This is a genomic window from Epibacterium sp. ABZ3_068 (assembly GCF_056159265.1).
This window is the reverse complement of record NZ_JBSWUV010000001.1, coordinates 225,626-280,000: the sequence shown is the minus strand read 5'-3', so window position 1 is coordinate 280,000 and position 54,375 is coordinate 225,626. Positions and strand designations below refer to the sequence as shown.

At 56.3% G+C, this 54,375-nt stretch carries 49 protein-coding genes, 1 tRNA gene, 2 rRNA genes, 4 pseudogenes and 2 riboswitches (1 of these 58 running past the window's edge); of the genes and pseudogenes, 20 read left to right on the top strand and 36 right to left on the bottom strand.

Annotation, left to right across the window (positions count from 1 at the left end):
* Nucleotides 1-108 precede the first annotated feature (108 nt).
* The 3 genes from ACXAEW_RS01410 (at nt 109) to ACXAEW_RS01400 (ending at nt 3,289) form a co-directional block, all read left to right on the top strand.
* Nucleotides 109-2,942 (top strand): 23S ribosomal RNA (locus ACXAEW_RS01410).
* Nucleotides 2,943-3,052: 110 nt separating this feature from the next.
* Nucleotides 3,053-3,167 (top strand): 5S ribosomal RNA (gene rrf / locus ACXAEW_RS01405).
* A gap of 45 nt (nt 3,168-3,212) precedes the next feature.
* A tRNA-Met gene (locus ACXAEW_RS01400) sits at nt 3,213-3,289 on the top strand.
* Nucleotides 3,290-3,379: 90 nt separating this feature from the next.
* On the opposite strand, the pseudogene ACXAEW_RS01395 reads toward ACXAEW_RS01400, so the two are convergent.
* Nucleotides 3,380-3,664 (bottom strand): annotated as a pseudogene (locus ACXAEW_RS01395) (integrase core domain-containing protein); the annotation flags it as partial.
* Nucleotides 3,665-4,106: 442 nt separating this feature from the next.
* Here ACXAEW_RS01395 and ACXAEW_RS01390 point away from each other — a divergent pair.
* Nucleotides 4,107-5,369: a phospholipase D family protein gene (locus ACXAEW_RS01390; RefSeq protein WP_474939605.1), complete on the top strand. Its 1,263-nt coding sequence runs from the start codon at nt 4,107-4,109 to the stop codon at nt 5,367-5,369.
* A gap of 74 nt (nt 5,370-5,443) precedes the next feature.
* Nucleotides 5,444-5,575: a hypothetical protein gene (locus tag ACXAEW_RS01385; protein WP_474943076.1), complete on the top strand. Its 132-nt coding sequence runs from the start codon at nt 5,444-5,446 to the stop codon at nt 5,573-5,575.
* Nucleotides 5,576-5,678: 103 nt separating this feature from the next.
* Here ACXAEW_RS01385 and ACXAEW_RS01380 read toward each other — a convergent pair whose 3' ends face one another.
* Nucleotides 5,679-5,891, bottom strand: a complete 213-nt coding sequence (locus ACXAEW_RS01380) for a hypothetical protein (RefSeq protein ID WP_474939604.1) — start codon at nt 5,889-5,891, stop codon at nt 5,679-5,681.
* 321 nt (nt 5,892-6,212) lie between these two features.
* Here ACXAEW_RS01380 and ACXAEW_RS01375 point away from each other — a divergent pair, with 321 nt between their 5' ends.
* Nucleotides 6,213-7,472 (top strand): ImmA/IrrE family metallo-endopeptidase, encoded by a 1,260-nt coding sequence (locus ACXAEW_RS01375; RefSeq protein ID WP_474939603.1) that lies wholly within the window; start codon nt 6,213-6,215, stop codon nt 7,470-7,472.
* Nucleotides 7,469-7,963 carry a DUF4411 family protein gene (locus tag ACXAEW_RS01370; protein WP_474939602.1) on the top strand — a complete coding sequence of 165 codons (495 nt, stop codon included), beginning with the start codon at nt 7,469-7,471 and terminating at the stop codon, nt 7,961-7,963. Before ACXAEW_RS01375 ends, ACXAEW_RS01370 begins: the two co-directional genes overlap by 4 nt.
* 265 nt (nt 7,964-8,228) lie before the next feature.
* Here the strand turns inward: ACXAEW_RS01370 and tnpC are convergent, their stop codons facing one another.
* The 15 genes and pseudogenes from tnpC to ACXAEW_RS01295 all read right to left on the bottom strand — a co-directional run bounded on the left by tnpC (nt 8,229) and on the right by ACXAEW_RS01295 (nt 22,987).
* Entirely contained in the window at nt 8,229-9,971 is a 1,743-nt protein-coding gene (gene tnpC / locus ACXAEW_RS01365) for an IS66 family transposase (RefSeq protein ID WP_474939601.1), read from the bottom strand.
* Nucleotides 9,972-10,177: 206 nt separating this feature from the next.
* The gene (locus ACXAEW_RS01360) at nt 10,178-10,414 is read right to left on the bottom strand and encodes a helix-turn-helix domain-containing protein (protein ID WP_474939600.1); all 237 of its coding nucleotides are present in this window, start codon (nt 10,412-10,414) and stop codon (nt 10,178-10,180) included.
* Nucleotides 10,415-11,151: 737 nt separating this feature from the next.
* Nucleotides 11,152-11,943, bottom strand: coding sequence for a TonB family protein (locus ACXAEW_RS01355; RefSeq protein ID WP_474939599.1), 792 nt, complete (start codon nt 11,941-11,943; stop codon nt 11,152-11,154).
* A complete protein-coding gene (locus ACXAEW_RS01350) occupies nt 11,940-12,323 on the bottom strand; it encodes a biopolymer transporter ExbD (protein WP_474939598.1) in 384 nt (127 codons plus the stop codon). Before ACXAEW_RS01350 ends, ACXAEW_RS01355 begins: the two co-directional genes overlap by 4 nt.
* Nucleotides 12,324-12,328: 5 nt before the next feature.
* On the bottom strand, nt 12,329-12,709 hold the full coding sequence (locus tag ACXAEW_RS01345) for an ExbD/TolR family protein (protein ID WP_474939597.1): 381 nt from the start codon (nt 12,707-12,709) through the stop codon (nt 12,329-12,331).
* Nucleotides 12,706-13,347, bottom strand: a complete 642-nt coding sequence (locus tag ACXAEW_RS01340) for a MotA/TolQ/ExbB proton channel family protein (RefSeq protein ID WP_474939596.1) — start codon at nt 13,345-13,347, stop codon at nt 12,706-12,708. Before ACXAEW_RS01340 ends, ACXAEW_RS01345 begins: the two co-directional genes overlap by 4 nt.
* A gap of 11 nt (nt 13,348-13,358) precedes the next feature.
* Nucleotides 13,359-14,360: a DUF6925 family protein gene (locus ACXAEW_RS01335; RefSeq protein ID WP_474939595.1), complete on the bottom strand. Its 1,002-nt coding sequence runs from the start codon at nt 14,358-14,360 to the stop codon at nt 13,359-13,361.
* Nucleotides 14,353-15,009, bottom strand: coding sequence for an adenosylcobinamide amidohydrolase (locus ACXAEW_RS01330; protein WP_474939594.1), 657 nt, complete (start codon nt 15,007-15,009; stop codon nt 14,353-14,355). The genes ACXAEW_RS01335 and ACXAEW_RS01330 overlap by 8 nt, the downstream gene beginning before the upstream one ends.
* Entirely contained in the window at nt 15,009-15,764 is a 756-nt protein-coding gene (locus ACXAEW_RS01325) for an ABC transporter ATP-binding protein (protein ID WP_474939593.1), read from the bottom strand. Before ACXAEW_RS01325 ends, ACXAEW_RS01330 begins: the two co-directional genes overlap by 1 nt.
* The gene (locus ACXAEW_RS01320) at nt 15,761-16,744 is read right to left on the bottom strand and encodes a FecCD family ABC transporter permease (protein WP_474939592.1); all 984 of its coding nucleotides are present in this window, start codon (nt 16,742-16,744) and stop codon (nt 15,761-15,763) included. The genes ACXAEW_RS01325 and ACXAEW_RS01320 overlap by 4 nt, the downstream gene beginning before the upstream one ends.
* A complete protein-coding gene (locus ACXAEW_RS01315; RefSeq protein WP_474939591.1) occupies nt 16,741-17,577 on the bottom strand; it encodes an ABC transporter substrate-binding protein in 837 nt (278 codons plus the stop codon). Before ACXAEW_RS01315 ends, ACXAEW_RS01320 begins: the two co-directional genes overlap by 4 nt.
* A 3-nt stretch (nt 17,578-17,580) precedes the next feature.
* Nucleotides 17,581-19,533 carry a TonB-dependent receptor plug domain-containing protein gene (locus ACXAEW_RS01310; RefSeq protein ID WP_474939590.1) on the bottom strand — a complete coding sequence of 651 codons (1,953 nt, stop codon included), beginning with the start codon at nt 19,531-19,533 and terminating at the stop codon, nt 17,581-17,583.
* A 91-nt stretch (nt 19,534-19,624) separates the two neighbouring features.
* A riboswitch (cobalamin riboswitch) is annotated at nt 19,625-19,833 on the bottom strand.
* Between the two features lie 479 nt (nt 19,834-20,312).
* Nucleotides 20,313-20,663: an IS66 family insertion sequence element accessory protein TnpB gene (tnpB, locus tag ACXAEW_RS01305; RefSeq protein ID WP_474939589.1), complete on the bottom strand. Its 351-nt coding sequence runs from the start codon at nt 20,661-20,663 to the stop codon at nt 20,313-20,315.
* Between the two features lie 421 nt (nt 20,664-21,084).
* Nucleotides 21,085-22,028 (bottom strand): annotated as a pseudogene (locus tag ACXAEW_RS01300) (IS3 family transposase); the annotation flags it as partial.
* A gap of 248 nt (nt 22,029-22,276) precedes the next feature.
* The gene (locus ACXAEW_RS01295) at nt 22,277-22,987 is read right to left on the bottom strand and encodes a hypothetical protein (RefSeq protein WP_474939588.1); all 711 of its coding nucleotides are present in this window, start codon (nt 22,985-22,987) and stop codon (nt 22,277-22,279) included.
* A 218-nt stretch (nt 22,988-23,205) separates the two neighbouring features.
* On the opposite strand from ACXAEW_RS01295, the pseudogene ACXAEW_RS01290 reads away from it, so the two are divergent.
* Nucleotides 23,206-23,406: pseudogene (locus ACXAEW_RS01290) on the top strand (IS5/IS1182 family transposase); the annotation flags it as partial.
* Nucleotides 23,407-24,137: 731 nt separating this feature from the next.
* On the opposite strand, the gene ACXAEW_RS01285 reads toward ACXAEW_RS01290, so the two are convergent.
* Together ACXAEW_RS01285 and ACXAEW_RS01280 are read right to left on the bottom strand one after the other, a co-directional pair.
* A protein-coding gene (locus tag ACXAEW_RS01285; RefSeq protein WP_474939587.1) for an IS5 family transposase occupies nt 24,138-24,895 on the bottom strand; the annotation gives its coding sequence in 2 pieces (ribosomal slippage) (nt 24,138-24,571 and nt 24,571-24,895; 759 coding nt in all).
* Between the two features lie 28 nt (nt 24,896-24,923).
* Nucleotides 24,924-25,736, bottom strand: a complete 813-nt coding sequence (locus ACXAEW_RS01280) for a hypothetical protein (RefSeq protein ID WP_474939586.1) — start codon at nt 25,734-25,736, stop codon at nt 24,924-24,926.
* Nucleotides 25,737-26,656: 920 nt separating this feature from the next.
* Between ACXAEW_RS01280 and ACXAEW_RS01275 the strand changes: the two genes are divergently transcribed.
* Nucleotides 26,657-28,231: a hypothetical protein gene (locus tag ACXAEW_RS01275; RefSeq protein WP_474939585.1), complete on the top strand. Its 1,575-nt coding sequence runs from the start codon at nt 26,657-26,659 to the stop codon at nt 28,229-28,231.
* Nucleotides 28,232-28,366: 135 nt separating this feature from the next.
* On the opposite strand, the pseudogene ACXAEW_RS01270 reads toward ACXAEW_RS01275, so the two are convergent.
* From ACXAEW_RS01270 to ACXAEW_RS01225, 10 genes and pseudogenes are all read right to left on the bottom strand, one after another.
* Nucleotides 28,367-28,501, bottom strand: a pseudogene (locus ACXAEW_RS01270) (transposase); the annotation flags it as partial.
* A gap of 105 nt (nt 28,502-28,606) precedes the next feature.
* Nucleotides 28,607-30,811, bottom strand: coding sequence for a hybrid sensor histidine kinase/response regulator (locus ACXAEW_RS01265; protein WP_474939584.1), 2,205 nt, complete (start codon nt 30,809-30,811; stop codon nt 28,607-28,609).
* A 3-nt stretch (nt 30,812-30,814) separates the two neighbouring features.
* A complete protein-coding gene (locus tag ACXAEW_RS01260; RefSeq protein WP_474939583.1) occupies nt 30,815-31,984 on the bottom strand; it encodes an FIST N-terminal domain-containing protein in 1,170 nt (389 codons plus the stop codon).
* 41 nt (nt 31,985-32,025) lie between these two features.
* Complete coding sequence (locus ACXAEW_RS01255; protein ID WP_474939582.1) at nt 32,026-32,712, bottom strand: LuxR C-terminal-related transcriptional regulator; 687 nt, start codon at nt 32,710-32,712, stop codon at nt 32,026-32,028.
* A 139-nt stretch (nt 32,713-32,851) separates the two neighbouring features.
* Complete coding sequence (locus ACXAEW_RS01250) at nt 32,852-34,615, bottom strand: PQQ-dependent methanol/ethanol family dehydrogenase (RefSeq protein ID WP_474939581.1); 1,764 nt, start codon at nt 34,613-34,615, stop codon at nt 32,852-32,854.
* 262 nt (nt 34,616-34,877) lie between these two features.
* The gene (locus ACXAEW_RS01245) at nt 34,878-35,285 is read right to left on the bottom strand and encodes a c-type cytochrome (protein WP_474939580.1); all 408 of its coding nucleotides are present in this window, start codon (nt 35,283-35,285) and stop codon (nt 34,878-34,880) included.
* Between the two features lie 190 nt (nt 35,286-35,475).
* Nucleotides 35,476-36,024, bottom strand: coding sequence for a tetratricopeptide repeat protein (locus ACXAEW_RS01240; RefSeq protein ID WP_474939579.1), 549 nt, complete (start codon nt 36,022-36,024; stop codon nt 35,476-35,478).
* Nucleotides 36,025-36,134: 110 nt separating this feature from the next.
* Nucleotides 36,135-36,584: a cupredoxin domain-containing protein gene (locus ACXAEW_RS01235; protein ID WP_474939578.1), complete on the bottom strand. Its 450-nt coding sequence runs from the start codon at nt 36,582-36,584 to the stop codon at nt 36,135-36,137.
* Nucleotides 36,585-36,640: 56 nt separating this feature from the next.
* Nucleotides 36,641-37,606, bottom strand: a complete 966-nt coding sequence (locus ACXAEW_RS01230) for a YVTN family beta-propeller repeat protein (protein ID WP_474939577.1) — start codon at nt 37,604-37,606, stop codon at nt 36,641-36,643.
* Entirely contained in the window at nt 37,603-38,769 is a 1,167-nt protein-coding gene (locus ACXAEW_RS01225) for an ABC transporter substrate-binding protein (protein WP_474939576.1), read from the bottom strand. The genes ACXAEW_RS01230 and ACXAEW_RS01225 overlap by 4 nt, the downstream gene beginning before the upstream one ends.
* Nucleotides 38,770-38,923: 154 nt before the next feature.
* Here ACXAEW_RS01225 and pedF point away from each other — a divergent pair, with 154 nt between their 5' ends.
* Both pedF and ACXAEW_RS01215 read left to right on the top strand, forming a co-directional pair.
* Nucleotides 38,924-39,604: a cytochrome c-550 PedF gene (gene pedF, locus ACXAEW_RS01220; protein WP_474939575.1), complete on the top strand. Its 681-nt coding sequence runs from the start codon at nt 38,924-38,926 to the stop codon at nt 39,602-39,604.
* A 72-nt stretch (nt 39,605-39,676) separates the two neighbouring features.
* Nucleotides 39,677-40,537 (top strand): substrate-binding periplasmic protein, encoded by an 861-nt coding sequence (locus tag ACXAEW_RS01215; protein WP_474942977.1) that lies wholly within the window; start codon nt 39,677-39,679, stop codon nt 40,535-40,537.
* 6 nt (nt 40,538-40,543) lie between these two features.
* Here ACXAEW_RS01215 and ACXAEW_RS01210 read toward each other — a convergent pair whose 3' ends face one another.
* Nucleotides 40,544-41,431: an FAD:protein FMN transferase gene (locus tag ACXAEW_RS01210; protein WP_474939574.1), complete on the bottom strand. Its 888-nt coding sequence runs from the start codon at nt 41,429-41,431 to the stop codon at nt 40,544-40,546.
* Nucleotides 41,428-43,524, bottom strand: a complete 2,097-nt coding sequence (locus tag ACXAEW_RS01205) for a 4Fe-4S binding protein (protein ID WP_474939573.1) — start codon at nt 43,522-43,524, stop codon at nt 41,428-41,430. Before ACXAEW_RS01205 ends, ACXAEW_RS01210 begins: the two co-directional genes overlap by 4 nt.
* Nucleotides 43,525-43,674: 150 nt before the next feature.
* Between ACXAEW_RS01205 and pqqA the strand changes: the two genes are divergently transcribed.
* The 9 genes from pqqA (at nt 43,675) to ACXAEW_RS01160 (ending at nt 49,858) form a co-directional block, all read left to right on the top strand.
* Complete coding sequence (pqqA, locus tag ACXAEW_RS01200) at nt 43,675-43,785, top strand: pyrroloquinoline quinone precursor peptide PqqA (RefSeq protein WP_474939572.1); 111 nt, start codon at nt 43,675-43,677, stop codon at nt 43,783-43,785.
* A gap of 27 nt (nt 43,786-43,812) precedes the next feature.
* On the top strand, nt 43,813-44,700 hold the full coding sequence (gene pqqB / locus ACXAEW_RS01195; RefSeq protein WP_474939571.1) for a pyrroloquinoline quinone biosynthesis protein PqqB: 888 nt from the start codon (nt 43,813-43,815) through the stop codon (nt 44,698-44,700).
* Nucleotides 44,697-45,425 (top strand): pyrroloquinoline-quinone synthase PqqC, encoded by a 729-nt coding sequence (gene pqqC / locus ACXAEW_RS01190; protein WP_474939570.1) that lies wholly within the window; start codon nt 44,697-44,699, stop codon nt 45,423-45,425. Before pqqB ends, pqqC begins: the two co-directional genes overlap by 4 nt.
* Entirely contained in the window at nt 45,422-45,709 is a 288-nt protein-coding gene (gene pqqD, locus ACXAEW_RS01185) for a pyrroloquinoline quinone biosynthesis peptide chaperone PqqD (RefSeq protein WP_474939569.1), read from the top strand. The genes pqqC and pqqD overlap by 4 nt, the downstream gene beginning before the upstream one ends.
* Nucleotides 45,706-46,797 (top strand): pyrroloquinoline quinone biosynthesis protein PqqE, encoded by a 1,092-nt coding sequence (gene pqqE / locus ACXAEW_RS01180; protein WP_474939568.1) that lies wholly within the window; start codon nt 45,706-45,708, stop codon nt 46,795-46,797. Before pqqD ends, pqqE begins: the two co-directional genes overlap by 4 nt.
* 143 nt (nt 46,798-46,940) lie before the next feature.
* Nucleotides 46,941-47,120: a hypothetical protein gene (locus ACXAEW_RS01175; protein WP_474939567.1), complete on the top strand. Its 180-nt coding sequence runs from the start codon at nt 46,941-46,943 to the stop codon at nt 47,118-47,120.
* An 8-nt stretch (nt 47,121-47,128) separates the two neighbouring features.
* Complete coding sequence (locus ACXAEW_RS01170; RefSeq protein ID WP_474939566.1) at nt 47,129-48,643, top strand: CHAD domain-containing protein; 1,515 nt, start codon at nt 47,129-47,131, stop codon at nt 48,641-48,643.
* Nucleotides 48,640-49,383 (top strand): ParA family protein, encoded by a 744-nt coding sequence (locus ACXAEW_RS01165; RefSeq protein ID WP_474939565.1) that lies wholly within the window; start codon nt 48,640-48,642, stop codon nt 49,381-49,383. The genes ACXAEW_RS01170 and ACXAEW_RS01165 overlap by 4 nt, the downstream gene beginning before the upstream one ends.
* Nucleotides 49,384-49,393: 10 nt before the next feature.
* Nucleotides 49,394-49,858, top strand: coding sequence for a CYTH domain-containing protein (locus ACXAEW_RS01160; RefSeq protein WP_474939564.1), 465 nt, complete (start codon nt 49,394-49,396; stop codon nt 49,856-49,858).
* On the opposite strand, the gene cobF is transcribed toward ACXAEW_RS01160, so the two are convergent.
* From cobF to cobM, 5 genes are all read right to left on the bottom strand, one after another.
* Nucleotides 49,855-50,625: a precorrin-6A synthase (deacetylating) gene (gene cobF / locus ACXAEW_RS01155; protein ID WP_474939563.1), complete on the bottom strand. Its 771-nt coding sequence runs from the start codon at nt 50,623-50,625 to the stop codon at nt 49,855-49,857. The two genes, ACXAEW_RS01160 and cobF, sit on opposite strands and share 4 nt — an antisense overlap.
* A gap of 73 nt (nt 50,626-50,698) precedes the next feature.
* Nucleotides 50,699-51,376: an energy-coupling factor ABC transporter permease gene (locus ACXAEW_RS01150; RefSeq protein ID WP_474939562.1), complete on the bottom strand. Its 678-nt coding sequence runs from the start codon at nt 51,374-51,376 to the stop codon at nt 50,699-50,701.
* A 32-nt stretch (nt 51,377-51,408) separates the two neighbouring features.
* A riboswitch (cobalamin riboswitch) is annotated at nt 51,409-51,630 on the bottom strand.
* Between the two features lie 94 nt (nt 51,631-51,724).
* Nucleotides 51,725-52,447, bottom strand: coding sequence for a uroporphyrinogen-III C-methyltransferase (gene cobA, locus ACXAEW_RS01145; protein ID WP_474939561.1), 723 nt, complete (start codon nt 52,445-52,447; stop codon nt 51,725-51,727).
* Nucleotides 52,444-53,751, bottom strand: a complete 1,308-nt coding sequence (locus ACXAEW_RS01140) for a cobyrinate a,c-diamide synthase (RefSeq protein WP_474939560.1) — start codon at nt 53,749-53,751, stop codon at nt 52,444-52,446. Before ACXAEW_RS01140 ends, cobA begins: the two co-directional genes overlap by 4 nt.
* Nucleotides 53,751-54,375 carry the 3' portion of a precorrin-4 C(11)-methyltransferase gene (gene cobM / locus ACXAEW_RS01135; RefSeq protein ID WP_474939559.1) on the bottom strand. 161 nt of this gene lie beyond the right edge of the window, so 625 of the gene's 786 nt are visible here — the last part of the coding sequence; the start codon falls outside the window, past its right edge; its stop codon occupies nt 53,751-53,753. The genes ACXAEW_RS01140 and cobM overlap by 1 nt, the downstream gene beginning before the upstream one ends.

Sequence of the window (54,375 nt, the reverse complement as noted above, 5' to 3'; positions counted from 1 at the left end):
AGAAAGATAAGCAACAGATCTTACCAGCTTCTGTTGTCGATCGTGTTAATTGCCGCGTCGCCCAAGTGGCGAAACGGAAAGACGTTAACACTGTCTTTTTCTGGATCAGATCAAGCGCGAGAAGGGCGTTTGGTGGATGCCTTGGCAGTAAGAGGCGATGAAGGACGTGATACTCTGCGATAAGTCATGGGGAGCTGAGAATAAGCTTTGATCCATGAATTTCCGAATGGGGCAACCCACTTGAATGTTTGTTATAATAGCCTTTCTAGGCTGCTTATAATGAGCATAACCAAGTACTTATTACCTGAATACATAGGGTTTTAAGAGCAAACCCGGGGAACTGAAACATCTAAGTACCCGGAGGAAAGGAAATCAATTGATACTCCCCTAGTAGCGGCGAGCGAACGGGGACCAGCCGAGCCTGATGAGTGACCAGAATATGTTGGGAAGCATAGCCATAGCGGGTGATAGCCCCGTATGGGAAGCTCTGAAGGACGTATTAAGTAGGGCGGAACACGTGAAATTCTGTCTGAAGATCGGAGGACCACCTTCGAAGGCTAAGTACTCCTTACTGACCGATAGCGAACCAGTACCGTGAGGGAAAGGTGAAAAGCACCCCGACAAGGGGAGTGAAACAGTCCCTGAAACCGAACGCCTACAATCAGTCGGAGGATCTTTACGATCTGACGGCGTACCTTTTGTATAATGGGTCATCGACTTGGTCTCACGTGCAAGCTTAAGCCGTTAGGTGTAGGCGCAGCGAAAGCGAGTCTTAATAGGGCGCATGAGTACGTGGGATCAGACCCGAAACCGAGTGATCTAGGCATGACCAGGTTGAAGGTGCAGTAACATGCACTGGAGGACCGAACCCACATCTGTTGAAAAAGATCGGGATGAGTTGTGCCTAGGGGTGAAAGGCCAATCAAACTCGGAGATAGCTGGTTCTCTGCGAAATCTATTTAGGTAGAGCGTCATCCGAATACCCCGGGGGGTAGAGCACTGGATGGGTAATGGGGCCCCACAGGCTTACTGATCCTAACCAAACTCCGAATACCCGGGAGTACTAGATGGCAGACACACTGCGGATGCTAACGTCCGTAGTGGAGAGGGAAACAACCCTGACCTCCGGCTAAGGCCCCTAATTCATGGCTAAGTGGGAAAGCAGGTGGGATGTCCAAAACAACCAGGAGGTTGGCTTAGAAGCAGCCATCCTTTAAAGATAGCGTAACAGCTCACTGGTCTAATTAAGACGTCCTGCGGCGAAGATGTAACGGGGCTCAAGCCATGAGCCGAAGCCGAGGATGCACATAGTGCATGGTAGCAGAGCGTAGTGTGATATAGTTCCATGCGTCTTTAACCTTCCTCTGGAAGGTCTTGGACGCACGGAGCTTTCGATGAAGCGGGCGCGTGAGCGATCCCGTGGAGAGATCACTAGTGAGAATGATGACATGAGTAGCGACAAAGAGTGTGAGAGACACTCTCGCCGAAAGTCCAAGGGTTCCTGCTTAAAGCTAATCTGAGCAGGGTAAGCCGGCCCCTAAGCCGAGGCCGAAAGGCGTAGGCGATGGGAACCAGGTTAATATTCCTGGGCCAGGAGGATGTGACGGATTGTGAAGGTAGTTTGCCCTTATCGGATTGGGTGGGCTGCTGATCAGTCCCTGGAAATAGCCCTCCATGAGACCGTACCCTAAACCGACACAGGTGGACTGGTAGAGAATACCAAGGCGCTTGAGAGAACGATGTTGAAGGAACTCGGCAAAATACCTCCGTAAGTTCGCGAGAAGGAGGCCCGGGTCCTACGCAAGTGGAATCCGGGGGCACAAACCAGGGGGTGGCGACTGTTTATTAAAAACATAGGGCTCTGCGAAGTCGCAAGACGACGTATAGGGTCTGACGCCTGCCCGGTGCCTGAAGGTTAAAAGGAGGGGTGAGAGCTCCGAATTGAAGCCCAGGTAAACGGCGGCCGTAACTATAACGGTCCTAAGGTAGCGAAATTCCTTGTCGGGTAAGTTCCGACCTGCACGAATGGCGTAACGACTTCCCCGCTGTCTCCAACATCGACTCAGCGAAATTGAATTGCCTGTCAAGATGCAGGCTTCCCGCGGTTAGACGGAAAGACCCCGTGCACCTTTACTACAGCTTCGCACTGGTATCAGGATTGTGATGTGCAGGATAGGTGGTAGGCATCGAAACCAGGACGCAAGTCCAGGTGGAGCCTCCCTTGAGATACCACCCTTCGCACTCTTGATATCTAACCGCGGTCCCTTACCGGGATCCGGGACCCTGCGTGGCGGGTAGTTTGACTGGGGCGGTCGCCTCCTAAAGAGTAACGGAGGCGCGCGAAGGTTGGCTCAGAGCGGTCGGAAATCGCTCGTTGAGTGCAATGGCAAAAGCCAGCCTGACTGCAAGACTGACAAGTCGAGCAGAGACGAAAGTCGGCCATAGTGATCCGGTGGTCCCGAGTGGAAGGGCCATCGCTCAACGGATAAAAGGTACGCCGGGGATAACAGGCTGATACTGCCCAAGAGTCCATATCGACGGCAGTGTTTGGCACCTCGATGTCGGCTCATCTCATCCTGGGGCTGGAGCAGGTCCCAAGGGTACGGCTGTTCGCCGTTTAAAGAGGTACGTGAGCTGGGTTTAGAACGTCGTGAGACAGTTCGGTCCCTATCTGCCGTGGGTGTAGGATACTTGAGAGGAGTTGCCCCTAGTACGAGAGGACCGGGGTGAACGAACCACTGGTGGACCAGTTATCGTGCCAACGGTAGTGCTGGGTAGCTATGTTCGGAAAGGATAACCGCTGAAGGCATCTAAGCGGGAAGCCCCCCTCAAAACAAGGTATCCCTGAGGGCCGTGGAAGACCACCACGTCAATAGGCCGGAGATGTAAGTGCAGTAATGCACTCAGTTGACCGGTACTAATCGCCCGATTGGCTTGATCTGATCCAGAAATAGACAGTGTCTATTCTAAAATATATCAAGCAACCAAAAGCAAAACTAACTTGGACAACCTTGATTGTAAGCGTCAAAAAAAACGCATGGTATTGCCTCGGTTTGGTGGCAACAGCAAGAGCAAAACACCCGGTCCCATCCCGAACCCGGAAGTTAAGTGCCTCAGCGCCAATGGTACTTGGGCTTAAGCCCTGGGAGAGTAGGTCACCGCCAAACCTAGATAATACCAGTCTCTATAAATCGATAAATACACAAAACCAGCGCGGGATGGAGCAGCCAGGTAGCTCGTCAGGCTCATAACCTGAAGGTCGTAGGTTCAAATCCTACTCCCGCAACCAGCTTTTCCTACTACATCAGACACAACATACTCTGAACGTAGTGGAAAAACACGCGCAAGCCATCTGACCCAGCCCCCTGATCCGGTCCGTTCAGGTGTAGAACCCGTTCTTGTTTCTTTCTGTTGATTGGGTTGCGGTCAAGGCCTGCTGAGCGGAGCCCTTGCGGAGCTCAAGCGAGGCAGGCCGGGTGGCACGGTTGAGACTGGCGCAAACGGCTGGAGCCAGCCCGCCAAGTGAAGTGTGTGGTCGTTCAGTGTTGTAGTCGATCCTCCAGGTTTCAATTATCTTTCTGGCTTCGGCGAGATTGCCGAAGATATGTTCGTTCAGGCATTCGTCGCGCAGGCGGCCATTGAAGCTTTCGACAAACGCATTCTGCAGTAAGCGTTGTATCCAGGGCCCGAAACAGCACTTTTAATCTTCTCTGCAAGATCTAAGACTACCAAACAAGCGCTCAGTCGCCGCTGTTTGACATCGTTAACTCCTACCCCCGGCAACCTGGGCCGCAATGCCAATTCATTGGAGCTTCCGGCACATTGCCGCCGGTCGACCTCGACATGTGCTGCGGTGCCGCATTCCCGGTAGCTGCCGTTCGTCGTCCGCCGCAACATACGCATGGAAGGATGGAGCGACGAGGAACGGAACAGCAGTTCTCTTGTCTAGCTGGGAGCTGAAAGCGTCTAGCGTTGTAACATGGCATAACCAATCAGCTTAAGGGAGCGAAAGATCTGGCTTTCCTTCAGTTAATCATGGAACCTGAACAAGCAGTTTGTGGCGAGGGAGAAAGGCGTGCAGCTGGTTCAACTTGCGCTAGCAGACCGTGAAAAAATTTCTTCGAAATATTAAAGGTCTGGGCTTGGAAACGATGAATATAGCGCTGCTCGACGCGGGGAAAACGCAATCTGTGCTGAAACGCCTGATCAAAGAATATGATGATATTCATATCGCGGTGGCCTGGGGCTATAATGGGAAGCTTGCCGATCTCCTGATGGAGAACAGCAAGAAATTCCGTTCGGTCACCTTTGGCCTCAACGGTTTCGCGACCTCACCCGATCTGGTCGAGCGCTTGGTCGGCACCAAGAATGCCTTCATCGCCAAGGCGGACAACGGCATCTTCCATCCCAAGCTCTATCTGTTTTTGGCCGGCGGTAAGGCGGAGGCAATTGTCGGAAGTGCCAATTTCACGAAAGGTGGTCTCGATCGCAATCATGAGGCTTGCGTCCACATTCAGGGACAGGCCAACGGCGACATGTTCAAGCAGATCCAACGCGAGCTGTCAGGCTATGACGTGCTCAGGCAGCGCGTCACTAAGACGCTGGCGGACAGTTACCGTCGGCAATACGACGCAGCACGAAGGCAACGTGGCCAGCGCGACCCTATCCTCCCTGACGAGAAGAATGGGGGGAAGGGCTTAACCTCGCCGCTGGCGATGATGAGCTGGAAAGATTTCGCGGCCATGGCGAAGATCGACCCGCATCACAACTTCAAGCGCAGGATGAATTTACTTCGAGAGATACAGCGCCTTTTCGCGAGCGTGGAGCGGTTCTCGGATCTCACGGCGACGGAGTGGAAGGGGATCGCGGGCACCCTTGGTAAGTCCGAGAGGATCGCCGCAGGTCTCGACATCCATGACTGGGGGTGGTTCGGATCGATGGGAGGTAATGGCGATTTTGCGGGCCTGATCTCAAGGCGGGACCGCCAGATCAGCGATGCGGTAGACTGCATCCCCCGCAAAGACCCGGTTACTCGCGAAGATTTCGAGGAATATTGTCGGCTTTTCCGTAAGGCATTTTTGGATGCGGACGCCCATCATGTTGGAGAGTTTCCGACGGCGACAAGGCTACTTGCCATGAAGCGGCCCGACACGTTTGTCTGCGCGAACGGGAAGAATAAGGGCAATTTGGCCGAGGCACTGAACTTTGCCCCTACGACGCTTTCGCTGGCGAATTATTGGGATCGGATCATCGTGCCGATCCAGTCGTCGCCTTGGTACAACGCACCTCATCCCAGCGGCGGCGATGGCGAGTTGTGGGACTATCGCGTAGCGATGCTCGACACCCTTTACTATGATGAGGACGCTTGACTTGGTCTTCGATGAGATGGACCCGCCTGCAGGCCTCAGTATGCCCGGCCTTGAACAGACAAGGATTGAGCATCATGAGCAAGACCACGAACAAGTCTTCCCCGGAAGTGCGTGAGCGGTCCGTGCGGCTGCTATTCGACAACGAGGGCCAACACACATCCCGCTGGCAGGCTGTGACGTTGCCCCCTGCGGCTAATCCAGATTGACGCAGACGCAAGCCACACAAAAGTGATGCAATGCAGCTTTCCAATGGCAGACATTTGCCGTGGTGTTGCCTTGCACTGGGGAGAAGAGATGAAAAGCAGGGTATTAGGCAGCCTTATTGGAGGCGCCATTGGCTTCTTTGCCGGTGCTGGCACTGGCATCGTCGGCGGAGTCTTCGGCGCAATCGCTGGCGTATTCATCTTCACCGCAATAGGTGTGGCCTGGGGGTGGAGTGCCGGTCCAGACCTTGTACATACGCTTCAGCGATGGTGTAAGAAGTGACGGCCCTTCCCGGACCTTGATAGGGTCGCCAAGCACTGCGGTGCAGCTTTCCCGAAGCGGACATTGTTAGACCGCGCAGCACTTGCGAGGTGAGATATCATCACCTTCCATAATGTCCCGTTCGAGAGCCTTTGGGCTTGTTCGCAAAACGCAGAACGAGCTTCGGCTGTCAACCGAGGGGGCCAGGATCTGCGCTTGCAAGACTTCGTTGTTAGCTGCATTGCCCCCCAGAAAGGTGGCCCATTGCGTCCGGCACAGGCCACATATCTTCGAAATGAGTCGTTCCTGCACTATCTGTCGGGGTTGAAATGGCTTAGTTTTCGGGGCAAGGAAACAGAAAAACGGTTGCGCAACCAAATGTCTATTCACGTCAACCCTGAAATCCTCGTTTGGGCGCGTCAGTCCGCTGGGTTTGGCGTGGAAGAGGCGGCCCACAAGGCGGGCTTCACAAACTCCTCGAAGAGTTCAGCGGCGGAAAAGTTGGCTGCATTGGAGGCGGGTGAGAAACAACCGACTCGGAATCAATTGGTCAAATTCGCCAGTGTCTACAAACGCCCGTTGATCACTTTCTATTTGGCAGAACCACCAAAGACAGGACAACGTGGTCAAGACTTCCGCCAAACACCGGACGCCCGCGGGGAGCGTGACAATGGTATGTTGGACGCGCTTTTACGGGATGTGAAGGCCAGACAGGAATTGATCCGCGACATTCTTTTGGATGAAGAAGATTTTGAAGCGCCCAACTATGTTGGATCAGCCCAGATGGAATTTGGCGTGAGCAAGGTTGTCCAGTTGATCGCCGATACTTTGGCCTTCGATCACACAGATATAAGTTTGCGGAAGGGTGATCCAAGCGCCTTGTTTGGCCGATTACGGATGGCCGCCGAAGATGCTGGCGTCTTTGTCCTTGTGCTTGGCGACTTGGGGTCACATCATACCCAGATCGGGGCCGATGTCTTCCGTGGGTTTGCTATCGCTGATCAAGTCGCGCCTTTCGTAGTTATCAACGCGAAAGATGCTCGCCCAGCACGTGCATTTACTTTAATCCACGAATTGGCCCACGTCTGGCTCGGCCAAACTGGTGTCAGCGGCAATATCTCCACAGACACACCAAAAAGCGAAACTGCCAAAATTGAGCGTTTCTGCAATGACGTTGCGGGCGAATTCCTTTTGCCGGAAGGTCACTTCCGAAAGGCGGCTTTCCAATTTGAACCCAATGACACTGAAGCCGCGCGGGCTTGCATTGATCTTGTCGCAGGCCGCTGGTCCGTCAGTGAACCAATGGTTGCATATCGGTTCCAACGGACTGGAGAATTGTCAGAGGGTGCCTACCAAACATTGCGTCAGGAATATCACCAGCGTTGGTTGGCCAATGTCAAAAGGGAAAAGGCCAAACAGAAGGAAGCTAACGGCGGCCCGTCCGGCTATGTGATCAAATACTATAACTTGGGTCACGCTTTGGTGGATGTGGTTCACCGCAACTACTTAGAACGCAACTTGACCCACACCAATGCAGCAAGGTTGCTTGGGGCCAAAGCCATTTCTGTCCCCGGCTTCCTTGACTTTGTTGAAAGCGCCAAGCGCAAGCGGCTTCAAGGAAACGGTAGCCAGGCATGATGTATTTACTGGATGCCAACACTCTGATGGAAGCCCACGACACTTTCTACCCCGTGGATAGGATCAAGCCATTTTGGGACTGGGTTCATGCACAAGCTGAAGCCGGGGTGATCAAGATGCCGCTGGAAGTCCATGGCGAATTCACCGGAGATGGACTTCACGTTCAGTGGATCAACGATCTTGATGTGAAGGCCGCTTTGGTTCTGGATGAAGCCGCCGACCCCGCGCTGGTCCAACAAGTCATTGACATCGGCTATCAAGGGACAGACCCCGCCTTTGACGACATCCAGCACACAAAGTATGGACAAGATCCGTTCCTTGCCGCTTATGCGCTTGTAGACCCAGCGGGCCGAACGGTCGTCACACGGGAAAAATCAAAGCGTAGCAGGCGCCTTGGTGCAACAAAGCTGCCGGATGCTTGTGATGATTTGGGCGTGAACTGGATCAATGACTTCCGGCTATATCGTGATCTTAACTTTACTGTGACTTGATTAACTGGGAAAATTAGTGGGCTTCTCGCCAAGGAAAGCCGACATTGGTACTGATTGCGGCGAAAGTCTGCTCCCCGCCCGATTGTGTTGAAAAACTCGAGCGAACTCAAAGCTGCCTGATTTTTCAGAACGCCTGTTTTCTCCAGTGAGAATAGCGCTCCGCTCGCGGGATGAATTCGGCCCCAACAGAATAAAATTCTGGATCAGCGCCTGCGAACGCGGACCCAAGGACTTTTTCAACACAATCCGCCGCTGATGCAGGTGGTCACGCTGCTATTCGCAACTCTGCGCCCTTCTGTTTCATTCCAGCTTTGCAATGTTCAGGCGCGTCCCAGGGCAAGAACTTTCGGTAGTCGATGACCGGAGAGGCTTTTCGGGCGAACAACTGGGTTAACTCGTCGAACAGCCATACCAGGTATTTATAAGGATCATATCCGTTTAGCTTGCAGGTCTCGATAAGGGAGGAAAATACAGCCCAGGTTTGCCCGCCTTCTTCACTTCCCATGAAATAGACATTCTTTCGAAGCATCTGCACCGGCTTGAACTGTCGCTCGACGGCGTTTGTATCTAACTCCATGCGTCCATTATCAAGGAAACGGGTCAAGCTTTCTCGGCGACTAAGCACGTAGTTGATCGCAGTGTTCAGTGCGGAGCCGGTTGAAATGCTCGATTGGATCTCTTCCATCCGTCGCAACAGCTTTTCGACCACCGGCTTGCAGTGTTTTTGGCGATGGCTTCGACGCCCCTCAGGGCTCCATCCCCAGGTTTCACCATCGTATTTGTACACCAAGTTGATCAGCTCGATAATTTCAGCAGCGGATGCAGACCCTACTTTGCCATCCTTAGTTGTATCGTAGTATTTGATGAAGTTCCGACGGGCATGCGTCCAGCAACCAACGCTGACAATATTTGCCACGGCTGAGCCGACTCTTCCAAAGCGTCCATAGCCCCCATATGCATCGTGATGAACGATGAGAGATCGACCAGCAAAAAGATCATGTATATGGGACATGGCCCGCGAATTTCGGGTGACATAAATTGTTGCAGGCGGATCGTTTCCGCCAAATGGCCGGTCGTCGCGATGAACGGCGTACATATAGGCCGTGCCTGTTTTGCCTTTTCCCTGCCTTAGGATTGGGATGGGCGTTTCATCAACGAAGACTCGACGGCTGTCGCCAAGGATAGACTCCATCAGGGCATGATAAACACCCATGATAGCTTCAGCTGTCTTGTTGGCTTGGCGCATTAAGGTCGAACGATAAGTGATCCATCCCGCATAACGGAGCATGGTTTCAATTCGGTACCAGGGTAGGCCCCACGCAAATCGTTGAGTGACGTGATAGGCCAATACGCTGCTGTCCATATTCGTGCCGGGCAAGAGTGTCGGCTCAAACGGCATCGTTTTCATCCGCTCTTCGCCATCAGCGTCGTAAAGGCAACGAAGCTTTGGGACCTCGGTCACTTCAACCCAGTAATAGGCAGGTCGAACTTTTCGCCTTCTTTGAGTGTAAAAGGATCTTATTCCGCCGCCACATCCGCATGGACACGTCAAAGGACCTTTATATTCGACATCGACATGATCCAAACCACTCCAATCAGTTGGTCCCCGGCCGGTGCTGTCTTTGGTGGGTTTGTCCGGAGAATTCGCAGCGTAGTTTTTGCTACCCTTTTTGATTTGGCCTTGAGTGTTCTGGTTCGAAGATGATTTGGTCGTTTGTTCTTTGGCCTCTTCTTCTTCCTCTGCGCTCAAAGGATCAAAAGTGTCTGCACTATTTGTCCAGAGATCATGAACAAGACCGGCGATCCGTTCGTCTTTTGCTTTCACCTCGGATTGCAGCTTTTTGAGGGTCTGTTCGAGGAACTTAATACGCGCCGAGCTGCGCAACGCCTCTTTGCGATCGGCTTCTAGCTTTGAGCCAAGGGCGTCACAAAGACTGCATGCCGACGATATGTCACCCGCTTGGAGAGCTCTGCTCAGCTCAGCATGTATGTCGATTGCCGTGGCCATTTCTGGATGTTCATCCCCGTCATGCGCCAGGGTACTAGGCGCAGATCTATCAGTCGCGTCCTAAGGATCGGGCGCGTTTTCGCTTGATTTTCGAAAGTGATGATGGGATGAAAGGGGAAGAGATCGTGCACCAAAACGATTTTCCGAGGTCTGCTGGGTTCCGACACCCGCAGGCCTCTTTCAATTCAATACCATCGCAAGCATGTTCAGGTCATGGTATCGACCTCGCTATCTGTGATCGTGTCGGGAAATACCTCCTGAACGGGACGGTTTAGTTTCCTCGCGATGGCGGTCTCAATTCGAGCGGATCGATTTCGCCGTTGAGAGACGTAAGATACAGCAGCTGGGGAAACACCCAAGTCCGAACTGATTTCAGAAAGCGACGAGCCCACGAGCCGGAGCATACATTTTAGTTTTTCATGCCGACGCAATTCCGATCTCATGATTTGTGTCTGCTTTCTTCGCTTAAAGTCTTAACTAGCGGCACAAAAGCACTTGCGAATCGGTCAGTCAATAAGTGGAATTCTCCTAACGTCCTGATTTAAATGACGAAGTATGCATCAAAAGTGCAACTCTGCGACCAGCCCCTTTGATAACGTTGCCTTTTTTAGAGACTGGGATTCTTTCATATAATTTCTATTTTCTTAAGGTATGCCGAATTCTTCGTCTTTTTCAGCCTGGGCCTACGTCGGACCAATTCAAGGACTTCCGGATTTTCCGTCTTGTACTTAGTCAACAAACCAAAACCAGACTTTCCTCAAATGATACACAGATGACCGCGATGCGGGACAAAGCCGTCGCTCCCGTCGCCGGGGACAATGGCTGCAGGCCGCCGTATTGCGAACCTTCGTCCTAATAGCAGATCACCGGGGTCGTTCATGCTCGCCGGGCGGAAAAAAAAGTTCGCTGCAGACAACCAACCACAAACTTTGCGCCATTGAATCAGACGTTCAAATTGGAGGTCTGCCGATCTATTGAAAACGAGACACCGACCCTTGGAAAGTTGCCAGCGGGCTGGAATGACAGTTTTTGGGGCAGTATAAGGCTTGTCTCTTTCTATACCCTTGGCAGACATATCTAATGCTTTTGCGGTTGAAATATCTAAGTGTGTCAACAAGCTGGCACTTACTTACACCTTAGATGTGTTCCACAATGTGAAGAGGGCCGGAGAAAGCTGCAATCAGCCGGTAAATGTCGTGCGGAATGTGAAGCTGTAGCTGCCGGGCGCCAGGGCTTTGGGAGCACGCGGCACACGGGCTCTTTTTACCGCGGCTACTGCCGCTTGATCTACCTTTGCGTTGCCGGAGCTTCGGGTAATAGAAACGGTCATCAAACGCCCCTGGGTTGAGACCGTTAGGTGTAGCCGTACTGTCCCCTCCCCGCCACCGCGGGGCGGGCGTTTCTGCCGCTCGATCCGCGAGATGATTGCTGCACCCCAGCGGTTCCTGAGACTGGCAGCGCGGCTTGTATCTCCGGCGGTGGCCGCATCTGCGCCGCCATCGACCTTGGCCTGTTGACGGCTGCGGCCGGCAGCTTGCTCTTGCATACTTTCCGTTGAAGGTGCGGGGGATGGGGCGGGTGCCGCTGCAGCGGGCGGAGGTGGTGGAGGCGACGGTGATACTTGCCGCGCAGGTGCTGTGTCCGCGGCGGGTGCAGCGGCAAGCACAGGCGAACTGACAGCTGCCGGAGCGTGCGGAGCAGAAGGCGCAGCCGGAGTGGCAGCCTGCACAGGCTCCTGCGGTGGGTCGGCTGGGGCCTTGGCAGGAGCTGGCGTGTGGATCTCCGGCGGACGGGTCCAGTCAGAGACCTGCTGCGCCAGCGCCTCGGAGGCGGCCGCCAGTGTCACTTGCCCGCTGCCGCTGCTGCCGAAGCCAGCTGCCCTTGTGCCGCCCTCGCGCATTGTCAGAAACGGCAAGGCGTGCAGCCCAGCGGCGGCGGCCAGGCAGGCGGGGAACAAGGCGCGCCGGGTCAAGAGCCTGTACCTGTCAGGCTGACAGCCTTGATGCCTGTGTCGCGCAACCGGGAGATCAGCGCCGCAACCTCGCGGGCAGGCACCCCGGCATCGGCGCGCAGTGTGAGGACCTCAAGTTCTGCGGCCTGCGCCGCAACAGCGGCCAGGGCGTCCCCACCTTCAGCCCCGGAGAAATGCAGCTGGCCGTCTGCGGCCATGAACAGCACCGCCTCCGGCGTCGGAGGTTCACCACTTTCCAGCTCCGGCGGGGTCACCGCAAAGGGCGCGCGTGGCGCGATTTGTGAGGACAGAAGGAAGAAGATCAGCAGCAGGAACACCACATTGATCATCGGCAGGATTGGCTCGCCTGCTTGCCGCTTCTTGGGTGTTGAGAAATTCATGCCGCTCACTCCATCACCACCAGGCCGGTGAAGCCGGCTCCGGACAGCAGACCAGCCGCATCCATCAGCTGCTGCAACGAGGCGCTGGCGTCCGGTTGCAGGATGATCGCATCCGATTTCTTGTGGGTCAGCGCGGTCAACCTCTCCGCTAGGGCATTTTCCTCCACTGGAACCCCGTTCAGCCGCAGCCCTTCGGCGGTCACCAGAACCAAGCGTGGCGGCCCCTGATAGGCGCTGCCCGCGCGGCCCATGGACAATGGCACCTCCCGGTCGCGGCCGAATTGCGAGGCGAGCATGAAGAACACCAGCAGAAGAAACACCACGTCGATCATCGGCGCGAGGCTGAGGCGCCTTTTCGCGCGCGGTGTTCCAAAGGCCAGTGTCATTCTGCGGCGTGCCGCAGTGCCGGGCGGTCGGCTGCCGCGGTGAACACACGGGTGGCGGCGTCCTCCATTGCGGCTTGCTCACGCTCAGCCAGCCCCTCGATCCAGGAGGCAAGAGCCGAGGCCGGGATTGCCACCGCCATGCCTGCCGCCGTGGTCAACAGCGCCTCCCAGATGCCGCCGGCCAGCACCGAAGGGTCAGCGCCGCTGCCGCTTTCCTGCAGGGCCTGGAACGCGCCGATCATCCCCAGCACGGTGCCAAGGAGCCCGACCAGAGGCGCTATGGCTGCAATCAGCTCCAGCGGGCGCAGGCCGCGGCGAAGGCCCGCCAGCTCTGCCTTGGCAATGCGGGTGGTCTCTTTTTCCGCCGTCTCCGGGCTGAACTCAGGTGTCAGAAGCGCCAGCATCGCGGATTGCGCCACCCTGTCCAGCGGCGTGCGGCCTGCGCTGTTGGGCGGGGTGCCCTCCGCACGCCATTGATCGAGCCACGCTTCAGCCTGCGGTTTGCGCCAGACGCCGGCCTGCGCAAACCCGATCACCCGCCAGAAGAACAGCGCCAGGGTCAGCACCGACAGCGCCGCGATCACCCACAGGGCGGGGCCGCCGCGGGCCATGAAATCGAGGAGAGGGGCAAGGGACATCGCAGCCTCCGTCAGTGGCCCGGGTTTTCCGGGTCGGTTTGCTCAGTTCCGCGGTCGAAGCGCTCGGCGTAAGCCTCGGTCAGCGGGTTCGGACCATGCAGCACCCGCCATTGCCGGATGCCGTTGCGCCAGCCGGCCCGGCCCTCGCGGGTGCCGGGCTCTTCGGCATCTTCAGCAGGGGTTTCCGTCTTCAGTAGCTCCCAGACCGCCTGCTTGCCCTGGCAGTATGCTTCGGCGCCCCAAGTGCTCAGCATTTCCTGGAACGCGTCAAAGGCGGCGCAGTTGAAGACCTTGTCCTCGCCCAGGCGGCCTATCACCGGGTTCTCAGGATGGACGCCGCAGCAGGGCACCCAGCCTTCGGGGATGGGCGTGTTGGCGGAATGGGTGCGCTCGGCACGCAGCAGTTTGGGCAGCACATGGGTATGCGGACCCTCAGGGGATTTGCCGCCGGTGTCGGGGCCACCGATCTTCTGATAAACCTCAACTCGTCCGAGACGGGTTAGCAGCACCCGATGCGGATGGTGCTTTAGGATCGCACCCATTGCCGGGTTGCCGTGCTCAAACAGCGAGCGGCCGGCGTTTTCGTTCAGAACTTCCAGCAGTTCCGGGGCGGCGGTGCGGATGCAGAAATCCGCCTGGTACTGTCCCAGCCCCATGTCGAACAACTGGGCGCCGCGGTCTTCGTCGCGCAGCGCATCTTCGTCGGAGCCAAGCGCGGTCAGCGCACCGCGCTGGTTCATCGCGGCGTCGTCATGCGGCAAGCACAGCGACACGGCTTGCGTCCAACGGTGCGGCCTTGGACTGAGTGTCTCATAGGCGACCGGGCGCACGCCTTCTAGGGTGTCGATGCGCACGCCGCCGCGGGAGGTTACCTGCATAAGCCCGGCATGTTCCTGCGGCGCCGGATCACCATAGACATGGTGGAATTCGGCAATGGCGCCAAAAGACCCCATGTTCCAGCCGCAATCTTCTTGCATCAGCGCATCTTTCAGCACCTGTTGAAGCTCAGGCATGTGCTGCCTTCCTGTTGGTTGATTTCCATTCCAAGGCGCCCAAATGGACAGCCTGGTAAACGGCTTTGCCTATGGCTTCGCCGGTAGCGGTATGCAGCCCGGCATAGGGAGTTGCACCAGCCGGTGCCGCCACCGCGACACAGTCAGTTCCGGTACCGGTCGCGATGCCGCCATGCAGGGCGATGCCCGCCTCCATCACTGCGGCGGTGCGGGCCTGAACCGCTATTCCCATTGCCTCGATCAGCGCGGCCTGGGTCAGTCCTTCGGAGAGGCGCAGGGCGACATTGATGGTGCCCCAGTTGCGGCTGGCGTAGTCCATCCGGCTGCCGACCCGTTCAGCATTGGACAAGCCGACAGTGGCCACCGCATAAGCGCTGATGCCTTCTACAGTGGCTGAGGCCTCGCAATAGCGGCGCACATCCCGCGAGGTAAGGAAGGCCACGGCATCCTCGCTGCCCCTATGCGCCAGTTCACCTGCGAACCACTCGGTGACATCCAGATCACGCGGCAGGTCGCTGTTGCGGACTTCGCGCCACAGGATGCGGCGGGCGGTGACAAGACCGGGACGGTTCACAGCCCAGCTCAGCACCTGCATTTCGGCGCCAAGGTCAAACACGATCCAGGGGCGATCCAGGGTGACAGATCCCATCACAGCACCTGCAGCGGCTGGAACACCGGCCCTTGCGCCGTCTGCTCATGCCAGACCGAGATGCCAAAGGCGCGGGCCATGAGGTCGGGCGTCAGCACTTCGGCGGGCGGCCCGTCGGCGAGGATGCTGCCGTCGGCCAGCAGGATCAGCCGGGTACAGTGGCGCGCCGCCAGCCCCAGGTCATGCAGCGAGACCAGCGCCGTACGCCCCTCGGCTACGAGGGCGGCAAAGACCTCCATGGTAGAAATCTGATGCGCCGGATCAAGCCCGGCGGCGGGTTCATCGGCCATCAACAGCGGCGTGTCCTGCGCCAGGGCACGGGCAATCAGAGCGCGGGCCTGCTCGCCGCCCGACAGGCGCGACGCCGCCCGCTCGCGAAACAGCTCCAGTCCCATGCGGGCGATGGCCTGTTCCACCAGCGCTTGATCGCGGGGCGGCAGCCGCAGCCCCTGCGGCAGATGCGGCAGGCGGCCAAGGGCCACCAGCCGCTCCACCGGGATCGGCCAGGCGATTTCGCGCGATTGCGGCATCCAGGCGACCGTGCGGGCGCGCTCTGCCGCGCTCATCTCTGCTAGCGAGCTGTGCCCCTGCGCCGGGATCAGCCCCAGCGCCGCGCGCATCAGGCTACTTTTGCCCGCGCCGTTTGGCCCCAGCAGGCCGACAAACTCCCCCTCCCGGATGGTGAAGGACACATCGCGCAGCACCGGGCGGTTACGCAAGGTGACGGAGAGGTTCCGGACCGAAAGCACGCTCATGCCAGCCCCTTTCGGGTCTTGTAGATCAGATGCAGGAACAGCGGCGCGCCAACCAGGGCGGTGACCACGCCCAGTTTCAGGTCGCGCGACGGCAGGATGATCCGCACGGCAATATCCGCCAGTTGCAACATGATGGCACCGCCAAGCGCCGAGGCCCACAACAGCCGCGAGGGTTGGCCGCCCACCAGCGGGCGCAGAATATGCGGCACCACCAGACCGATGAAGCCGATCGCTCCGGCCACAGCGGTCGCACCGCCGACGATACCGGCGGTTCCGATCACCAGCAGCAACCGCATCCGGTTCAGGTTCATCCCCATGGTCTGCGCCGCGTCCTCGCCCAGGGTCAGCGCATCAAGGCCCCGCGCAAGCGCCAGCAGGATTGCCGCCCCCGTCAACGCAAAGGGCAGCACCAGCCAGACATGCAGCATCGAACGATCCGCCAGCGAGCCCATCATCCAGAACACGATCTCATTGGCGGCAAAGGGATTGGGCGACAGGTTCAGCACCAGCGACGTGAGCGCCGCCGCGATCGCCGAGATCGCGATCCCCGCCAGGATCAGCGTCAGCGAGTCTCCCTGCGGTCCGGCCAGCGCCATCACCAGAAACACCCCCGCCAAAGCTCCGGCAAGCGCCGCCAGTGGCAGGCCCAGGGTCAGGCTCGCCGCCAGCCCGGCATTGATCGCCAGCACCGCCCCCAGCGCCGCCGAGGAGGACACGCCGATCAATCCCGGCTCTGCCAGCGGGTTGCGCAGATAGCCCTGCATGGCCGCCCCCGCCAGCCCAAGCCCGCCGCCGATGATCACTGCCAGCAAGGCGCGCGGTAGCCGGATTTCCCGCATCACAAGGGTCAGCGGTCCGTAGCCGTCATCAAACAGCGCTGCCAGGCTCTCGGTCGCGCGCACATCCGCCGGTCCCACCGTGAGCGACAGCAGGAACAGCACCAGCATCGTGACGCTGAGGGCGATCATCAGACGGGTCATTTGCGGTCCTCCTGCGCCACAAACAGGCGGCGCTCTGCAGCGAGGGCCTCGACCGCGCGCAAGACATGCGGGGTGCCGCAGACCCAATCCGCGTCGCGGATCTGTCCGGCACCGCTGCGGGCGGCCAGATGGCGCACCACCGGATGCGCGAGATTTTCCTCGCTGCGCGAGGCGCGCGGATAGGGGGATGTTGCGACCAGGAGATCCGGCGCCGACATCGCCAGCACTTCCAGCGGCATGTGGCCGGAGCCACCAAAGCCCAGCTCATCCGCGATATTGCGCAGCCCCGCCGCCCGCAGAATCTGGCCTGCCAGGGTGCGGCTGCCGGAGGTGAACCCATTGGCGGCATAAAGCGCGGCGCGCGGGCGTTCGCCTTCGGCCCCCTGCAACAAGGCAAGCCGCTTGTCATAGTCGGCCAGCAGATCGCGGGCAGCTTCCTCGCGGTCCAGGACTTTGCCCATTTTCAGGATCCGCTCCCGCACATCCTGTAGCGAATCCGCAGGCTGGAACACCACCACCGGCACGCCAAGGCGTTGCAGCATATCCGTGGTCGCCCGGGTCGAAAACGCACCCGCCAGCACCAGGTCAGGCTTCAACAGATAGATCTCCTCGGCCAGACCGTGGTTGGCGGGATAGGCCATGGCCGCGTCCGCCATGGCCGAGGCGCGTGTGTCCTGCGCGATGTAGGAGACCGAGGCAAGCTGGCCGGGCGCCGCAAGCAGCATCGCCAGCTGGTCAGTGCAGAGGTTCATCGACACCACGCGCGATGGCCCGGCAAAAGTACCGGTGGCGGCCCATAGAAGAGCAAGGATTATGCCGGGCAGTTTGCGCATGGATCAGAACGAGGCCCGTACGCCGATATAGGCGGCGCGGCCGCGTTTGGCGTAGCCCCAGACGTCCGCGTAGTCCTCGTCGAACAGGTTGGTGACACGCCCGGTCAGCACCACGTTATCCGTCAGCTCATACTGAGCAGCCACATCAACGGTGGTGTAATCCGGCAGCTCAGCGGTGGCAAAGGAGCCAAAGAACTGACTGTCCCAATTGCCTGCCACATGCCGGATGTCCGTGGTGACAGAGCCGCGGCCGTTGAAAGTATCCAGTGTGGCACTCAGTAGAAGCTCGTGCTCCGGGCGGCGGATCTCAACCGAGCCATTGGGGTTGGTGGCGTCCAGATAAGTGTAGGACAGGCGCAGATCGAGGTATTCGCTGGCTTCCAGGCTTGCAGCCAGCTCAACCCCCTTGCGATCACTGTCACCGGCTTGGTTGCGGTAGGAGAACGTGGTTGCGTTCACCATGTAGCTCTCGATCTCGCCTGTCAGCGTCTCGTCGAAATAGGTCACATCAACCAGGCCGCGCCCTTGAAGGAACGGCACCTCAATCCCGAAATCGAAGCTGCGGTTTTCCTCCGGCTGCAAGTTCGGATTGCCGAGGTAGGTGGTGGAGCCGAAGGTGCTGTTGGCAAACAGCTCAAAGTAAGAGGGGTTCACAACACCGGTGCCAGCCGAGCTGTGCAGGCGCACGCCGCTGCCAGCAAACGTGTAGGAAGCACTGGCGGTCCAGCTGGTGGCGTCTTCGAATACGCTGTTGCTGTCGTGGCGCACCCCGAGCTGCAGGTCCAGGCCGTTGGCAAAGCTGCCGCGGTATTCCAGGGCAATCGAATTGGTTTCGCGCGCAAAGGCCGGGTTGGAACTGCTGGAGTCCTCTTCCCATTCCAGCATTGCGTTCAGAAGATGGTCTGCTTGATCAGCCTGCTGCCCGTCCAGGCCGAAGCTCAGCAGGTACTTTGCTGCTTCAGTCTTGGTCTCGGTCGGGGTACCGCCATTGAAGGACCGGTCAAAGTCAGTGCGTTCGATTGACAGGCGGTGTTTTAGGCGGCCGCCTAATGTGTCCAGTTCAGCATAGACCTGAGCCAGCTGCTCATCCCGGTCACTGAATTGCGTCGGATCATCCACGACATAGCTGGCCGCGTCCGTTGCGGTGAATGAGGTGCTGTCGCTGTCATAGCGTTCATCCGAAGTGCGGAAGTTGAAGCCAATCTTCAGCCGGTCGGTGACCAGGTAGTCACCTTTCAATTGCAGTGTATTGCGGCGGATGCCGTCTTCTTCACCGCCATCGCCCGAGGTGTCATAGCCGTCGTCATTGTCATGGGCGAAGCTGAAGGCGATACCGCCGCGCTCGGTCCGCGACGAAACCCGGGCCGAGGCCCGGTAGCCGTCAGAGCCTGCTTCCGCGCTGCCGCCGTATTCCGTGCCGATGCCGCCGGACTTGGTGATGATGTTGATCACACCGGCCGAGGCGTTGGAGCCGTAGAACACCGACTGCGGGCCGCGCAGAACCTCGATCCGCTCGATATTGGCAGTGTCCAGGCCGGAAAGAATGTACTCGCTGTCACCGCCCGAGGCTTCGACGCCGTCGATCAGGATCAGAGTGTGATTGGCTTCGGCACCGCGGATGCGGACCTGGGTAAAACTGTCGCCGGAGCCGTTCACCATCAGGCCGGGGACCGAACGCAGCGCGTCCTGGACGGTGGTGGTCCCGCGATCTTCGATTTCTTCGCTGGTCAGGACTGAGACTGAGCGGCCGTATTTTTGGGCCTCGACCGGCGTAAAGCCGCCGGAGACGATGATCTCTCCCAGATCGGTGACCTCGTCATCCTGGGCGGTCGCGATTACAGGGGCGGCGGCCAGGGCCGCGGCTAGGGACAGGCTTGCCTTGCGCATATTCCATTCCTCCCGGCCCGCGCAGCAAGCACAGGCCAAGCGGCTGCCCATGCCGGGCAGCATGTTCATAATTCTGGTCTTTGGAAGGCAATGCCCCCGCAGACGGTGAAAACTGCCACCACTACGGAAGGTCCGTTATCTTCGGCGCGCCCCGCACCGCGATAGGGTGATCATCCTGGCAGGTCTCCTGACTTGCGGGTCGAGGCTTTGCTGCGCCTTCCCGCCCCTTGGGGCAGTGGCATACCGCAGCATTGCTCTCCGCTCACAGTTGCGGGGGCAGTCACGGATTCGGCGCCTGTTGGCTACACCTCACCGTGTTCCCTTTTAACCGGATGGTCTCCCAGCCGGACCAGAATGGCCAGGACTTAGGCAAACTGAACTTAATCTGTCAAGCGCCAAAGTCTAGTGAGACGGCTTAGAGAGGGCGCCAAAAGGCGTCATCGCGAGAAACTGATTTCGTTAAACTGTTAAAACTGAATACTACTTCGGGAAATGGAGGACTGATGCGGTTAGGCTCAAAGTCCTTACTCGGAAGCAAAGGTGCATACGTATCTCGCAGTATATGATTGAAGCAGATGAACTGCATGCCAGACTCACTGCCGGCGGTGAACCTCAATCAGTGCATCTACCGCAGAACAGCTGCTTTGGTCCTGCGGCACTGTGGCTTCTTCGATGCTGAGGAACGTCTGAAATGGCTCGGTCAGGCTGATCCATTGCGTCGACTAGTGCCGACCTTGGAAACGCAACTTTCCTCGCATAGCTGCCGCTGAGATCAGGCGCAGCATTCGGTAGAATTGGGCTCAAACCGGATCTTCGCCGCAATCTGCGCCAAGGTCTGCATTGTAAATTTAGATTGCCACCGGCTTCCGAACATGCCGAGGAACGACGCGCTGCCAATCCAAGCCTTCAAACAGGGCCTCGAATTGGGAACGGTTGATAGTGATAACGCCATCTGACATTCGCGGCCAAACAAAACCGGCGCCTTCAATTCGTTTGTAGGTCATGACGAGACCTGTCCCATCCCAAACAAGAATTTTCATACGATCGGACCGTTTCGCGCGAAATATGAAGATGGCGCCGCTGAATGGGTCCAGTTCAAATTCATTCAGAACGATTGCCGCTAGCCCGTCCATTCCTTTGCGAAAATCAACGGGCTTGGAAGCGAGGTAGAGTTTGAAGTTTCCGGAAGGCGAGATCATGAGAGCGTTTGGATTACTTGCAGTAAGTCGGACACCGGGTAGGAGGCAGGTAGCGAAATCTCTAGCTGGTCGCTGCGCAAAATGATCTCAGATGTGTCTATTGAATCTTCTGAATCCTCTCGAATCAGAATTTCTGCGAACGTTTTTTCTTCGCGTACTTCAGTTTTGCAGCCCTTGGACCGTCGGACATCAGAACGCCATTTGTAGATGAGTGACTGCGAAACTTTGCAAGTCTTCATGACTTCACGTACTGACAGCTCGCCGTTCTTTAGCCCGCTGTCTACGAACCTTTTGAAACTTGGCGGCCAAACGCGGCGCCCTCCGGCGTGAACCTCGATTTTGAAACCGTAGACTTCGAAAGACTGTCCTGACTGATCCATGCCGCGACCTCATTTGTTTTGAGGCATTATTGCATAACACTGGTAGCGTTGTGGGAGCTGTTTCGGGCCCTGGATACAACGCTTACATTCTGCATGGGCTTTCCTGGCGCGATGTAGTGCCAACCAACGCCAGTGTCCTGGCACCATCGCAGCACAGCATGAGATGTCATTTCCGTTCCGTTGTCGCTGACGATCATGTCGGGCTGACCGCGTCGGCGGATCAGTTCATCCAGTTCTCGGGTCATGCGTGAACCCGACAGCGAGCGATCCACGACCGTAGCCAGTGCTTCTCGGGTGCAGTCATCCACGATGCACAGCACGCGGAACCGTTGGCCGTCTGCGAAGGCATCTGACACGAAGTCCAACGACCAGCGCTGGTTTGCCCGTTCAGGCACCAGGATCGGCCTGCGCGTGCCCAGAGCCCGCTTACGAGAACGCCTGCGCCGCACGGCCAGCCCTTCCTCGCGGTAGAGCCGGAACAGTTTCTTGTGGTTCACCTCAAAACCCTCTCTGGCCAACAGGATGCCCAAACGGCGATATCCGAACCGACGGCGCTCGTTCGCCAGTTCACGCAGTCGTTTGCGCAGGGCGTCATCGCCCTGATCCTGCTTCTCATATTGAAAAACAGACCGATGCAGGCCCGCCAATTCGCACGCCCGACGCTCAGACAGGCCGTGCCGATCCATCACGTCCGACACGGCCCTGCGCTTCACATCAGGCGTCAGTAGTTTTTTGTCGCGAGGTCTTTCAAGGCCGCATTGTCCAGCATCGTATCTGCCAACATCCGCTTCAGACGATTGTTCTCGTCTTCCAGCGCTCTCAGTTTCTTCGCATCGGACACGTTCATGCCGCCAAATCTGGCTTTGTATTTGTAAAACGTTGCATCGCTGATGCCGTACTTCCGGCACAGCTCTTGGGCTTTCACACCGGCTTCGTATTCTTTGATCATCCCAATGATCTGTTCGTCTGAAAATCTGCGTTTCATAGTCCATCCTTTGCTTGGACGGATTACTAACACCTCAGTGGCCGGAATTCAGGGGGCTGGGTCAGTATCAATTCGCACGGGGGATGGGGTGGCACGTCCCCTTCGAACGCGCGGAAGGTGAGTGCCCAAGATCTTATTTGTCACCCAAGCACATATCTTGCATTGTTCCTTCAGCCCCATCTTCTGCAAGGATGAGGCTGCTGACTGAGAGGCCAGCGCGTTGGCCTTTTCTCAACTCAGATCACCGCCTATGGAAACGATCTTTCAGAGCGCAGTCGTTTCCGTCTGGCTTCTTCTTCCTCACGCGCCAGTTCGGGGTGGTAGATGTAGTGGTCGCGAACATGCAACCAGGTTTGCACGACTACTGCGGTAACGGTCAGTACTGCGACGGACAAAATAGCCTCTCCCCACATCCCAGTGTAATCCAAGAATGCGGATACGATTGACGGAGCCGTCAGATCACCGTTTCCCCAAGCGAGGTTTGTGCCACCGATCAACATAAGCGATGCCAACATGTTGGCTAGAGACTTCGCATTCGCTTCTCGGCGTTCATATTTTGCCCACTCTGTGCGATAGTAATCCATCAAAAAGGCATTCTCATCCTTCAGAGCGCGTTTCAGCACGGCACCTGCTTGCACTTCATCCGATGGCTGATCTGCAAAGGTAGTAAAGCTTTTGAAGACCGCTACCAGACAGTGGAACAGCGCCGGTAAAAAGAAGGCAGCAACAAAGCAGTAGCCTGCAATGAACGTGGCGACCCATGCAAAATTGACCGGAATGACGTCCGCGCGAACAATGGAGATAAGCCCCTCGCCGGGATAGGTCAGGAGCGCAAGATCAAGCGATAACACCAAGCACAGCAAACGCCCGGCCCAAGTGATTTCCCAAACCCGGTCAATAATGCTGGGCATCCCGAAACGCGGTGTTTTGTCGTCTTCAGATGCGTTGTCGATTGTCATGATACTCTGCCTCTAGAAAATTTTGATGCTCTGCCACAAATCCCAGCGCATTTTGTGCAGCCTTGGTCTTGCCGTCGTTGCCGGGCTCAGCGACCTCGGCCAGAAATGCCGTCGGTGGCGGAATTTAACTGCTCTTTAGTATGTCGAAAGTTTTCTTCGATCAAAGATAAAGAGCTATCGCCCATATCAAGAGAGGAAACGTCAAGACCTCTTCTCGGATACCTATGCGGAAATCACGCAATAAACGTGTCGGTGTCGACCGGTTACTCTATAGCCTTCGCGACCTGGTGGAACGTTGCTTCAACAAGCTGAAGAATGCCCTCCTTGTCGCAAAATGGTATGACAAGACAGCTGCAAGCTACCTCGGCTTCATCGACATCACATCAACCCGCCTGTGGCTGCGTCACTTGTCAAAATGATTTAGGTACCGACTGCTCTCGCAAATGATTTTTGAGCTATCCTCCTTCCCCCCCGAAATTCTGGCACTGACGTAAGCTAAGATTTGTTGTCCGCTTATCCTTGACGAGAAGGAGATCAGGGAAGTCGAAACGAAAGAACCACAGCCCTTAATCCAAAGTGCAAGAAAGCTCTCGAGATTGACGAAGAGTAAGCCAAGTAGCCAGTACGTCCGGTTACCTGTTGCCCCAGTCCCCTGAAATCGGGACACGGAGGTGTTCGTGATCCGTTGAAGTGGCTCAGAAAGCTGGACAGTTGGCTAAGGTGCATCCTAAACCTTTGAAGCGATACGAAAATGGAGAAGCGCCAGAAGTTTACAGATCAGTTTAAGGCCGAGGTGGCGTAGGAAGCGCTGCGGGCCGATAAGATCGGCATGGTGTTTCAGAATATGGCGCTGCTGCCGCACCAACTGCAGTTTTTTTGAGTGTTAGGTTAATCGAAGGCTGATTAAGGCGGGCAAGATTAAATTAAATGTGATCGCGTTGGATTTGCGCGAATATGTGTAGGCCCGAAAGGAGATTGCTCAGTCTGGTAGTATCTACGCAAAGTTTCTGTTAGCAACTTAATAAGTTCAGCTGGATCGAGTGCGTCGGAGAACTTGGGTACCTCGCGATGCAAAAAATTAGAGATTTTTTTTCTCTATGGCGTCAACCTCACATACTTGATCATGGCGGTAGGAAGCTAGGGTCAGGACTCATAGCCAATAGATAACGAGTGCTGCGAGGGCGATTGCGGACAGGAAGACCTTCGGGCACCTGTCGTATCGGATTGCCACACGCCGCCAATCCTTCAACCTTCCGAACATGATCTCGATCCGGTTGCGCCGTTTGTAGCGACGCTTGTCGTATTTCACCGGTTTCTTCCGCTGCTTCCGGCCAGGGATGCAAGCTCGTATCCCTTTGTCTTGCAACGCTTCTCGGAACCAGTCGGCGTCATAACCGCGATCCCCAAGCAGCCAATTAACCTTCGGAAGGCTTCTGAGCAATGCCCGCGCGCCGATATAATCGCTGACCTGTCCTGCCGTGACGAACAGATTGAGAGGGCGTCCTTGACTGTCGCGGATGGCGTGCAGTTTGGTATTCATGCCGCCCTTGGTCCGGCCGATCAGGCGTCCACGCCCCCCTTTTTCGCGGCCATACTGGTCGCCGTTCGGTGGGCCTTCAAGTACGTGGCGTCGATCATGACGGTCTTTTCTTCGACGTGCTCGGCAGCCAGACCCGCCATCATCCGGGCAAAAACACCCTTATCACTCCACCGCTTCCAGCGGTTGTACAACGTCTTGTGCGGCCCATAGACAGTGGGGGCGTCGCGCCAACGCAAGCCATTGCGATTAATAAAGATAATACCGCTCAGCACGCGCCTATCATCAACACGTGGCTTGCCGTGGGACTTAGGAAAGAAGGGCTCAAGACGCGCCATCTGCGCATCCGTCAGCCAGAATAGATCAGACATGTTCACCGCTCGATTTTCGACCCGTGAATCACGTAGCCAAGCGGAAATCAATGGGTCCAGACCCTAGGTGTATTTGCTGGACAAAGCCTACCAAGACTGAAGAAATGAATTGAAGAGGTGGGGTGAAGAACAATTCAATCCCTTCCAAATGCCAAATGGGGTGATCCTCTGGGTATATTTCCCTAGGGTCAACATACGAAAAGTGGAAGTCGTCCGAGTATTCGCATAGAATTTGGCTCAGCTTGAGTTCTCGGTTCCATTTTTCCCATTCTTCATTGAAGCTTTCATCCCCTATCTGGCCTGACTGATGCAACATCTTGGATGCCACAAACTGAGCGTTCGTGGCCAAACCATGTTTCATTGAGTAAATTTGACGATCCAAACCCAAACTCAATATCGTAGTGAAAAAATCACTGACACTTTGTAGATTCGTAGCATTCGCAAGTGGATGCATCGAAAGCCATTGCGAACCAAAACCAATAAGCGGAGTCTGTGACAAACTTGACAGGTTTTCTGTAGAGGAGCGAACCAAATCGAGGTGCGTTTCAGCGTTCCTTGCTAAGCGAAAGTTTGGGAACTCCTTCTCAAGAACCAGGTCTTGACTCGCGGTTATTGATGGATCGATCTTTCCAGACAGTGCGTACAAGGCCGACATTTGTACTTCGTGAGGGGAAAAGCCCACCTCGTTATCGAGGCTTACGAAATCTCGAACTGTATCGAAGCAACTACCGAATATGTCATCTCTAAACTCTTCCACGCGTTTCCTGAAACCAGGGAGGTCGCCAAACGCTCGAAGTAGTGTTAGTTCTTTTGCAAAGGCATGAACTTCAGCTAGTGCCATACAGTTCCAGTCTCTGCCCGGTTTGAAAACCTTCTCAGACTTCGGCAGCGATGTGACCCAAGGGCGGGAACGTGGTATATCGCATCTTTCGGCCAACCAATTGAATACGTCATTGAGAAGGCCGACAAGTTGCCCAACAGTTAGGTCCGGAAAATTCCTGGCGGGGTTGTGGTCAAAAAGAATGTCAAGCAATAAGAATATATTATCGATCGCATCAATAATGCCTCGAGGGTAGGAAAAGTCTGATAGCTGTCCGCCTCGGGTTGCTATCAAGTATTCAAAGAAGTCCCCAGACTTAAAGATGTGTTCTGGAATAGTCGCAGACCAACTGGAGATGGCGCCCGCGGCCTATTCCCGCTTGGATCCGAGACCGTCATTGTCGACGCCTCATACGTCTCGTTCAATTTTAAGGTACGACATGTACTAGGTCGGCTATATTTCCCTTGGCCGCCATCGGCGCTCATGCAGCGAAGGCGTTTTTCCCCAGAAAGTGATCATGCCTCATACGCCCGTGTCGTTGCGCGCCCTCTGTATGGGCATCGTACGATTGTTGCGCACACAATTAGAAAAGCCGCCATCATTCAGCAACGTCCTTGGTGTTTCAGCGACTTGGGAATGGAATAGTCTTGAGCAGACTACTTTGCGATCATCGCTTGGATGGAGAACTTGTTGGCAGAGCAATATACTTTGTAGGTCACGCGTGTTGGACCTGCATATGGCTCTCAAGGAGCGCATTTTGCTTAGCTTCAACACCCCATTACAAATATCTCTCTCACAAATGTTTCGCTTGCTCCGAGCTGGGGTGCTCTGTGACGCTGCCCTGAGTGAACGCATTGATCGTTTTCCTCAAAACACTTGTCAAAACCAAAGCGGCGAGTTACCCGAGTTTTATTAAATTTATTAATTGAACAGGTATTGGTATGAAATTTGGCTATTTTTCTCGCACGTCCATCTATTTAGGGGCGCTTGTTTGTGGAGCGTTCTCCCCAGTACACTCTAACGCAGGATTATTGGATAAGCTTGTTGGTGGAAGTGCGCCATGTGAGATCACTGACGAGACCTGCGTGATCGACTTGTATTCTGAGGCGATCATCGAGCGCGCGCAAGAGGACGATGATCAAGCCATATATGCGGCGCGCGCGTTCGCCCGTCAGTCCGCGCAATGGCGTGAAGCGACAGTGGAGAACGTCCTTTCGGAGGTAAATCTCGCCGGAGGCAAGGATGCGTTTCAGGAGGCCTATGAAGCAGAGGTGCGCTTGATTGAGGCCGAGAGCCATCTCTCCTATGAGGGTATTGAACGCGCCGTTTATGATGCGGTTTGGCCGAAGTCTATGGAGTGGTCGACATTCATCACCAAAGCGGTGCTTTCGGTTTTGAATGACTCCCCAGATGCTAAAAAATTGCACAGTCTGTGGATGCAAGATCAGGCTTTTTTTGAAGAATATGCCAGCAACGCGAGCGTCGAGATCATGGTGTGGGGGTTGACCCACCATCCTGAAGAAACGATCTCTTTCCTTAACTCCGACCATGCAAACGATAACGTCGCAAAGCGTGGATTGAGAGGTTTCGTGGATGCCATTACGTTGAGATGTTCCGAAGGTAAATGGGAGCACCATCAGGCCCTGCGGGAAAGCCACAAGGCCTTCAAAGCAACTCAGAAATACACTGCAAATGGTGTGTTTTTGCCATATGTAGACGATGCTTATCTGGCAATCTATTGTGACAGCCAAGCAGAAGCCGATGCTGCATTTGAAGCGTTGGAGACTGTTGTGAATGATTTGCTTGCCTCGCAAGAACCGTCTTTTGAAACGGGTTTGGTATATGACGGTTTGGAGGAAGTATCACGTTACTACGCAGTGAAGCTCAGTCGCGAAGGGGAGGAAGAGGCTGCCCTCGACATTTTGAAGCGTGGAGCCTCGCGCGGTTGGACCGTGGCATCTGGATACGATGGGGACAAGCTGGTCGAATTCACTGTTTGGGACATTTTGGTGCAGGACAAGCTCCCGGAGCTCAGGCCAAATGCCATCGACTTTATGAAGCAGCAGCTCGACGCGTTCAAAAAGATGGAAGACGAACAGGTGCTATATGGCGGCAGCTCGGAAGAGCGCCTTGCGTATTTTCAAGAGGTGTTCGACCCACAGTTCGAGATTTGTTGCATTGAAGAAGATCACCTTGAGGACATGTTAGAACTCGTTGAGAAGGCCGCCCCAAATCGAGATGTGCATGATCTGTCTGCCAAACTTCTTGCTCTGATGGAGCGGTATGAACAACGCCGAGACGAACCTCTGAGTACAAGGGCCGAAGCAGAGTTGAGCTTGGCCGTGATCGAACGCCGCAAAGGGTGCATTCATCAACAGAAGACAGTTGAGAGGCTTTTCTCCAGCGCTGTGGACGTGGAGTACCCTAAAGAGCGCGCTCAGGCGCTGGCCAATTTTCTAAACTATATGAATGTCCAGCCCTCAGAAAAAACAGCGAGTGCCTGCCTGTTTGAATAGCAGAAATGTTACTCTTGGCGTTGCGCCGCTGCGCAAATATCTGGAAGGATGGTGCAAGTTTAACGACGGTAACACCGAAGGTGGCATGGCTGTGGGCATCGGCGCACATAAGAATGTCTGACGTCAGCGCCTATCTTCAAACACGTCCGTCACGCCTTCTAGAAGCTGATCTTTCCATTGCTTGATCTGATTGGGATGGAGCTCGAACTGGGTCGCCAGCTCGCTCATTGTCTTGTCGCCCTTCAAAGCTGCCAATGCGACTTTCGCCTTCGGCCAGAAAACAACGCGCGGATTCTCCCAATAGACGGATGAGACTTGGGGCTCTGGCCAGTTAAGCTACTGGTGGTTAAAAAATGATGTCAGGCAGGGGGCGTTTCATAAAGAATAGGGGCCAAGGATAGTTTTCAATTCTTCTGGAGCGAAGGGTTTATAGAGGAGCTCCACCTCTAGATTATGGGCAATATCACCGAGCTCCATGCTGCGGTTGGCGGTGATCAGGCAGGCCGGTGTGTAACCATAGCGTTTGCGCAGATTGGCAATTGCATCGCTTCCTAGTTTGCTGTCGTCCAATTGCATATCGGCAACGATGAAATCGGGGACCACGCCGATCTCCTCCAGCAGGTCAAAGGCTTCTGCTTCACCTGCGCAAGGTAAAACGCTTGCCCCCCAGCTTTCGATGGTAATCGACAAAGCATTGCGCAGGTCCTGATCATTTTCGATCAGCAGAACAATGAGATCTAGAAAACCGTCGTCGGCGGATGCCTGCTGCACGGAGTGTGCTGGGCCTTGCGTGGTCCATTCCTTGGCTCTGGGCACCTCAACTGCAAAGACGGTGCCTTTACCCATAGTCGACCGCAGTCTGATCGGGTGACGCAGCAGGCCACAGGCACGTTCGACAATGGCGAGGCCGAGCCCCAGCCCTTCGGCTGCGCTGGCCGTGGCCTGGACACGGTGGAACTCTGTAAAAATCTTGCCCTGCTCGGATTCGTCTATGCCAGGCCCTGTGTCCCAGACTTCAATCCGGACGGTATTTGCGCGGTTTCGCACGCCCACAAGAACTTTGCCTGTTTCCGTATAGCGGAGCGCATTGGAAATCAGGTTCTGAAGGATCCGGCGCAGATAGGTCGGGTCGCTCATCACAACGGCTGAGGTGGGCAGGACACGAAATTGCAGACCCTTTTCTGCGGCGCGGTGATTCAACTCGTCGCCGAGTTGTTGCAAAACCTGATCAAGGGGCACGGCTGAGACATGTACGGCCGCCTTTTTGGAATCCAGTTTTGAGATGTCCAGCAACGCTTCGAGGATGTTTTCGACGCTTTGCAGAGCGCTGCCGGCTTTGGTCAGGAGTACGCTGCAGGGGTCTTGTGCGATTTCCTGTTCAACCGTCGCCAGGTACAGCTTTGCCGCAGAAAGGGGCTGCAACAGATCGTGAGAGGCGGCGGCGACAAACCTGGATTTGGAGGCATTGGCCCGTTCAGCATCACTCAGCGCATCTTCCAGTTCCAGCGTGCGCTCAAGAACCCGTTGTTCCAGTGTTTCTTTGGCCTCGGTCATTGTGCGGATGGCCTGACGTTCGGCGGATACGTCGGTAAAGCTGATCACAAAACCACCGTCCGGCATTTCCTGCATGAAAGCCGTCAGGAACTGATCATCGGGGCCCTGGATTTCAAATGTCAAAGGGCTGCGCCCCTCGCGGTTTTCCACCCAGCCCTCCAGAACGGTTTCCGAGATCTGACCCAGAAAAGAAAACCTTTTGCGCAACTGGTCAAAGATGGTTTCAAATCGGCTGCCGATATGAAACCGCCCGGCAGGGATCGACAGTAGCTCTCCGATGCGCCGGTTCCACCCGACAAGGCGGCCCGGCGCGTCAAAGATACAAACCCCCTGTTTCAGATGTTCCAGCGTCGCCCGGATCAGCCGAGCCTGATCATCGACCAGCTTCTCTCGTTCCTGTCGTTCAAGCCGCATAATGTCCGAGACGTCGGTTTGCAGGATCACGGTGCCCCCGTCAGAAGTCCGGTGTTCGCTTACCTGAACCCATCGGTTGCCCATCATGCGCACGTTGAACATGACACTGTTGTCACGGTGACGCTCCAGACGTTTTGCGGCCCATTCTTGTGGTTTTTCCTTGCGCTGCAGATCAAGGAAATGGCTTTGCGATACAAAGTCGACATAGTCGGCAAATCGCAGCCCGGTTTTAAGGTGTTTGCGTATGTCCGGCATATACATGCCAAAGCGGCTGTTACACATGACCATTTCGTCCTGCGAATTAAACAGCGCAAATCCTTCCTGAACGGTTTCAATCGCATTGGCCAGGTTTGACCTGGCTGCTTCCGTTTCGCGATTAGCCTGGGTCAGGGCGGCGTTGGACTGGTTCAGGAGGTCTAGCGCGCGCTCCAGGTCTCGGGTGCGACTGCGGACCTCATCCTCTAGCATGACCGCACGCTGAAACTGCGTATAGGCCATGCCGGATGCATCGGTATCCTGCTCCACTCTGCGCATCAGGGTTTCGGCAATGCGCAGCAGTTTCTCGTTCTGACGTTCCAGCGAGTCCTGTTTGTTAATCAGCGTTGTCAGCATCTGTTACTCCGTGGGCGGCGGGTAAATGGCAACTCCGGTCATGGTTTGATTGACGTGCATTGAGTTTACCTGTTCACCATAGGTCGAAAAACCAACGACACGGTGTTTTGACAGAATGCGTGACAGGTCGCGGGTCTTCTGCTTTTGCATCGCTTCCTGTCGGCGCAGGACACAGTCGCAGGCCAGAACGATCTCTGGTGTGCCGTCCTTTGAAATGCTCTCCATTTCACGGTTAAGATGGTCGACCATATCGGTCGGATTGGCCAGTGTCAGGACGACGCCTTCGTCAATAGCCGAGTAGAATACCAGATCACCGTTCTTGAGCATTCTCTGAATCGAACGGACATGGTGCTTTCCTCCGACGCGAACCACCACCGGGTGTGCCGCAAAGGTGAACGTCGTGAGGTTCTCCGGATCCTTACCCAGGAGGCGTGCATATTCACGCGCGGCGGGTTCGGCGTTGATCTCTGTCACAATGCGGCGGTCTGGGTCCGCGCCAGTGACGACCATTCGAGCCTCGGTGGGTTCGAAGTGATCGGTGTTGATGATACGAACGGGACATAGAGTGCGCACTTGTATCAGAACTGCGGCATTGGAGCGGGCAATGCCATTGTTGATAACAAACGTGCTTTTGAACTCAGTGCCGTCTCCGGAAGACCCGCCAAAAAGTGGAACCGGGCCAAGCCCGGGAGCCAAGTCGCTTGTGAGCTTGTCCTCTTTGGTCGACAGCCCGTCGATCATAAGAAAACTAAATTCATGCTCCCAACTAGGCGTTTCCTGAGCCATCTCGTGCCGGTTGCGGACAAGCTGATCAATCAGGGACTGGCTGCAATAGGTGTCTAGATCGTCGATTGGCAGAATTCGGGAGCAGAAATGCTTTCGCGGCAGGCCAATGGCGACGATTTGCCCTTCGGTGTACCCTGTTTCCGCCAGCTCTCCCGCCGTGGTGCAGCCGACATAGGGGGCAGGGCGAAAGAAGCGGGCTGCCTGTGCTGTAATGCGCGCCACATCGGCCTCGGGGGACACAAACAAAATAACAAGCTCCAGATCGCTTGGTCCAAGTTCATTGGCCAACGCTTCTATTGCATTTGGGTCGCTGGCATTTGCAAAGGCTGAACGCACGATTTGCCCGGCACGCATCTGCACCGGACCAACATCAAGCTGGTTTTGCATTCGGTCTCCTCCCCGAATTTTCCGAATACAGCTTACGCAGTTCAGGAGCGTTCTTGCAAGACGCTGTCGAAACTAGCCTCTTTCGCAATCAGGACGGCCTGTGTCCGGCTTTGAACCCCCAATTTTCGCATGATCGCAGTCACATGGGCCTTTACTGTGGTCTCTGCAATAGACAGGTCATACGCGATTTGCTTGTTCAGCTTGCCCTCGCAGATGAGGCGCAGGATACGGGCCTGTTGGTTGGTCAGCGATGTGAGGCGGGAGACTGCGTCGTTGGTCGAGGCTTCGCTGTCTTTGTCGAGGAGCATATAACCGGGGGGCACAAAACGCTGGCCTGCTTCGAGCGTTTTGAACGCTTCCTGAAACACCGTGCGCTGGCTGTGTTTCGGCACAAACCCCGAAGCGCCTGCATGAATGACCGAGCTGATCACGCGATTATCTGCCATGGAGGACACGACGACGATCGGAACCTTGACCATGTTGCGCAGGGAAATCACCCCTTCGAGACCATTTACATCGGGTAAGTTGAGGTCCAGAACGACAACATCCGGCGCGCCTTCGGCCTTGATCCTGGTCATTGCGGAATTCAGGTCAGGCGCAGTCGAAATCTCGGCTATGCCGATCGAGGCCTGTAATGTCATCGACAACGCGTCGCAAAACAGCGGGTGATCATCCACGATTAGCGCTGTTTTGAACACTTGAGGCTGTCTTTCAGCTAATTCGGGCATCCCATCTCTCAAACTGTTTTTCTCTATTTGATGGTACCAAACCGATGTTGGCAAGCCCAATAGGCGAAAGGTAGTAGAGAGGCCAAACGAAACTGCGCCCCCGGTGAGGAGGGCGCAGAAACTGATTTTTTATAATGGTTTAGTTGGAGGCAAGCTGCTTGGGTAGCTTGAACGTCCAGACCATGCCGCCTTGGTTCAGGTAGTTCACCTTCTTGGCGACTTCGCCGCCCCAAAGCGGAACAGCGCCACCCCAGCCAGATACGATAGAGACAAATTGTTCCCCATCCTGTTCCCAAGTGACAGGCTGACCAACGATGCCGGAGCCGGTCTGGAAGGACCAGAGTTCTTCGCCGGTTTCATCGTCAAAGGCGATGAATTTACCTTCGGGCGTGCCGGTAAAAACAAGGCCGCCAGCGGTGGTCATGACACCGCCCCACAGCGGGGCATCGTTCTTGAACTCCCACTTGACCTCACCGGTCATCGGGTCAATGGCCTTCAGGCTGCCGATATGGTCTTCGTAGTTGGGTTTGATGGTGAAGCCCGCACCCAGATAGGCGGCACCCTTCTTGTAGGTGATCGGCTCGTTCCAGATATCCATGCCCCATTCGTTGGACGGAACATAGAAATTTCCGGTGTTCTGGCTGTAGGCCATCGGCATCCAGTTCTTACCCCCCAGGAAGGACGGAGACGCAAAGATGACTTCGCCCTTCTTACCGTCAGCTGCGGCGGCAGGATTGCCGGGGCGGTTGGCTTCGTTAAAGATCGGACGACCGGTTTCGTCGATGCCGTCAGCCCAGGTGATATCCTTGACAAACGGGCTGGCTGAAACAAAGGCACCATCTTCGCGGTTCAGAACATAGAAGAAGCCGTTGCGGTCTGCTGTTGCATAACGCTTGTTTCCTTCAGCGTCGGTGTAAGGAACAACTTCGTTCACACCGTCGTAGTCCCATCCCTCACGCGGGGTGGTCTGGAAGTGCCACTTGATCTCACCCGTTGCTGGGTCGATGCCAACACGGCTGGCGGCATACAGGTTGTCGCCCTTGTTGCCTTCCACCGGGGTGCCTGCATTGCGCAGGTGGCTGTTCCAGGGTGCGGGGTTGCCTGCGCCAAAAATCAGCGTGTCGGTTTCAGCATCGTATGAGCCACCAAGCCAGGTCGCTCCGCCACCGGTTTTCCACATGTCACCAGGCCAGGTTGCGTTCAGTTCACCGGTCATGGTTGACGGCTCACCGTTCAACGTGCCCATGTGGCCTTCGATCATGGGGCGGGTCCAGACCAGGTCACCGTTTTCCGCATCATAGGCATAGACCATTCCTACGATGCCAAATTCACCACCTGAGTTACCGACAACAACTTTGCCGTCAACAATCAGCGGTGCGGCCGTATAGGAATAGCCCGCTTTGTAGTCCGCGATCTTTTTGCGCCATTCGACCTTTCCGGTCTTGAGGTTCAGCGCAACAAGGCGTGCGTCCAGGGTACCAAAATAGAACTTGTCACCATAGATCGCACCACCGCGGTTGATCACGTCACAGCAAGGTAGGATGCCTTCCGGAAGACGTGCGTCATACTGCCAGATCTCTTCGCCTGTTTTGACATCAATGGCATACACGCGGCTGTAGGAGCCCGTAATATACATTATGCCGTCATAAATCAGAGGTTGTGTCTCCTGTCCGCGCTGCTTTTCGCCGCCCAGCGAAAACGCCCATGCGGGGACCAGGTTTTTAATGTTGTCCTTGTTGAGTGTGTCCAGCGGGCTGTAGCGCTGCAAGTGGCGCCCCATGCCGTTGGTCACAATCTGGTTCGTGATGGTTTGGTCGTTCTTGATATCGTCTTCAGTTACGCCAGCGTGAGACATGCCCGCTGCCAATGCGCCCGCGACAACCGTTGCAATGAACCGGTTCATGGGGTCCTCCCGTTTTTAGTCCTCTCCGCAGCTTCCATGACCATTCGAATCTGGACGGGGAAGCATGAGACATTATCAAATCAGCGGTCCATTCGCGGTATTGGCCAATGGTCGTACGACCATCTTAAGACCTTGCTTTGCAACAATATGATGGCCTGCTTACTTGGCCTTTTGCGGAAAAACTGCGTGAATTTGAGGTGGGGCGTGATCTCTTGCGAAAAACAGCGGCACTGTGCCCCGCCTGAGCAGGGCACAGTCTTGGTCAGTTGCCTCCGGCTGGCGCAGAGAGAGAGGTGAGATAGGCCAGGATAAAGTCCTGAACCGTCCGGTCCTCGATCCCCACATGACGCATCTTGGTGCCCGGCATAAAGCCATCGTTGTCTTCCATCCATGCCCGCAGCGCTGCCGGTGTCCAAACGATGCCAGAGGTGGCAAGGGCTTCGGAAAATACGTAGCCTTCAAAGCTGCCTGCCGGTCGCCCAACGACGTTTTCGAGCGGAGGTCCGTAACTCTCATGGGTTGAATTGACGGCATGGCAGCGGCGGCACTCGGCGTCAAACAGGGTTTCGCCTGCAGTGACCTTGGCGGCTTCAAAGGTGGCATCGCTGGCCAGCGCAGGAGCGAGCGGCAGCAGAGATGCGAGTGTAAGGGTAAGTAGATGATGTTTCATGATGTCCTCCATCTGGTGGGATGACATCAATCTGCGCCCAGACAGCTGTGTGGATTTTGATGCGGATCAAAGGTCAGGGGTGCGACATCTCCTCCTTTGGTCGTAATTCTGCCGGTAAAGTCAAGCGCTGTGACCCCATCGCCACAGCGCGTGATATGGTGCGAGGTTTTGCGTCCCGCTTTGCAAGGGATCAAAACAACGGCGCGTACTTCCAATCGTCTGCATCCGGTGTGACCTCGTCCAGGTCATAATCGGCCCCTTGCAGTCGGCGGGCGATTTCCAGCCCCTCGCGCGCGGCCTCATCCACAAGGGCGCGCCCCTGTGCCATGTCCTGTGACACACCATGTCCCCGCATCAGGTCCAGACCGTAGTTGAATTTTCCCACCGGGTCGCCTGCTTCAGCTGCACGACGGTCCCAATCGGCAGAGGCATCAGGATCGTAATCCCCGCCTAAGCCGTTGTTATCAAGCTGGCTCATCCAGGTCATTGCACCGGTGTAACCTGCATTGGCGCAAGCCTCAAAAAGAGTGCGCGCCATTTCGTGGCGACCGGATTTGGTAATGTAATAGCCGGTGGCGCAGGTGGTCATATCGGTGACCCCATTTTCGATGTTGCTGAACACGCGCCCAAAGCCGCTGTCCTGGGGGTTCAATGTTCCAAAATCGTCTTCAACAGTGATGTCTTTGGCCGAAAGTTGGGGTGCACATCCCAAGGCCAGGCAGATCGCAAGATATCGCATGGTGGTCCTCCCTCGTGCGCGCAAGCGTAGAGCGGCTGTGGCAACGGGTCACCGGGACTTTGGTCGTAGGGCTCAAGGGATCAGGCCTTAGTTTAAAGGGACAAACCAGTTTACTCGATTGTGATCTCCAGGCGTTGTGTCTCACCAGTGCTGCCCGGAACCTTTAGGAAATAGCTGCCGGGCTTGATGGCCACAAATCCGATTTCCATTTCCCCAGCTTCGTCAAATTCTACGCTGTCCAGACCAAGGGGACGAATTTCCAGACCTTCGACAACAATTTCGTCCACCCAAATGGCCCGGAAAAAGCCAGGGCCGATCAAAGCCAGTTCCTGGCTGCCATCCCCCTGGATCTCAAATTCATAATAGGTGCCGGACTTCAGCTTCCAGGGAGCGTCGGACAAGGGCATGCCTGCAGACAGAATGACGGGGGGCAGGTCTTCCTTGTTCTTGGCGGACAGAAGTCCAGCCAGGCCAAAGCCTTTGTCATCGTCGTCAGCCCAGGTCGTGGTGCCGGTCAAAGCGATACAGGTTGCTGCGGCACACAGGATTGCGCGTTTCATGAAGTTCCTCCGGATTGATTTGTTTTGCTGTGGCGGTCGGTTCACCGCTGGCCGGCCTAGGGGCGCATCGCAGCGCCCCAGGGAAAACGGCCGACCTTGATTGTTTTGATGGCTTCACGTTTGGCCACGTCGATCACGGTCACGTCGCCGGATACGCCATTGGTGGTGAACAACAAAGATTTGTCAGGGGAAAACGCCATGTGCCAGACACGGCGGCCCACCAGAATATAGTCCTCCACCTCATAGGTTTTGGCGTTCACCACTGCCACATGGTTTGACGGCCCAAGCGCGACAAATGCAGTTTTCTCGTCCTCTGTGAATTCAAAGCCAACCGGCTGCACACGGTCGGGATGCACACCCTTGACCTCAAATCGGATTTTTCCCCGCTCTGCCTGAGAGGCCACGTCAAAAACCGACACGGTGCCGCCGATTTCGGCGCTGACCCAAAGTTCGGCTCCATCTGCTGCAAATTCCGCATGGCGGGGGCGGCTGTCGACGAGTGTATTGGCAAAGAGTTCCTGGGTTTCCGTGTTGATCCAATGGGCCATATTGGTGGTTTCAGAGGTAGTGATTGCAATCTTGCCATCCGGTGAAACCGCCATGCCCTCGGGTTCGATGCCAACGTCAATTTGCGCCACGACGGTGCGGCTTTCGGTGTCGACCACGGTTGTGATCGCATCGTCTTCGTTGGCGATATAAAGATGCCTGTCATCCGGGTGCAGAACAAATTGCTCCGGGTCTTCACCTGATGGCAGGTTAAAGAGAACCTCACCCGTTTCTGGATCCATGACCTGAACCGTGTCGCTGTCTGAGGCACAGATATAGACGCGGCTGAAGTCTTTGGAGAAAGTGATGCCGCGTGGGCGCTCACCGGTTTCAATTGTGCGGGTAACTTCCAGTGTTTCGACGTCGATCACAGAGATTGTGTCGTCTTTTTCATTGGTCACCCAGATTTCGCCCGCCTGAGCCAGGGTTGTCAGCGGGACCAGGGCCGATGCCAGGATCATGGATTTCAGAGTCATTGGAATGCCTCACATGTGCTTTCGGGCTGATCGACGCCCAGAGTGTCCATTTCGGTGCGTTGGTGCAGATAACCGGGCAGGGGGGCTTGGGCGACAACAGCGCGTTGCGTAACCAGTGGGATTGGTTGGCGCAACTGCCCGTTCCAACTGCGATAGCTGAGGGGGCGGCCTTTGAAACCTGCAAGTTCAAAGGACTCGGACAAAAGAAAGTCACGCAGTGTCGCGGGATCGGCGCTGCCGGTGCGGGTCACGGCTTCGCCAATGCTGCGGACAGCAGCCCATGCGCTGTAGTCACGAGACCTCATGTCCCGTTCTGATAGTTCGTAGAAGCGGCTTTGCAGTTGCGCCGCACCCCATTGTTCCACCACGCGGCTCCAAGCGAGCGGTTGCAGGCCGGCGGATCCGGCAACAGGGCGTGCATACCAAGTGTTAAAGGGGATGTAGCGCGCAAAATCGTCGGTTTCATCCGCCACCAGCAACAAGTCGTATTCGCCCAGCTCTTGGGTCAGAACCGGCACCTCTTGTGCTGCGTTTCTGCGCATGTCCGCGTCAATGTCCCACGTCAGTTCAGCGCTGATTTTCATGCCAAATTTGGTCGCGCTCTGCCGCAGTGCGTCTGCAAATGTGGTGTCCACCGGATTTGGGCCTGCGATCATCGCAAGCGTGTCCCAGCGTTTGAAACGGGCGAATTGCATCAGTGCATCGGCGCGCATCGCGTCGCTGGGCGGGGTGTGAAGCAGGTTTGCCCGGCAGTCCGCATTGCGCAATGAGACATCCGCGGCGCTTGCGTTAAACAGAATGGCTGACGATGCGGCCTCAAGATCGGCAATTTCGATCATCTGTTGCGCCCCCATGTCAAGGACGACAAGTTGAGATGTGGCAAGCGCTGCCTCTGCTGCGGCGACCGGATCGCCATCCGAGGCAACCTGGATAATTTCAAGTGCGTAATTATGGCCGAGGAATTTGCCAGTTGTCAGATTGTCTTTCAACGCAAGTATGGCACCGGCGCGACCCAAGTCTTCGGGAATTGGGTCCAGATTAGACAGGGTATTCGCCTCTTTGCGGTCTTGAGTGATCAAGGTGATCGCGATGTCGAGCGACGCACTTCCTGCGGTCGCCGGTTGCGCCGCCAGAAATAGCGTTGCAATCAAACGTCTTAGCATCTGAACTCCTCCTGGTTGAGACGCTAAGGCCAGCGCCATCAGTCGGCTATAGGACCATAGTCGGATTTCCCAAGCACCTTAAACCAAGGTCGAATATCGCAGGGTTCTGCGGCTGGGCTAAGACCTGTGATAACGCTCGAAAGGGAGGTTTAAGATGAAACTGAAACGTGCGCTGACCGCTTCTTTTCTTTTGGCTGCACCCGCCATGGTTGCTGCTCATGGGGATGTTGCGCCGCAACCGATGAACACGGATGCATTGCCCGACGTCGGGGAAGAGTGGCTGATTGAAAACCCGTACCGGGATCAGGGCGAAGACGTCTGGCAGGCTGCCATTGATATTGGTGACAGTGGCTACAACCAGAACTGCGCCCGCTGCCATGGTCTGGGTGTTGTGTCGGGGGGGCTGGCACCGGATCTGCGCTATCTTGAAGCGGAAGAGTATGGGGATGAATGGTATGTGGAGCGCTTCCGGACTGGGTACACCCAGAATGGTACCACCAAAATGCCAGCCTTCGGTGACCTGCTTGGTCAAAAAGCAGCTTGGGCAATTCGGACCTATATTGAAACCCGCCCTGACGATGGCGCGCTTGATGACGCGTCTCCGCGCCTGAAGGAAATCCGTGACGAGCTGAAGTCGATGGCCGAGGCTGGTGCCGGAGATGCTGTGGCTCTGCAGGCCGAATTGGCAGGAATTGCCGAGGGGATCGAAACAGGCTCTGGCGCTCCGATCGCGGACAGCGTTGCGTTGCGTGCCGCGAACCTTCTTGCAGGTGATACTCCGGATTTTGCCAAGGCAGCGGAAGTGCTGACCATTGGCTTGTCTGCGGCGCACTAAACGGCCACAGATACGAGGGACAGACAAAGGAGGACGGCCGTGGGGAAGACACTGATCAGCGCTGTGTGTGCGATGGCTCTAACGACAGGGGCCGCATGGGCCAGATGTGCTGATTATGTGCCCCAGGCCAAGCCGCAAAATGTCTCACGCGATATTGTGGGGCAGGATCTGGATACCATCCAGAGCCGCGGTTTCATAACCTTTGCCGCATATGAGGACTTTCCGCCCTGGTCGTGGGATGCGGGCGGAAAACCCCAAGGTGTCGATATTGAAATCGGCAAAATGATTGCCGAGGCGCTGGGCGTTGAGGCGCGTTTTACACTTGTCGCTGCGGGCGAAGATCTGGAAACGGACCTGCGCAATTGGGTCTGGAAGGGGCCAATCGTGGGCGGGCAAGTTGCAAACGTCATGCTGCATGTCCCCTATGACAGCGAGTTTGCCTGCCGTGTGGAACAAGTGGTTTTCACCGGCCAGTATCACACCGAAGAGATAGCAATCGCCTATAGCAAGGATGCTTATCCCGAAGATCCACCGGTTCCCGCCTATTTCCGGTTTGATACGGTGGGGGTGGAAAATGATTCCATTGCCGATTTCTACCTGTCGGCCTTCCCCGGCGGGCAGCTTTCCCAAAATGTAACTCGATATCCGACGCTGGCTGAGGCGATGGACGGTCTGGCTGCGGGTCAGACTATGGCGGCAATGGGGCCCCTTGCGCAGCTCGAGTTTGGTATGCGGGACGGGATTGGCGTCCACTCACCTCCATTGCCGGGGTTTGCAGTGGGAAACTGGACCGTTGGTGTTGGGGTGCATTTCTCCTACAGGCCTTTGGCCTATGCGGTGGAGGACGCAATTTACGCAGCGCTTCAGGACGGGCGAATGGCGCAGATATTTGCCGACTTTGGCTTGTCCCACGCGCCCCCCGAATTGCGCTGAGCTGACTTACACGCGGATATGTTCCACCGTGCCGTTTCTATCGACCAAATAGACGGAGGAAATCCCCGGCAGTGTGGCGCAGGCGGTTTGGATCCGGTGACGATCCATCAGGCAGAAAGCAGTTGAAGCCGCATCGGCGATCCCGGCGTCCAGCGCTTCGACGCTCACCGTGGACCATTGCGGGGGTTGCCCGTCATTCGCAATGATGTGCCCGTGGCCGGAAGGCAGCTGTAACGCGGCTGGACTTGAGGTCGCAATTGCGCGGTTTTGCAACTGGTGCTTTGCCACAATCCCTCCGGCAGGATCTGCTATGCCAAGGGAGAACGGACCACCAAGAGCCGCAAATTCCCCCAAATTTATGAGACAATTGTCCAGCCCAACTGCGCGCCACCGATCGCGCAGGATATCTGTCAGTACCCCTTGTGCGATGCCATTGAATGTCAGCGCTTGCCCCTGTGCCAGCGCGATTTTCTTCGGACCGATGTCTACGCGGTGCCAGCCGATTTTACCCTGCGCAACGCGGAGATCCCGGCCTTGTGCCATCGCTTGCCAGAGTGGCTGTACGGTTGGATCAAAGCGTCCTTCGGTTTCCTGGTGAACCAGATCCGCGATCTCCATCAGATGTAGAAACCGATGGTCGGGGTTTTGCAGAATACCCGTTACATTCAGTCGGGATAGTGCTGATGAAGGGGTGTAGAGGCTGAACAAGGCCTCACCTTCCTTCAAGGTCTGTTTGGCAATCCTGATTGCCTCTGCAGCCAGATCGTCTGGCGCGTTCAGGGTCAATGTCACCTCGGCTCCCAGCGCATGACCTTGCCAGCGGACCGGAGCGGGGAGGGCCGGTGTGGCGCATACGGCGGTCGCAAGGGTCAGGAAACGACGGCGGGTGATCATTCGGCGGGCTCCCGGTGGTCAGAGCGGCCAGTGGTGCGGGCGTCCCGACGCGCGGCCAGGATCAGCGGTACACATTGGCTGGTGTCATTGTAAATGGTGACGCAGTCCAGACATTGGAAACATTCGTCATAGGCAATCTCGCCGGTTTTTTTGATGGCGCCATAGCTACATTTGACCTTGCACAGCTGGCACGGAGAGCCACATTCCCTGCGTCGGGCGATCCAGTCCCGTCCACGGATCAGCCCGCCAATGGCCATGACCGCCCCCAACGGGCAGACATAGCGGCAAAACCCTTTGAACAACACCATACCGCACAGAAGCCAGATCGTAGCATAGGCGACATAATACCATTCGCGGATGAAAAACGTGGTTATCGCGGTTTTAAAGGGTTCGACTTCAGCGGCGGTGTCCAGATGGTCCGGGCTCCAGAGCGTTATGCCCACCAGTGCCGCCAGGATTATGTATTTGCCCCACTTCAGGCGTGTATCCCAGGCCGGGCTGGGGGTGATCTGAGGCAGGCGCAGCAGTCGGCCCGCGTGGTGTGCAAATTCTTGTAGAGCGCCGAATGGGCAAAGCCAGCCACAAAAATACCCGCGCCCCCACAGCACAAAGCCCAAGATCACAAAGCCCCAGATCAGCAGTGAAAACGGGTCATACAGAAGATAGGCAAAACTCCCCCCATCCAAAGCCGTGCGCAGCGTTGCAAGAGGGGTAACAATTGAAAGTTGTCCCTGTCCCCACCAGCCTATGAACCCGGTCACAACCGCCAAAATCGCAAGGCGCAGCGGCGTGAAATGGCGCAGGTTCGCCATTGGATCCATTCGCCACAACAAGGCCAGTGTCAGCAAGATCAGACCCGAAGCCAGAGCCATGAGGTCCGCTTGGCGGTTTCGCAATGCGTCCAGCCAGGGAGGGGAGGGTTTTCTGACCTCATCGCGCAAAAAGAACCGTTCGTCCGTGTGGTGCTCTACTGCCAGATCGACCGATCCCGTCTCAGGTCTGAAAATCCCATGTTCGCGGGGGGCGCGCACGATCAATGTCCAGGGGCGAGACGGGTCAAAGCCAAGCCGCCTGTCGGTTCGTAATATCATGCTGACCCCATCGGGGGCATCTGTTGACAGTTCAACCAACAGATCCGCATCGCGCAACGCCACAGGCAGCCCATCTTGTTCAGCGCTCAAAAGATCGGGTGCAGTGTTGCGTACAAAGTCATCCGACACCAGCCCGTGACGACCGGTTTCAATGACCAAGATGGGCTCATCACTGGCCGAGATTGCCATGAAGTTTTGCAACTCTTCAAACCCGGTGGGGCTGAGCGCTGCACGCGCAATCGCGGGCGGTCCAAGGTCGATGACCCACAGGTCAAGGTAAGTTTCTTCCGGAAAGTCACGCGCCTCGCTGTCGTCGTCTGCCCAGGTTGTGCCGGCAAACAGCGCGTCGACCTCGGCGTTGGCCACTGTCTTGCGTGTCACAAGCCCCTGTTCCACCAGGTCTTGCCATGTCAGAGCTTCGGAATAGTCCGGATCCGGCCGCGCAGGTGGGGCGGTTGAAATCCCCTGCATTTTCTCTCGGGCAACGGCCAAAGCGGCTCCCATCACGGATTCATGTGCAATGCGCACGGACGCGGTCGCTTTGGTGACGCCATCCAAATAAACCAGCGATGAAGCATCGCCGCTGTCGCCGTAGGGCGTGCCCACAACAATCGACGATGAAATGGACAAGCCCGGATATTGTTCGAAGAACTTGTGAAACGGTGCTTCACCCAGACCCGAAACAAAGATCGGCTCGTTATGGTCCAAGAGCCGTACGTCCAGAAAATTTCCCTCCAGATCCAAGATGACCAACATGTTGATTGTTGCGCCTGAAAAACCCGGCAGCGGAGCCAATGCACCGGTTTCAAAAACATATCCGGCTTCTGCGCCACCAGAGTTCAAAAGGCTGTAAACACCTTTGTCGTTCACGGCATTCCCGAGCGAAAAGGGCGGCATGACAAGGGCCGACAGGGCCGCATGGTCGCGTGGCTCCGCCTGAGCCAGGGAAAATAGCCCAACCCAGAGTGCCAGAACCATAAATAAGATGCGCCGCAGTATCATGAGCAGCAGCCTATGATTGTGCCTAGGGTGTCGCTATGCGACGTTGGTCTGAAAGCCACCTGCCAAGAGGTATTACGACCAAAGGAGCAATTGCGTCAAAGAAAGCCCTGTCTATCCTCAATCCATCGAACCAGCCACTGGAGGTGAAAAATGGCCTGGAATGCTCCGACTTTGAAAGAAATCAACTGCGGCATGGAAATCAACATGTACAGCCCGTCCGAGGACGAAGGCAGCCGCGGTCACGATCCTGACCTGTTTTAAGCAAGGGGTTTTGCGCGGGGTACGTGCATGAATTTTCTTGTTTTAGGCGCTGCGGCGGGTGGTGGCCTGCCGCAGTGGAACTGCGGCTGTGCAAATTGCAATGACGCGCGAAGCGGACTTATCCCGTCTGCAACCCAGTCCTCTTTGGCCGTTTCGGTCGATGGGGAAAACTGGGCTGTTCTGAATTCTTCTCCCGATATTCGGATGCAGATGCAGTCGTTGACTTCCCTTCATCCGCGCGCATTGCGGCACAGCCCGGTCACCTCAGTCCTTTTGACCAATGGGGACATTGATCACGTCGCAGGCTTGCTGAGCCTTCGGGAGCAGACACCGTTTGAGCTGTTTGCAACGGGAGACATTCATGAAGTGCTCTCTCAGAACCGCATCTTTGACGCCGTGAACCGCGAGGTTGTGGAGCGGCGACAGATTACGTTGGAGACCTCCTTTCGGATCCTTGACGGTATGCATGCGACTGTGTTTCCCGTCCCAGGAAAAGTCCCGCTTTATATGGAAGGTGAGTCCGTGCAAACGGATCTGGTTGGGGAACAGACCGTGGGCGTGCGTCTGGAGGACGGTAACACGGTCGCCTATTACATTCCGGGGTGTGCATTGGTGGATGATGGGCTGCGCGCGCGCATTGCGGATGCTGACATCTTGTTCTTTGATGGAACACTTTGGGATGATCAGGAAATGATCCGCAGCGGAACGGGTGTAAAAACAGGACGTCGCATGGGCCATATTCCGATTTCCGGAGATGACGGCTCAATCGCCGAACTGGCTGAAATCGACTGCCGCAAGGTCTTTATCCATATGAATAATACCAATCCTGTGTGGCAGCCCAAAAGCACCGAACGTGCTTTTGTCAATGCGCAGGGCTGGACAGTCTCGCAGGATGGAATGGAGTTTTCGATATGAGCCGCGAAAGCCTTGAGTCCCGTTTGCAGGCCATCGGTGCAGAGCGATATCACGACAAGCACCCGTTCCATCATAAACTTCACAGTGGCGATTGTACCCCTGACCAAGTGCGGGCCTGGGTGATCAACCGTTGGGCCTATCAGGCAGCGATCCCGATGAAAGACGCAGCTTTTCTGTCGCGTTGTACTGACCCTGCCATGCGCCGTGAATGGCGGTCTCGGATCGAAGACCATGATGGCGGCGTCGACGAGGGGGGCGGTTTGCGGCGCTGGCTGAAGTTGGCCGAAGCGGTCGGTCTGGACCCGGATTATGTGGCCTCGGGGCGGGGGATCCTGCCTGCTACGCAATTCGCGGTCGATGCCTATATACGATATGTACGGGACATGCCGCTGTTGCAGGCGGTGGCGTCGTCCTTGACCGAGCTTTTTGCCCCTTCAATCCATGAACGGCGCATAGAAGGGCTTTTGGAGCATTACGCTTTTGCCAATGCTGACAGCCTGTCCTATTTCCGCAAACGTCTGACCGAGGCGCCTAAAGATGTGGCCTTTGGGCTCGCTTGGGTGTTGGATCATGCGGACACGTCTGAAAAGGAAGACATGGCCTGCGACGCGCTGATCTTCAAAACCAATGTCTTATGGGCACAGCTTGATGCGCTGTGGGGGGCATATGTTGAACCGGGACGTATTCCGCCGGGGGCATGGAAGCCCGGGGAGGGGATGCTTTGAACCTGGAGCTGACCTCTGCGGATCGACCGATATTGCCACGTGGCGTGCGTATGCAGGAAGATCGGGTGCGTGGGGGAATGGTTCTTCTGGGGCCAGAGAAAGCGGTGGCACTCGACCCGATCGGCACTGCCATCCTGAGTCGCATTGATGGTAAGACGAGTTTTGCGGCTCTGATCCATGATCTTGCAACAGCCTATGATGCCCCGCCTGCTATGATTGAACAGGATGTACAGACATTCCTGATGGGACTAAGAGCACGGATGTTTCTGGAGGTTGCCGGATGAACGTGCCACCGCCCATCGCCATGCTCGCCGAACTGACCCACCGCTGCCCCTTGGCCTGCCCGTATTGTTCCAACCCGTTGGAAATGGTTCACAAGGAAAACGAACTGGCGACAGAGGTCTGGGACGATGTTTTCCGACAGGCGGCAGACATAGGCGTGTTGCAGTTGCATCTGTCCGGAGGAGAACCTGCGGCGCGGCCAGATCTGGTGGAACTGACACAGGCCGCGCGGGATGCGGGGCTTTATGTCAATCTGATCACCAGCGGCATCGGTCTGACGCCGCGGCGGATTGGGCAGCTGGAAGACGCTGGCCTGGACCATATACAGTTATCGTTGCAGGGCACCAATGCGGACTTGGCCGATTGGGTAGGTGGCTACAAGGGAGGTTTTCACCGCAAGATGAAAATCGCTGCGGAAATTCGCGACCGTGGTATTCCCCTGACGCTTAATGCGGTGATGCACCGTCACAATCTGGATGATCTGGATCGCACGTTTGAAATGGCTCAGGAGATGGGAGCACGTCGGCTGGAGGTTGCATGCGTACAGTTTCACGGCTGGGCGACCAAGAACCGTGGCATGCTGCTGCCGACGCGCGAACAGACCGCCGAGACCAAGCGCAAGGTGGCCGAGGCCGCGCAACGCCTCAAAGGTGTTCTGGCCGTTGATTTCGTGCCGCCTGATTACTATTCGGAATATCCCAAAGCCTGTATGGGCGGTTGGGGAAGTGCAGGGGTGAATGTCACGCCAGAAGGCAAAGTGTTGCCGTGTCACGCAGCCGAGACCATCCCGCATCTTGATTTTGAGAACATCAAAGACCGCCCTCTGGATGAAATCTGGTACAAGAGCGCGGCTTTTAATGCCTATCGCGGGACTGACTGGCTGCCGGATCCCTGTAAAAGCTGCGATCGCAAAGAGATCGATTTTGGGGGCTGCCGCTGCCAGGCGCTGGCTCTGGCCGGGGATGCAAATGCAACCGATCCGGTCTGTTCCCGCGCGCCCGGACGAACGCATGTCGATGCGTTGCTGGCTGCCGCAGAACGTGAAGGCGAAACGGAATTTACTTACCGTGAGGCTGCGCCCAGCCGATAGGGCAGACCTTCCCAATCTGGCGGCCTTCAGGGGGTCGCCTTCAGGCATTCAACTGTCTTGTCCCACGTAGGTTTCTTTGGGAACAGGGGTGTTTGACTTCCGACAAGTGCGCTGTCATCATGACGTCATGAGGGAGTGCATTCATGGCAAAAGATAAACAAGACAAATCCTCTGACGGCGACAAGAAAAATACGTCACTCCGTCTGGAACGCAAAACTCTAAAAGCGTTGAAAATCCGCGCCATCGAGGAAGACACCAGTGTTCAAAAGATCATTGAACGGCTGGTCGAAGACTACCTGGCTGTTAACAAAAAGAAAAATTGAGCAAGGACATGTCCAACCAACTATTTTCTTGCCCCAAGGCCCTCCCCCTGACAGCCTGGTCGGATATGGCGCCGGGGCTTGTGGCGCAAAGCGGAGAAGAAATCGAAGCCTCCACTTTTGTGGCTCTGGATTGTTTTGACCAGAGCATACGCGGGTTGGGCCGTATGCTGATTGAAAGCGACGGCGAGCTGATCCTGATCGAGCAAGACGGCCGGCTTTTGCGCCAGCCTGCTGAACGGCCGGGCAATTTCGTTGCCGATCTGGCTGACGGCCCGGTCAAAGCGCATCTTTCTGATATGTCCCCATTACGCTGCCTGTTGAATTTGGGTGAGGGAAAAATCACTGATCAGCAGTTTAGGTTGGTGGACGACGAGGAAAAGACCCACCTGCGCGTGAATGAGCTTCGCTTTTCAGTTGATGAGAAGAATGTGAGCCTTCTGGCGCTGACCCCGGTGCGTGGTTACGGGAAAGCGCAAAAACAGGTTGCAAAAGGTCTGTCGGACTTTGGCGCAACGGGAGTTGCTCCGGGTGAAATTGTCTCGGTTCTTTTCCCGGATCTCGTGCCTTATGTTGCCAAGCCCAAACTGGTTTTTGGCAGTGACACCTCGGCATTTGTGGCGGCCAATCGGATCATTGCCTCCTATCTTGCCGTAGCCCGGCAAAACGAGCCCGGCACCATTGCGGATTTCGATACAGAATTCCTGCACGATTACCGGGTTGCCCTACGCAAAATCAGATCCGTTCTGAGCCTCTTTAAGGGTGTCTATGGCGAGGCCGCGACCACCGATCTTAAACAACGGTTTTCTGATCTGATGGCTCCAACCGGGCCGCTTCGGGATTTGGATGTCTACCTGCTCGAACAGGATCTCTATTTCGACATGCTTCCGGAAAACTTGCACGAAGGTCTGCGCCTGATGTTTGCCACTTTTAAGGCGGATCGCGCTGCGGTGCTGGCCAGCGTTGTCAAACGTTTGAAGAGTGTGGCCTATAACCGAGAAATGGCAGATCTGCAGGCGATGTTTGAAGCGCCTGGAGTGGTTGTCCAAGGGCCGCTTGGCGGGTTGGCTGTTGGGGATTATGCACAAAAGCTCATTTGGAAGCGCTACCGCAATGTCTGCAAAACTGCGGCCAAGATCGACGACACAACACCCGATGAGGATGTGCACGAGCTACGGATTTCTTGCAAAAAACTTCGGTATCTGATCGAGTTTTTTGCCCCTCAGTTCGACGCCGCGGAAATCAAGGCGATTGTGAAACCGCTGAAACGGCTGCAGGACAACCTGGGCCTGTTCAACGATTATTCGGTACAGCAGGAATCTCTGCAGGAATTGATTGAATCCGGCCGTCTGAAAGGGCGCACCGCCTTGATGGCGGCGCAAAGCATCGGCGCGCTGATCTCCATCCTGCATGGGCGACAATTGGAAGAACGCGCCCGTGTTGTGCAGAGCTTTGCACAGTTTGACAGTCCGGAAACCCGTCAGAAGTTTCGTACATTATTTCATGAGAGAGGGGCGCAGTCATGAAGATTATCGCTTGTTACAGCAACAAGGGTGGCGTGGGAAAAACCGCCTCGGCTGTGAACTTGGCCTATGCCTATGCGCAATCGGGAGCGCGCACGCTGTTGTGTGATCTGGACCCGCAAGGGGCATCGGGTTTCTACTTCCGGGTTAAACCTTCGAAGAAACTCAAGGAGGGGAAGTTCTTTGAGGACGTGGAGCGGTTTACCAAAGCTATCCGGGGCAGCGATTACGAAAACCTGGATATCTTGCCGGCGAACCTCACCTTCCGGGATTTTGACATTTTTCTGTCCCGAATGAAAAACAGCCGGTCGCGGCTGAAGAAAGCACTGAAGGGTGTTGACGGTGACTATGATGTGATCCTGTTGGATTGCCCGCCGAACCTTTCGGTTTTATCCGAGGCCGTGTTCAAGGCGGCTGATCACATTGTGGTGCCGGTTATCCCCTCTACCCTGACAGAGCGAACCTTTGCGCAGTTGGTGGAATTCTTTGACGAACAGGGGTTGAACGCCAAAAAGCTGAAACCCTTCTTTTCGATGGTGCAAGCGCGCAAAACTCTGCATGCGGACACCATCGAACGCATGCGCAAGTCTTACAAAGGCAAGTTCATGCAGACGCATTTGCCGTTTTCCACAGATGTCGAAAAAATGGGCGTGCACCGTGAGCCAACGCTGGCATTTGCCGGCAACCGTCCGGCCGCAAAAGCCTATAGATCGCTTTGGCAGGAACTGGACAAGCAGACCTGAGGAGGGCGCGATGCAAGAGATAGAACGAAAGTTTCTGGTGCGGGATTTGCCCGATTTGACCGAGGCAAAGCGGACAGAAATACGCCAAGGCTATATCACTCATCCTTCTGATGCTGTGGAAATGCGGCTGCGCCAGAAGAACGCTGCGTTTGTGATGACGTTCAAATCCGGCGAGGGCACCGTAAGAACCGAGCGTGAGGCCGCCATCACCCAGGAACAGTTCGACACCTTCTGGCCGGAAACCGAAGGGCGGCGGGTGGAAAAGATACGCTGGAGCGCTTCTTTTGCAGATGGGCTGATCTATGAGCTGGATGTGTTCGAAGGCACCCTGGACGGGTTGGTTCTGATCGAGGTGGAATTTGATACTCTGGAGGCTGCAGAAGCCTTTGAGCCGCCAGAGTGGTTTGGCGCGGATGTGACCGACGACAAACGGTATAAGAACAAGAATATGGCGGTGAACGGTCTTCCTGTTTAAGGCATGGCTTTGCGCAACAAATAGATGTCCATGAGCCAACCATGCTCGGCCCGTGCTTCGGTACGGGTCGTTTTTATTTTTTCGGACATTTCTGACAACGGCCCTGCAATCGAGATTTCATTCTCCATCCCCGCATAGGCGGTCCACCAGATTGTTATCCCATCCTGTGGCAAAGTCTGAAAGGAACATTGCCCGTCCAGCATGATGATCAGCGTGTCGGCCGAAGGAGGCCAGCCGTGATCGCGCAGCTGTCGGCCGGTGGTGATGGTCACAGCTTCGTTGATCTGGTTGAGGGGTTCCACATGCGCAGCAGTCAGCGCCTGGATCGACGTGATGCCTGGGATCACATGCACCGCTATATTGCCCCTGGATGTCAGCCGGTCTGCGATCCGCATGGTGCTGTCATACAGGGAAGGATCTCCCCAGACAAGGAAGCCAACAGAGCCGCCTTTTGGTAGGTGCTGCGTGATATTCAGCCACCAAAGATCAGCAATCGCGTCATGCCAATCGTCGACTCTTGTGCGATAATCCTGGGTTTTTTCATCACGGGCCGGCAGGTCAAATTCTACAATCTGTGGGCCGGGTGCCTTGATCACTTCGGAACAGATGGCCTGGCGCAGGGCGGCCAGATCGTCTTTGCCCGCGCCTTTGTTTGGTATCAGGATCAGATCAACCGCGTTCAGCGCCTCAACGGCTTGCAAGGTCAGATGCTTGGGGTTGCCGGTTCCGATGCCAACAAGAGAAAGCGTGAACTGTGCTGCGGTCATAAGGGGCTCCAAAATGAAACACGGCCCCTGTGATGGGGCCGTGCGATCAAAAGGTCAACGGGTCAGGCAGCGATCAGGCTGCGTTGAACAGGCGTGGTGTGACCAGACCAGCGCGTTCCAGGCCACGCAGAGATTTGGCTGCGAACAAAACGGCCAAATCCGCAATCGGTTCGATCAGGACAACCAGCATATAGGCTGCACCGAAAGAGAAGACAGAAGCGAGGTTTTCAGCACCAAAGCCCTGACCGTAGAAAGCCCAGAAGGCCACCCATGCAACAACGCCGCCCTGATATGCGGTCGACAGGGCCAGAGCCTGCGAATACTTCAGGTCAACATAGGCGGTATTCGGGGCAATGATCCGGGTCGCCAGCGCGTGCAGGGCAAACAGGGGCACAAGAAGGGTTGTCAGGTTGATTGCGTATTGCGGTAGATCGATGGGTGCAAAGAACACGCCCTGGATCAGCAGACCCGCCGCCAGACCAAAAGCGGCCGGAGCAGCACCGAGGATGAGGAACAGGGTTGAGCCGAGAATAAAGTGGACTTCGGACACTCCAACCGGGAAATGCGGCAAGAGTTCAAAGAACACAAACACGCCCACAGTAGCGATCAGCGCACGCACGGCGTAGGACACGATATTGGTTTTCTTCAGATCGGCAAAAGTCTCTTTTGCCGCGTAGGTGACTGCGCCAGCAGCTGTTACATAAGACAGCGCAATTTTCGCACCATCAACGATACCTGGTTCGATATGCATTATATTCTCCATACCGCCATCCCCGGCGGCTCAAGTTATGTCGTGGTATGGCCGGTCTCCTGACTTGTGGCTCAAGCGCGCAGTTTGCCCTTCCCGAAGAGTTCCCTTCAGTGGTGATGCAAACCCGCTCGCCACACACAGTCGCGGGGGCGGTTGAGGCTTTGGGTGCCGCGATTGGGTCCACCCGTCCTCATTCCCGTTTCAGCCCACAACGCTTGGCGTTGGAATTGGGCACCATATCCAGTTCATCTGCCATCTGACGTCGAAAAAGGTCAAGCTCGAATCTGCCAGTTGGGCGCAATTTTGCGACAAAAGTCGGGTGATGGATGTAATAAAATTACACGCGATTTATGGGGCTTCGGCCAGCGGACCATAGAGGATCAGGACCGGGGCCTGTGTCTCCAGTTTTGGCAAAAGGTCCGGTAAAGTGCCAAGTTTTTCGCGCCGCAGCTCCTGTTCGGGCGTAGAGACCCCGGTTGCCAGAAGGGCTGGAGTTTCGGGCGACATCCCGTGCTCCAGCAACTGCCCAGCCAGTGCCGCAAAGGTGCGTTTGCCCATATAGACCACAGTTGTGGCCTCCGGATCGGCCAGCGCCGCCATGTTCATCTCTTCGGGCAAGGCACCGTTTGCACTGTGACCTGTGATGTATTGCAGGCGACGCGCTGTCATTCGTCGTGTTAACGGGATGCTGGCCGCCGCTGCCGCGGCAGACGCCGCTGTGACGCCGGGTATGATTTCAAAGGCGATACCGGCAGCGCGCAGGGCGGTGATTTCTTCTTCAAGACGGCCAAAAATTCCGGCATCTCCCGATTTGAGACGCACCACATTTGCACCGGATTTGGCGTAGTCCACCAGAAGGCGGCTCACGTGGTCTTGCTTCGGTGAGGGGCGCCCTGCACGTTTGCCCACGCCCACCAGATCCGCGTCCTTGGAGGCGTGACCCAGAATGGGGCCGGAAGACAGGTCGTCAAACAGGATGGCGTCCGCCGCCTCAAGCCGCTTCACGGCCTTGACGGTTAGCAGTTCTGGGTCGCCTGGGCCAGAAGAGACAAAAGAGACAAAGCCGGTCATGCCTTTTCTCCGGTGATCAGATGGAAGAAGGTACCGGTCACGTGGCCTTTGATCGATCCGGTTTCTGGCACCGGATTGCCATCGGCGTCAAACACATTTGCCAAAGGTGCGTCGGGTTCGTCCAGAATGCTCGAGTAGTGGAACTCGTGGCCGCGTAATGCGGTTTCGGCCGCAAAACCCGGCATGGGACTCTGCAAAACAGCGCGGCGATAGCCAAGATGAAATCTGCGTTTTTCGTATGAGGTCACAAGCCCCAAAAGCCCGGCCATCTGGTGGCGGTTACCTTCCTTGTCAATCAAAGCTTCCCCAAGCGCCATATAGCCACCGCATTCACCATGGACTGGTTTTGATGCCGCGTGTTTCTGGAGGCCCTTACGGAATATCTCTGCTGCAGCCAGCGTGCCCCCATGCAGTTCCGGGTAGCCACCCGGAAGCCAAACAAGGTCGGCGTCTGCTGCAGGCGCTTCGTTGGCCAGAGGCGAAAATGGTAGGATCTCGGCGCCGGCCTGTCGCCAGCCTTCCAACAGATGTGGATAGGTAAAGGAAAATGCCGCATCGCGTGCCAGCGCAATGCGTTGGGCCGGAGGTGTCGGAAGCGGCGCAGCTGGGGCATCGGGGCCGGCGAGGGCTGCGGCTTTGATTGCGTCCAGATCTACGTTGGAGCGCAGAAAACTGGCGTAGCCTGCGATGGCACTTTCCAGGTCCGGATGCTCAACGGCCTGAATCAAACCCAGATGCCGTTCTGGCAGGGCTAGGTCACCACGACGGGGCAGGGAGCCGAGCACTTTTACGCCTGCACGTTCCATGCCGAGCCGCGTCAGGCGTTCGTGCCGGGGGCTGGCAACCCGGTTCAGGATGACCCCGGCAAAAGGCAGATCCGGGTCGTAGGCTTTGAACCCCAGCGCGGTTGCTGCGGCGGATTGGGCCTGACCGCCCACATCAATCACCAACACAACCGGCCAGCCCATTCGTTTTGCTGTTTCGGCGGAGGAGCCAAAACCGCTTTGTCCGCGTGTGGCCACCCCGTCAAACAGCCCCATGGAGCCTTCGGCAACGCAGATGTCCGCGCCTTTGGCCTGGGTTGCAATGGCATTCAGCAACCCGTCGTCCATCGCCCATGTATCAAGGTTGAAGGAGGCCCGTTTGGCGGCAGCGAGGTGAAACGCCGGGTCGATATAATCCGGGCCACTCTTGAATGGCTGCACCGTCAGACCATCCTCAGCCAAGGCGCGCAGAAGGCCCAGCATCACTGTTGTCTTGCCGGTGCCAGAAGATGGGGCGGAGATCAGGATACCTTTGGCCATTATTCAGTTCCTTCCGGAAAGCGCGGGTCCGTGCCCACCGGGCGGTACCGGCGGTCATAGTCGCCGGCATAAAGGCAGCTTTCGTCGAACTCTTCTGCGCCGATGGCGCGCCCCACGAGGATCAGCGCTGTGCGGCCCCGTTCGCCTTGGGTCGCGTCCTCAAGTGTTTCGAGTGTGGCCTTGACGATGCGCTGATCCGGCCATGTCGCACGCCAGATTACGGCCACCGGACAGTCCGCGCCATAATGCGGTGTGAGGTGGGCTATTACATCTTCGAGCACATGAACGCTGAGGTGAATGGCCAGGGTTGCGCCGGTCTTGCCGAAATTTTCCAGCGTCTCGCCGTCCGGCATCGCCGAGGCGCGGCCGGAGGTTCGGGTTAGAACCAAAGACTGGGCAACTCCCGGTAAGGTCAGTTCGGCCCCCAATGCTGCCGCAGCTGCGGCAAAAGACGGCACCCCGGGCGTTACGTCATAGGGAATGCCTTCTGCGCGCAGGCGGCGCAGCTGTTCGCCCATTGCTGACCAGACCGAAAGATCTCCGGAATGGAGACGGGCAATGTCATGGCCTGCTGAATGGGCGGATTTGATCTCATCAATGATTTCATCAAGTGACATCGGAGCA

Excerpts from the sequence above, each read along its gene's own strand:
- ACXAEW_RS01385 (WP_474943076.1), top strand. The coding sequence starts at position 5,444 with ATGAGCAAGACCACGAACAAGTCTTCCCCGGAAGTGCGTGAGCGGTCC.
- ACXAEW_RS01375 (WP_474939603.1), top strand. The coding sequence starts at position 6,213 with ATGTCTATTCACGTCAACCCTGAAATCCTCGTTTGGGCGCGTCAGTCC.
- ACXAEW_RS01370 (WP_474939602.1), top strand. The coding sequence starts at position 7,469 with ATGATGTATTTACTGGATGCCAACACTCTGATGGAAGCCCACGACACT.
- tnpC (WP_474939601.1), bottom strand. The coding sequence starts at position 9,971 with ATGGCCACGGCAATCGACATACATGCTGAGCTGAGCAGAGCTCTCCAA.
- ACXAEW_RS01360 (WP_474939600.1), bottom strand. The coding sequence starts at position 10,414 with ATGAGATCGGAATTGCGTCGGCATGAAAAACTAAAATGTATGCTCCGG.
- ACXAEW_RS01350 (WP_474939598.1), bottom strand. The coding sequence starts at position 12,323 with ATGAATTTCTCAACACCCAAGAAGCGGCAAGCAGGCGAGCCAATCCTG.
- ACXAEW_RS01345 (WP_474939597.1), bottom strand. The coding sequence starts at position 12,709 with ATGACACTGGCCTTTGGAACACCGCGCGCGAAAAGGCGCCTCAGCCTC.
- ACXAEW_RS01340 (WP_474939596.1), bottom strand. The coding sequence starts at position 13,347 with ATGTCCCTTGCCCCTCTCCTCGATTTCATGGCCCGCGGCGGCCCCGCC.
- ACXAEW_RS01335 (WP_474939595.1), bottom strand. The coding sequence starts at position 14,360 with ATGCCTGAGCTTCAACAGGTGCTGAAAGATGCGCTGATGCAAGAAGAT.
- ACXAEW_RS01330 (WP_474939594.1), bottom strand. The coding sequence starts at position 15,009 with ATGGGATCTGTCACCCTGGATCGCCCCTGGATCGTGTTTGACCTTGGC.
- ACXAEW_RS01325 (WP_474939593.1), bottom strand. The coding sequence starts at position 15,764 with ATGAGCGTGCTTTCGGTCCGGAACCTCTCCGTCACCTTGCGTAACCGC.
- ACXAEW_RS01320 (WP_474939592.1), bottom strand. The coding sequence starts at position 16,744 with ATGACCCGTCTGATGATCGCCCTCAGCGTCACGATGCTGGTGCTGTTC.
- ACXAEW_RS01315 (WP_474939591.1), bottom strand. The coding sequence starts at position 17,577 with ATGCGCAAACTGCCCGGCATAATCCTTGCTCTTCTATGGGCCGCCACC.
- ACXAEW_RS01310 (WP_474939590.1), bottom strand. The coding sequence starts at position 19,533 with ATGAACATGCTGCCCGGCATGGGCAGCCGCTTGGCCTGTGCTTGCTGC.
- tnpB (WP_474939589.1), bottom strand. The coding sequence starts at position 20,663 with ATGATCTCGCCTTCCGGAAACTTCAAACTCTACCTCGCTTCCAAGCCC.
- ACXAEW_RS01295 (WP_474939588.1), bottom strand. The coding sequence starts at position 22,987 with ATGACAATCGACAACGCATCTGAAGACGACAAAACACCGCGTTTCGGG.
- ACXAEW_RS01280 (WP_474939586.1), bottom strand. The coding sequence starts at position 25,736 with ATGGCACTAGCTGAAGTTCATGCCTTTGCAAAAGAACTAACACTACTT.
- ACXAEW_RS01275 (WP_474939585.1), top strand. The coding sequence starts at position 26,657 with ATGAAATTTGGCTATTTTTCTCGCACGTCCATCTATTTAGGGGCGCTT.
- ACXAEW_RS01265 (WP_474939584.1), bottom strand. The coding sequence starts at position 30,811 with ATGCTGACAACGCTGATTAACAAACAGGACTCGCTGGAACGTCAGAAC.
- ACXAEW_RS01260 (WP_474939583.1), bottom strand. The coding sequence starts at position 31,984 with ATGCAAAACCAGCTTGATGTTGGTCCGGTGCAGATGCGTGCCGGGCAA.
- ACXAEW_RS01255 (WP_474939582.1), bottom strand. The coding sequence starts at position 32,712 with ATGCCCGAATTAGCTGAAAGACAGCCTCAAGTGTTCAAAACAGCGCTA.
- ACXAEW_RS01250 (WP_474939581.1), bottom strand. The coding sequence starts at position 34,615 with ATGAACCGGTTCATTGCAACGGTTGTCGCGGGCGCATTGGCAGCGGGC.
- ACXAEW_RS01245 (WP_474939580.1), bottom strand. The coding sequence starts at position 35,285 with ATGAAACATCATCTACTTACCCTTACACTCGCATCTCTGCTGCCGCTC.
- ACXAEW_RS01240 (WP_474939579.1), bottom strand. The coding sequence starts at position 36,024 with ATGCGATATCTTGCGATCTGCCTGGCCTTGGGATGTGCACCCCAACTT.
- ACXAEW_RS01235 (WP_474939578.1), bottom strand. The coding sequence starts at position 36,584 with ATGAAACGCGCAATCCTGTGTGCCGCAGCAACCTGTATCGCTTTGACC.
- ACXAEW_RS01230 (WP_474939577.1), bottom strand. The coding sequence starts at position 37,606 with ATGACTCTGAAATCCATGATCCTGGCATCGGCCCTGGTCCCGCTGACA.
- ACXAEW_RS01225 (WP_474939576.1), bottom strand. The coding sequence starts at position 38,769 with ATGCTAAGACGTTTGATTGCAACGCTATTTCTGGCGGCGCAACCGGCG.
- pedF (WP_474939575.1), top strand. The coding sequence starts at position 38,924 with ATGAAACTGAAACGTGCGCTGACCGCTTCTTTTCTTTTGGCTGCACCC.
- ACXAEW_RS01215 (WP_474942977.1), top strand. The coding sequence starts at position 39,677 with ATGGCTCTAACGACAGGGGCCGCATGGGCCAGATGTGCTGATTATGTG.
- ACXAEW_RS01210 (WP_474939574.1), bottom strand. The coding sequence starts at position 41,431 with ATGATCACCCGCCGTCGTTTCCTGACCCTTGCGACCGCCGTATGCGCC.
- ACXAEW_RS01205 (WP_474939573.1), bottom strand. The coding sequence starts at position 43,524 with ATGATACTGCGGCGCATCTTATTTATGGTTCTGGCACTCTGGGTTGGG.
- pqqA (WP_474939572.1), top strand. The coding sequence starts at position 43,675 with ATGGCCTGGAATGCTCCGACTTTGAAAGAAATCAACTGCGGCATGGAA.
- pqqB (WP_474939571.1), top strand. The coding sequence starts at position 43,813 with ATGAATTTTCTTGTTTTAGGCGCTGCGGCGGGTGGTGGCCTGCCGCAG.
- pqqC (WP_474939570.1), top strand. The coding sequence starts at position 44,697 with ATGAGCCGCGAAAGCCTTGAGTCCCGTTTGCAGGCCATCGGTGCAGAG.
- pqqE (WP_474939568.1), top strand. The coding sequence starts at position 45,706 with ATGAACGTGCCACCGCCCATCGCCATGCTCGCCGAACTGACCCACCGC.
- ACXAEW_RS01175 (WP_474939567.1), top strand. The coding sequence starts at position 46,941 with ATGGCAAAAGATAAACAAGACAAATCCTCTGACGGCGACAAGAAAAAT.
- ACXAEW_RS01170 (WP_474939566.1), top strand. The coding sequence starts at position 47,129 with ATGTCCAACCAACTATTTTCTTGCCCCAAGGCCCTCCCCCTGACAGCC.
- ACXAEW_RS01165 (WP_474939565.1), top strand. The coding sequence starts at position 48,640 with ATGAAGATTATCGCTTGTTACAGCAACAAGGGTGGCGTGGGAAAAACC.
- ACXAEW_RS01160 (WP_474939564.1), top strand. The coding sequence starts at position 49,394 with ATGCAAGAGATAGAACGAAAGTTTCTGGTGCGGGATTTGCCCGATTTG.
- cobF (WP_474939563.1), bottom strand. The coding sequence starts at position 50,625 with ATGACCGCAGCACAGTTCACGCTTTCTCTTGTTGGCATCGGAACCGGC.
- ACXAEW_RS01150 (WP_474939562.1), bottom strand. The coding sequence starts at position 51,376 with ATGCATATCGAACCAGGTATCGTTGATGGTGCGAAAATTGCGCTGTCT.
- cobA (WP_474939561.1), bottom strand. The coding sequence starts at position 52,447 with ATGACCGGCTTTGTCTCTTTTGTCTCTTCTGGCCCAGGCGACCCAGAA.
- ACXAEW_RS01140 (WP_474939560.1), bottom strand. The coding sequence starts at position 53,751 with ATGGCCAAAGGTATCCTGATCTCCGCCCCATCTTCTGGCACCGGCAAG.